This window comes from Legionella santicrucis (assembly GCF_001468135.1).
Taxonomy (GTDB): domain Bacteria; phylum Pseudomonadota; class Gammaproteobacteria; order Legionellales; family Legionellaceae; genus Legionella; species Legionella santicrucis.
On record NZ_LNYU01000030.1, the window covers coordinates 1 to 56033 of the forward strand.

Genomic DNA, 56033 nt, shown 5'->3' on the forward strand with positions numbered 1-56033 from the left:
TTTTGGCGGTAGCTTTGGTTAGAATATAAAGAGGATCAGTTCTCCTAATAAACTTCTTTAAAGTTTATTAGGGGTGACCTATTACGGCAAACGATATCGCGCATAGTGTATCTTACTTATCTCAATATCCAATATTGTATCGATTTGATTATTATTAATCCATATAATTGCTTTTATAATATGATATTAAATGTTTTTTTATCATAGATTCATCTCTTTGCAAGAAAAAAAACTTTATTTAATAAATTTATTATTTTTATTCATTAAGTTAAATTCCGTAACAGCAAACGACTCACATGAATTTTTTGAAAAAAGGATCTCATTTTTCAGAAAAATTTTGATCAATTTGATAACTAAATGACAAATTTTTTGTTGCTTTTTATCAGAAATAAGATTACAATCTGTTGACGTTTTAGCTGATGGTCTTTACTTAAAATGCTAGAAACACCGGATTGTTTTGATTTTTCTCAATTGTCCTTGGATGAAATAGCTCATTTACTCCAACGTTTTAACCTGCGCCTAACACCTGATGAAGCACTCACTATTCAGAACTCCTTATTAAAGCGGCCGCCCACCTATGCAGAATGCGTCTTATGGTCCATTCAAGGTTCGGAACATTGTTCTTATAAAAGCAGTCGTAAACATTTAAATCAATTCATTACTCAAGCCCCTCATGTTATCTTAGGCCCCAAAGAAGATGCAGGAATTGTTGCTGTAGCTACTGATAAACAAGAGCGACGCTACGGTATTGTTGTGAGCCATGAGTCGCATAATCATCCTTCACAACTCGTACCCTTCGAAGGAGCAGCTACTGGAGTAGGCGGTAATGTACGTGATGTCTGCTGTATGGGAGCAGAAGTGATTGCCGTTGCAGACAGCTTACGCTTCGGAGACATTAATCGTGCGAAAACAAAATGGATTCATCAAGGGGTAGTTCAGGGTATTGCTGGATATGCGAATCCACTTGGCATCCCTAATCTCGCCGGTGACACTTATTATGATGAAGCTTATAATGAAAATTGCCTAGTAACAGTAGTAACTTTAGGTGTAGTCCGAGAGGACCATATTATTCATTCTTATGCCCCCACTCACGCAGAAGATTATCAATTTATCTTAGTAGGCAAACCAACAGATAATAGTGGCTTTGGTGGTGCGGCCTTTGCTTCGGCAACCCTCAGTGAGGAACAACAAGAGCAAAATAAAGGGGCGGTCCAAGAGCCTAATGCGTTTTTACAACGACATATTCTTAAAGCAAATTATGCCATGTTTGAATTCCTACGTGAAAATAACCTCATTGATCGAGTTGGTTTTAAAGACTTAGGCGCAGGTGGAATTGCTTGTGCCAGTGTTGAATTAGCAGAAGCAAGTGGTTATGGTGCAGAAATTAATCTGGATCTGGTTCCTACTAGCATGGATAATTTACTTCCCGCAGTCATTTTATGTTCTGAAACCCAAGAACGTTTTATGTGGGTCGTGCCTCAAGACCTGGTAGATACTTTCTTAAAACATTACAACGAACGTTTTGCGCTTCCAGAAATCTGTGATGGCGCACAAGCAACGGTTGTAGGAAAAATCAGAAATGATGGTTTGTATGTGGTTAAAGCACAAGACAAAGAGATTGTTTCCGCGCAAGCCAAAGATATTACTAAAGGCATACTCTACGATAGGCCTTACCAAATAAAACAACCAACCCATATTGAACCAGCACCATTTACCATTGACAATTTCAATGAACAATTATTGCTGTTGCTTTCTCATGAGAACATTGCCTCTCGTGCTCCTATTTATGAAAGCTATGATAAGCAAGTTCAAGGTCGTTCTGTTCTTGAGCCAGGGTGGGCTGATGCAGGCTTGATTGCTCCATTTAATGAAGATAAATATCCTGAAGAAATTCGCCAAACAGGTGTGGCTTTATCTGTTGATCATAACCCTCGTTACAATAAAATTGACGCTTATTGGGGGGCTGTTAACGCAGTTATAGAATCAGTACGTAACATCATTGCGGTGGGCGCATGGCCTCTTGCACTGACGGACTGTCTGTGTTTCGGCAATCCAGAAAATGAATTTCAAATGGGGGAATTTGTTGCTGCCGTACAAGGAATCACCGATGCATGTAAAGCAGTGAAAATGCTCCATCATGATGCTTGTTTGCCCATTATCTCAGGCAATGTATCTCTTTATAATGAATCCGCTCAAGGGGCTATTCCTCCAAGCCCTATTATCAGTTGTGTAGGTGCTATCAGTGACTATTCCAAAGCAATAACCTACGACTTGAAACAAACCAATTCTGTATTACTCATGGTTGGAGAACGTAAGGATGAATGTGGTGGTAGTGTTTATTACCAATTGCACCATCAGCTCGGCAGCCAATTGCCCAAACCTGATCTTATTTCATTTGCCAACGAAATTAGTGTGATCCATCTCACCATGCAAAAAGGGTTGATTCTTTCAGCTCACGACATTTCGGAGGGTGGTATTGCCGTTACTCTTGCGGAAATGAGCTTTAAAAATGAAATTGGTGTGGATGTTTTTATTCCTGGTGATTTGCCTAATGATAAAAAATTATTCTCGGAAAGTGGAGGATTTATCCTCGAAGTTTCTCCGCAACATTTAAACAAAATAGAAACGCTATTTCAGGATCATTCAATAGCATTCCATGCAATAGGTGAAACAACAGCAACCCCAACCTTGATGATGAATTCCGTAGTTCATCTATCAGTTAGTGCAGCAAAAACTGCCTGGAAAAATGGTTTAGTTGAGAGGCTCATATAAATGTCAATTATCGATTATAAAGCTGCAGGTGTGGATATAGAAGCAGGCAACGAAGCGGTTCGCAGTATTAAACAAGCTGTAGAAAGTACTTTTTCACCCCAAGTACTTACGGGAATCGGCAGCTTTGGTGCCATGTATGATCTTAAAAGTCTTATCCATCATTATGAGCATCCTGTTCTTGTGCAAAGCATTGACGGGGTGGGCACTAAAATGATGGTGGCCAAAATGATGCAAAAATTTGACACCATCGGCATCGATCTAGTAAGTGCAACGACCAATGACATTATTGTTTTGGGTGCAAAACCACTTACCCTTCTTGATTATATTGCCAATGATAAATTAAAACCCGAAATTATCGAACAAATTATTCGTGGTATGGTAAAAGCATGCCAAGAAAATCAAATTTCTTTAGTGGGTGGTGAAACTGCTGAAATGCCCGGAACTTATCTTCCTGGCGAACACGATTTAGTGGGAGTGATTACTGGAGTCGTGGAAAAAAGTAAAGCCATCGAAGGAAAAGAAATAAGTGCAGGAGATGTTGTAGTCGCCTTTCCTTCAAGTGGCTTGCACACCAATGGTTATTCATTGGCAAGAAAATTACTTTTTGACGTTGCAGGTTACAAAGTGGAATCCCAATTTCAAGATTTTACTCATACTATTGGTGAAGAGCTCTTGGCCCCCCATATTAATTATACGCGCCCCATATTAAGCATTTTGGAAAAGAACATTCCGATTAAGGGAATGGCACACATCACTGGGGGCGGTTTACTGGAGAATATCCCCCGTATTCTCCCTAAAAATTGTGCGGTTGAAATTCACAAAAAATTAATCCCCGAGCTTCCAATATTTAATTTATTACGCAAATTAGGTCATCTTGATGATGAGCAAATGTATCGCACTTTTAATATGGGTGCAGGTTTGGTTCTTTTTATAGCCCCAGAAACACTCTCTGCCATTCGCGAAGTATTGCGTGATTTTCCATCCTACCCTCTTTATGAAATTGGACACGTCATAAGAGGAGAGCAAAAGGTGACGCTTTTATGATACGCATAGGATTAATTCAATTTCCAGGATCTAATTGTGAACGTGAAACAGCGCTTGCGGTAAAACGTGCAGGAATGGAGCCAGTTGAGTTTCTGTGGAATGAATCTCTAGAGAAGTTGCGCTGTTTGGATGGTTATATTCTTGTTGGTGGTTTTTCTTATGAAGATCGCTCCCGCGCCGGAATTATTGCCGCACTTGATCCCGTAATCCAAGAAATCAAAGCGCAAAGTGAACAAGGTAAACCGGTGCTAGGAATTTGCAATGGCGCACAAATCTTAGTTGAATCAGGTTTAGTACCTGGGCTTGAGAATCATGATATTCATATGGCCCTTACCGAAAATAAACGTATAGTAAATCGCAAAATCATAGGAACAGGTTTTTATAATGCTTGGGTTCATATGCGCTTGTCGGATAAGCATCAACATAACGCGTTCACTCGTCATCTTTCAAGCGCTGATTTAATCCATCTCCCCATCGCACATGCCCAAGGGCGTTTTCTTATGCCTGACTCTTTATTAAATCAAATCGAGGAGCAAGGTTTAAATCTTTTTCAATACTGTAATGCTGAAGGCACTATTATTGATAATTTCCCCATCAATCCTAATGGTTCTGCTGGGAATATTGCCGCAATTACAAACCAAGCAGGGAATGTGATGGCAATGATGCCCCACCCTGAGCGTACTGTTCATGGTGATCCTATTTTTACCTCCATGCGTGATTATATAAAAGACAGGTGCCCTCTTAACGAACCATCTCAGATGGCTGCTTTGCCCGCCTCTAAGCTGCCTCAAAAATCACAACACTTTAGTAAAAATCCAAATAATTACCAGTGCCTTGTTAAGCTTATTATTACTGATAACCAAGCATTAACGGTACAAAAAACCTTAAGACGCTTAGGTCTCCCCGTCACCGTGAACCGCTTTGAGCATTGGGAAGTTGATTGTGATTCGCTAGAAAGTTTTGAGTCATTGAAAAAAACGGGACTTTTATATTCTGATCGCAAAGAACGAGAAATTTGCTTAAGCGAGTTTCGTTCTCAAAATACTTCGGCCTATCTTGTTCGTCCTCAAGAGGACTTAAAAGGACAACAAACATTACAAACACTTAAGACCCATTATACAGTTCCAAAAATCAATAAAATAAATCATGGTGTTTTATGGCAGTTTACTAGCGCTGAAGTCGATATCACTACGCTTTCCGATCATATTTTGTTAACTCACATTATTGGGAATCCACATGCTCATGAATGCTACAACTACTCATTATAGTAATGAAATTCAAGAAGCTTTGGCTTTTTGCCTTGATCAAACAAACTTGCCTATAGGTGAAAAATATCAAGGGAAAGTAAGAGATGCTTATGATCTTGGTGATTCCATCATGCTTGTGACGACGGATAGGCTCAGCGCTTTTGATCGGCATTTGGCTTTAATCCCTTACAAGGGAGCTGTACTCAATTTAACCAGCGCATGGTGGTTTGAACAAACAAAAAATCTTGTCCCTAATCATATCATTGCCGTTCCCGATCCCAATGTGGTTATTGCTAAAAAATGCACCGTTTTTCCGATTGAATTTGTAGTAAGAGGCTATATTAGTGGCACAACAAGTACTTCGTTGTGGACTCAATATCAAAATGGCATACGCGACTACTGTGGCATTAGCTTTCCAGAAGGATTAAGAAAAAACCAAAAACTGGAACAAGCGGTTTTGACACCAACTACTAAAGAAAAAATTCACGACCGTCCTATTTCTCCAGCTGAAATTATTTCTGAAGGATGGATGAGTGAGGATGATTGGCTGGAAGTAAGTACCTTAGCACTCAAACTCTATCAGCGTGGTGCTGAAATCGCTCGCGATCATGGTTTGATATTAGTAGATACCAAGTATGAATTTGGTCGTGATGCGGAGGGAACAATTAGAGTCGTTGATGAAATTCATACTCCTGACTCGAGTCGATACTGGTTGGCTGACAGTTATCAAACACGTATTGCCGCGGGATTAGAACCTGAAAATATAGACAAAGAATTCTTACGCTTATGGTTTGCTAAAAACTCAGATCCTTACAACGATGAAGAACTCCCCCAAGCGCCTCAAGAATTAGTTGCAGAACTCTCCGCTCGTTATATTCAACTTTATGAACGAATTACCGGTAAAAAATTTAATTTTACAGCGCATAAAGAACCGGCCGAGCAACGGATTATGCGCCATATTACCAATTATTTGAGGTAGGCTCATCCATGTGTGGGATAGTAGGTATTTACAGTCATGAACCAGTAGCCTCTGAATTGTATGAGAGCCTAATTCACCTGCAACATCGAGGACAAGATGCAGCGGGCCTACTCACCTGTGATCAGCGTTTTTATACAAAACATGGCTTAGGTTTAGTACGAGAAATTTTTACTCCCGAAAACATCTTATCACTTCAAGGCAATATAGGTATTGGCCATGTTCGTTATCCCACCGCGGGAGGTTATACCACAACTGATGTTCAACCCCTATGGATTGGTAGCCCGCGCGGTATTGCATTGGCGCATAACGGCAATCTATCTAATTATCAGGAACTAGCGGATGAGATTCGTTTAAAGCAACATCGTCATCTCAACACATCTCTTGATTCTGAAGCCTTATTGCTTCTGTTTGCGGACAAACTAGCAAGTAGTGCTTACAGTATTGAAGAGGATTATGAAAGCTTTTTTGAACTACTTACCAAAGCAGTATCCTATGTTTTTAAACGAATTGAAGGCGCTTATTCCATTGTCTCCGTGGTCATTGGCAAAGGACTCGTCGCCTTTCGTGATCCACATGGGATTCGCCCCTTAGTTTGGGGTACACGGCAAAACGCCGATGGAACTGTGGACACAATTTTTGCTTCAGAAACGACACCCTTCTATGCATTAGGATTCGAACCGCAAGGAGATATATTACCCGGTGAAGTAGCCTATGTTGATCTTAATGGGAAACTGCATCGCCGCATACTTAAAAAAGAACAATTTAGACCCTGTGTTTTTGAATATGTTTATTTTGCTCGTCCTGATGCAACATTGAATAATGTCAGCGTGTACCGAGCTCGCTTGCGCATGGGGCAAAATCTAGCTCTCCAATGGAAAAAAATTCATCCCGATATGATCCCTGATGTGGTTATTCCAGCACCATTTACTGCAAATACAGCCGCGTTATCTTTTGCCCATGAGTTAGGAGTAAGATATTCTGAAGGTTTGTATAAAAACCCCTTTATCGGTCGCACATTCATTATGCCTAACCAAAAGGCAAGAACTCGTAATATTCGCTATAAATTAACCCCGCAACGGACTGAAATCGAAAATAAAGTGGTAATGATTATTGATGATAGTATTGTACGAGGAACTACCTCTCGTGAAATTATCAAAATGGTCAGGGAGTTTGGAGCAAAAAAAATTTATTTTGCTTCGACCTCTCCCCCACTTAAAAATCCCTGTTTCAGCGGTATCGATATCCCCTCACGTAAAGAACTCATTGCAGCAAATCAAACTGAGGAAGAAATTGCAAACTATCTGGGTGTCGATGTTTTACTGTATCAAGCACAGAAAGATTTGGTTGAGGCCGTCACCCGTCGTGGTGAACATCAAATCAAAAAACCATGTATGGCATGTATGGATGGCGATTATTTCTGCAAAAGGATCACTCAAGAAAAAATGCAACAATTGGAGCTACAGCGTGAAACAGGACGACATAATAACCCATCACAAAAAGAGGACTTGATAGAATGAATATTCTTATTATAGGTTCTGGCGCACGTGAGCATGCCCTCATCAAAACATTGCATCGCTCGCCACAAAATCCATCTTTATTTTGTTATGGTACGGCAGTTAATCCTGGTATTCATCAATTAACAGTTCAGTATTGTACTGGCGATATTACTGATTGTGTCGCTGTCTTATCTAAAGCAAAACTTTGGGCGATTGATTTAGCAATTATTGGCCCTGAAGCACCTCTAGAAAGAGGAATGGCTGATGCATTATGGCAGGCTGACATTCCTACAATTGGCCCTAAAAAAATCCTGGCACAAATTGAAACATCTAAAGAATTTGCTCGCGACCTCATGCAGAAATACGATGTCCCTGGCTTACCCCGTTATAAAAAATTCACGAACCTAAATCATATAGAATCTTTTCTTAATGAACTGGGCGAAGGTAATTATGTGATTAAAGCAAACGGTTTAATGGGGGGTAAAGGCGTCAAAGTAGCTGGAGAGCATTTGCATTCAATCACAGAGGCTATGAGTTTTTGTCAGGAAATTCTTAATCAAAATCAGACCATCCTCATTGAAGAAAAACTTATTGGCCAGGAATTTTCATTGATGTGTTTCGCAGATGGAAAACACCTCATTCCCATGCCTTTAGTCCAAGATCATAAACGTGCTTATGATGGCGATCGCGGCCCCAATACTGGTGGAATGGGTAGTTATTCAGATGCCAATCATAGTTTACCCTTTTTAACTATAGATGAAGTGCATGATGCTTTAGCGATTAACAATGCCGTTTTTCGCGCCTTATCTCATGAATGCAATGAGAAATACATTGGTATTTTATATGGAAGCTTTATCGCGACTCAAAATGGGATTTACGTCATCGAATTTAATGCACGTTTTGGAGATCCCGAGGCCTTAAATGTGCTCTCGATTTTAGAATCTGATTTTGTAACTCTTTGTCAGTCGCTAGTAAATGGTCATTTGCATGAAGATAAAGTGAAGTTTGCAAAACAAGCCACTGTTTGTAAATATACAGTTCCTGAAGGGTATCCAGATTCACCTAGGAAAAATTTTGCTATCGATTTTTCAAAAATTACCTGCCAAAACCATTTATACCTTGCCTCAGTCAATCAAGTGGAAAAACAAATCATTGCTGTAGGTTCTCGCACAGCCGCTTATGTGGGTATTGCGGATTCAATTTTTGCAGCAGAAGCAAAAGCCGAACATGAAATTTCATTAATTGAAGGGCCTTTATTCCATCGCCAGGATATAGGGACTAAACCTTTAATTCAGCAACGCATTGAACAAATGTTAAGGATACGTGCGTTATGACCCGCATCGCCGTTTTAGGTTCGACCAGAGGGACTAACCTTAATGTACTTGTTGAGGCTGTTAATCAAAAAAATCTGGCCGCCTCGATTGAATTGGTACTAAGCAATAAGGCAGATGCGCTCATTCTAGAAAAAGCAACTCATTTTGGTATTAAATCTATGTTTATTAATTCACGGGATTTAAGCCGAATTGAATTCGACAATTGTTTATCTGATATACTCAAGCAACATCAAATTGAACTTATTGTGCTCATTGGCTATATGCGTATTTTATCTGCTGAATTTGTTTTAGCCTGGGAAAATAGAATTATTAACATTCACCCGTCACTTTTACCTGCCTACGCAGGCCTGATGAATCTTGAGGTGCATCAAGCTGTTTTAGATGCAGATGAAATTGAAACAGGATGTACCGTACACTATGTAACTGAAGAAGTAGATGCAGGGCCTATTATTTTACAAAAAAAATGCCCTGTCAGACTAAATGATACACCTGAACTTTTAAAAGCCAGGGTACAAGAGTTGGAAGGGATTGCCTTAGTTGAGGCAATACAAACTATTTGTCATTATACATCTTAAACAGCAAATCAATGGAGGGGGTATGTCAAATAAACTAGTATCTATATTAATGGGCTCTAAATCAGATTGGACAATTATGGAAGAGGCCAGTTTGGCTCTAGAAAAATTAAATATTCCTCATGAAGTGCGCGCTTTATCTGCCCATCGCACCCCTGATGCCTTATTTGACTATTTAAAATCAGCAGAACAACGCGGTGTCGAAGTATTTATCGCTGCAGCGGGTGGAGCCGCCCATTTACCGGGTGTTGTTGCAGCAAAAACCTTATTGCCCGTTTTAGGAGTACCCATGCCCTCCTCCACCTTTACAAATGGGCTTGACGCTCTTCTTTCTATAGTCCAAATGCCCGCAGGTATTCCAGTAGGCACCCTTGCAGTTGGTAAAGCCGGAGCCATTAACTCTGCTCTTTTGGCAGCGACAATCCTAGGCAATAAATACCCTGAATACCGTGAAGCGATTAAAAATTATCGCGCAGCCCAAGCAGAAAAAGTATTGGAAAATGCAGAAATTAAAGGATGATATTTGTAGTCTCATTATGATTCATTACCTCATGATAAACGTGCAGAAACGGTCATTGGTGGCGCTTTTCTGCACCATTCCTAGTATCGAACGTAACCTCGTACCGATTTGCCACTATGGTAATCGTTTAATCAAACAATAAAAAATAATCGAGAAAATTGAGGAATTTTGAATCATTTTTGCCTCTAATTTCAGATTTTTCTCAACCTAGACAAAAACTTAAGTAGCTGTTATATCTAGCAAGACTCTCTAAAAATCAAGGAAGAACATGAACAACATCTCTCGTAAAGCGTTACTTTTTATCTTTGCAGGTACAGTATTATTACTAGGTTTTTCCGCTCCAGGTTTCGCTCAGTGCACAGGCAATGCCAAATCATTTGAATCTGGGACGGCGAAACATGAGCAATGGAAGTCAATAGGCAATAGTTACAGCAAATCCACCAGACAAGCAGTCTTATTTAATGAAATGGAAGGGGGAATTGCCAAACTTCCTCCAGGCCACAACCACCCACCACATTTTTACAAACATAAATTGCTTGTTGTCATTATAGAAGGAACGCTTCACCTTCATCTTAATGGTAAAACAACAACCTACAACAAAGAAGAATATTTTATCCTACCTGCTTACACGTGCTTTAGCAGCCATTCTAAACATGGCGCGACAATAGTTATGGTTGGAGCAAAACCCGGAGATAGTTATCCAGCTAAGTTAAAATAACTAATCTCGTTGCAACTGTCTTGAAATAAATTTCAAGACAGTCGTGCACACGACGAGAATTGGTCATTCTGGATTAGCTGAAATCCATCCATTGATTTAATAATGAAATCAACTCTTCTATCCCGTCCCTCTTTAAAGACGAAAAAGACTGGACTGTAATTAAATGTTGCGCTAATTCGTAATACTTACGAACTTTGAATACGGTATTCTTTACCTCACTTCGACTTAATTTATCTGCTTTGGTTAATAAAATGTGTACAGGTAATCCTCTATCCAACGCCCAATCACCCATCATTACATCCAACTCCTTTAAAGGATGTCGGATATCCATCAATAAAATCAAACCTTTTAAACTTTTTCTAACCTCAAGATAATGCGCTAAATTTTCTTGCCAATCCATCTTCACCCGTAAAGCGACTTTAGCGTAACCATAACCTGGTAAATCAACAAGACGACGTATTTCATCCAACTGAAACAAATTAATCAACTGAGTTCGTCCAGGAGTTTTACTTGTCCGAGCAAGGTTTTTAATTCCCGTTAAGCAATTTAAAGCACTAGACTTTCCTGCATTAGAACGTCCAGCAAAAGCAACTTCATAGCCTGAATCATCGGGCAACTGGCATACGCGCGCAGCACTTTTTAGAAATACTGCTTTAGAATAAGGGTTTTCTAACATGAACATAATACTTTTTGGGATTTCAACTAAGACAGTGTACCATTACTTGAGAGTTTATGATGAGAAATCGATGAAAAAATTTGTACTCGCTTTTATTCTATATACGCCACTCGTTCTTTTTGCCCAAGAAGATAGTACATCCGCAACCAATAAGACGATTGTCTGTACTGCTTGTCATGGACAACAAGGGAATAGTACAAATCCCGAATGGCCTAATATTGCTGGACAACACCCCAAATATTTTCTCAAGCAACTTAAAGACATGAGGGATAGCTCTTTGCGTAACGCACCAACAATGAATGCCCTAGTTTCCACATTGAGCGCTCAAGACATGGATGACTTGGCTGCATATTATGCTAAAATGCCCCTTGCTCAAGGCAGTACACCTGAACACTTTCTGAAACGAGGTGAACAAATCTATCGTGGAGGAGATTTTGCAAAAAAGATCACGGCATGTATCGCCTGCCATGGTCCTAAAGGCACGGGCAACGCCCAAGCGGGATTTCCAGTTCTTTCTGGTCAGCATGCTGCTTATACTGTATTACAATTAAATGCATTTAAAGAGGGCAAACGGAAAAACGATTTGAACCATATTATGCAAGACATTAGCAGTAGAATGAGCCAAGATGACATGGAAGCTGTTGCACATTATATTGAAGGTTTACATTAGGAAACAAAATTATGATTAAAAAATTAATTGCTTTATTTTTTCTTTTACCAGCAATAGCCTTGGCTGCATCATTTGTTGAAGGCAAAGATTATCAAATTGTGACTCACCCAAATGCCACAAATGACAAAAATAAAGCCCCCGTTATTGAGGAATTTTTTAGTTACGGTTGTCCTTGGTGCTATAAAATCGAAGGCCCTCTCGATGAATGGGTAAGCAAAACAGGAAAAAGCGTTCAATTTGAACGTGTACCGGTAATATTTAAACCCTCCTGGGAACTCTATGCCAAAGCCTATTACACAGCGAAAACACTTGCTCTTTCAGACAAAATAAATTCTTTATTATTTAAAACAATACAAGAAGACAAAAAACCATTAGATTCAAAACAAGCAATGATCCAGTTTTTTGTAGCACAAGGTGTGGATAGAGAAATCGCAAAAAGCGCCTTTGAGAATTCCCCAACCATTGATATGCGTGTACAAAATGGCATGAGCTTGATGGCAAGCTATCAAATTAATGCAGTTCCTGCCTTCGTGGTAAATCATAAATATAAAACTGATTTACAAATGGCTGGTAGCCCAGATCGTTTACTTGAAATATTGAGTTATCTATCGCGAAAATCAGCTTAATCTTCTAACTGTGTTTTTGTAATAATGAAGGGATGCATTATGAAATCAATGCTAAAAAGAGAGCTGCAGCAATTTCTGGAGCAAGAACGAATCAGTCTTAATTCAGGAATTGTTAACTACATTACTTATCAATTAGCCGATATTAAAGTCAATAAAGAGCAACTCAGCCAGGGCTTTTCTTTTGATAATGAAGAAACAATGGAAAAAATAACATTTTCTATTGCAACAGGACTCGATTTTTCTCAAATCAAAAAAATACTCAATTTCTTTAAAATCCCCGAAGAAAAGTACCTGCATGGCAAACCGATATCACCCAATGATGACACCATGATGGAGTATTTTATTTTTTATTTTAAAAACCGTTTCCAAACATTAAAAGAAGCTGAACCTGAAATTATTGCCCAATATAAAGCACTATCAGCCCCACTTTTAGAAACAAATGCTAAAAATATACTCAAAAAGCATCTTGATGAAGTAAAGCTGATAATAATGGCTAATTACCCCAATACATCACTCACAGCCACGATAAAAAGTGTCATCAGTTTCATCTCAACTTTATCAGGTCGCATCCATGATTTAGAGAGTTTTCCACATTTATATGTAGATATCTTAAATAGCAAACAAGAGATTAATCATTTTCTGCAGCTGCGGGAAATTAATGGAAACCCAAAATTATATGCGCAACTCATAATGTTGTTAGATAGTATTGCTTTATTTGAGCGTTATCATCGCAATGAATCAGTTCTTAGTAATTCTGTACTTCATAAAGAATTTAAAGAATTTTTAATTCCTTATCGTATTAATCCAGAAAAATGTGATTTGCTCGGGCATATAATTTTATCTTTAGCTGATGTAAAAATTCACACTGCAAACTTATTCCGACTTGCTCCTGGGGAAGATCGCGCGCGTTTGCTAATAACATTTAAAAATATTAACGAAGAATATAGCAACAAAATCATTAACTGGATGCACCATCTTGGCGATGAAACAGCTTTTGCAGTTGATGGAAAAACATCTCCGGGCCCATATTCTGTTGCCCAAAACCAAGAATATTCTTTGTATAAAAATGAATATGAAACGCAAAAAACCAAACTCTATGAAAGGTGCAGTATCGAAGTTGATGGTAAATTTTTCTATACTTGTGTTTACCCCAAAATCAAAGAAAATATTGTTCAAATGGCTGCGCAACAGCAATTAAGTAGTTATCAAGAAACATCAAAAGAAGACTTCAAATCTACTACGGAAACAGCTCGACTCAGTGAGCATAGTATGTTTGAAAAATCTCCAGATTCTTCAAATCAATTCAATACATTCAATAAAAAAAGCTCACGAACCTGCATCTGCACCCTACTAAAAAATTAAATTTATCTTAAGGTAAAATGCTCGCACCTTATGCGCCGAAAGGCTGCATTGGGTGTATTTAAAAATCTTAGTATGTCGTTTTACAGAAAACCCTATCTTTGCTTATTAATTCTCTAATATCAGATAATTCAACAATTCCTGACGGCATACTGCATAAAACATCCAATGCATGCCTCAAAATTTTAGAGAGAGGACTACGAAAGATGATACTCCAACAAGGATTTTCATGCTCATAAAATTGATCCACTCTTTCAATGAGATCTAATACTTTGATGCAAAACTCATTCAAGGCAGAAGGATCCGTTGCTTGAAAAAACTGCTTAAGGCTGTGGTCATATTCCTCCTTTAATAAAATTTCTTGAGTAAAATTTTGACTGCATGCTGAGAACAAACCTGGACGATTTTTCTGCATACTTAATAGATAATTATGATAGTGTTCTTCCAAAATAGGCTTAATTTTTTTTACTTGTGTCAAAAAGTAAATTTGCTTGGCTAATAAATTGAATCCCTCCTTAATATTAATTTCTTTACGCGCAGAAACCTCTATATAAGTAAGACCCAATTGGTCTGCCAGTTCGTTAATCTCCTTGTGAGATACGTTCCTCAACTCAATTAAATCAGCTTTACAACCGACAAGAACAATGGGTGCCTGTTTATTACTTGCCCTAAAACGATCGACTAAGGCTTTGATATTGTAAAAAGATTGGAGGTTAGTAAGGTCAAAACAAATAAAAGCACCATCAGCAAGATGAAAATAAGATGCAACGATCTGCTGAAGTTTTGGGGCTCCAGAAGCATCCCAAATACGTAATTTTATTGTTTTATTATAGGCTCTTAGAAATTTTATTTTCTGATCAACACCCATAGTGTCGAAATAGTTATTAAAATCTGCATTGCCAAAAAGACTTGCTAATAAGCAGGATTTTCCAACATAATTATCACCAAGAAGGATTATTTTTAAATGTTCATCATATTCTTCTTTGTGCTCCATGCTAAATAACCTTAAATCAATTTGAACAAATAATAATAAATAAATCACTTGAATATAAGTATTTTTTAGCAAATAAATTGATTTTTTGGAAAAGAGGCGCTAGGAACGCATTCTATGCGCCTATACCTGGATTCTCCAAACTTAAAATGCCTGTATTAAAATCATAAGCAAAAATCTCTGCATAACGCCCCCAATCAATCATTGTACGTAAAACACGCTCGGCTTCTTTTTCGCTTAAGTAATCTTCCAGTTTACTTAAAAATCGCTCTTCAGAAACTCTATGACCTACTTTTTCATCTAAAATTCTGCGAATGTAACGTGCAAGAGGTACTTTCTCCAATAATCTTTGTGCAAATAATTGTTTACGTTCTTGGAGATCCGCCTCTGAAAATTGCTTTCCTAAATCACTTAATTGAATATCTCCCGCAGAAACTTTAGCAAAACCTAATATTTCTAATGTTTCAAGTATAGGAAAGAGATCATCAATATTCATCATGAGTTCGTCAGCAAGTTCTGGCAAGTCTATACGCTCTTCAAAAGAGGTCATAGTTTCAATCAAACCCGTTAATTCTGAAGGCTCTACTTCAGGCAAACGATAACCTAAACCTATTTGCCGTTCTCTTTGTGCGCGCTTCGCTTTTTCTTTAGGTCCAGTGGTCATTAAAGTATAAATTTTATCGACTAAAGCTCGAAATTCAGAAGATTCGGGATCACGGGGTTGTGGTAAAGTAACAGGTAACTCAGCACGAATATATCCAGGATCATTACCAAAAATAACGATTCTATCTGCCAAAGTAGCCGCTTCTTCAATATTATGGGTTACCAATAAAATTCCATTCGTATTAGTTTTCTTCTCTTTCCATAATTCCAACAAGTCAGATTTTAGGTTTTCCGCAGTAAGCACATCAAGCGCGGAAAAAGGCTCATCCATTAACAAAACATCAGGGTTAATAACTAAAGCGCGCGCAAAACCAACACGTTGGCGCATACCACCAGATAATTCTTTTGGGAAAGCAGATTCAAAACCATCAAGACCAATAATATCAATTGCTTCAATAGCACGATGCCTTCGCTCTTCTCGACTAACACCTTGTGCTTCAAGACCAAGCTCTACATTTTCTAATACAGTGAGCCACGGCATCAATGCAAAAGATTGAAAAACCATCGCAATACCATCAACGGGTCTGATAACTGGTTTACCTCTGTACGTCACTGAGCCGCTTGTTGGAGCAACTAGACCAGCAATAATACGCAACAACGTCGATTTTCCTGAACCAGATTTACCTAATAAAGCAACAATTTCACCTTCTTGTAGTTTAAAATTCACATCCTCAAGCACAAGCAAATTTTGCTCTGATGATTTTTTAAACGATTTACTTAAACTTTCTATAGAAATAATAGTTTCAGACATGATGATTTATTAATTAAAATTAAAACGTTCTTCCGCTAATCGATATAACGGACGCCAAATCAAGTGGTTAAAAGCAAGCACATACAAACACATCATCGCTGTACCTAAAGCAATTTTTGGGAAATCTCCTGTTGCTGTACTGGCTTGAATGTATTCACCTAAACCTGTGGCTCTGAGCGTAGTATTTCCCCAACTTACAAATTCTGCCACGATGCTGGCATTCCATGCACCACCTGCTGCAGTTATGGCACCAGTAATATAAAAAGGAAAGATCCCTGGTGCTGCTAATCTTTTCCACCAAAGCCATCCTTTCAAACCAAAATTATCTGCCGCCAGATAAAGTTCACGCGGAATTGCCGATGCACCAGCAATTACATTAAATAAAATATACCATTGAGTGCCAAGGATCATCAGTGGAGTAACCCAAATTTCTACATTTAAATGGAATTTAACAATAGCAATAACAAATAAAGGATAGAATAAATTGGCTGGAAAGGCTGCAACGAATTGAATCACTGGCTGTATTTTTTGTGCAATTCGTGGCCTCAAACCTATCCATACACCTATGGGAATCCAAATTAATGAGCTCAGGATGATTAAACATATGACACGTGTCCCTGTTGCAGCACCAAGCAAAAACACATGAACAATATCAGCAATTTTCAACTCCGCAAGGATAAAGCGCAGCAAAAACCATGCTCCAGAAAACACACATAACAATACAAAAGCCCCCCAAAACCTATCAAGACGCTTTTGTTTTTTTAAATCAATTTCTTTGATTGCTTTGGACTCATTAAGCCGTAACCAGCGTGCATTCACAAAATGATCCGTGAAAACGCCAATCATTTCAGCGAATTGCTTCATTAAACGACTGCCACGCATCCAATCCACCAACCAAGATTGGTATTCCACTTCATCATGAGAGGTCTCTGCTTTAAATTTTTCGGACCAAGCAATTAAAGGGCGAAAGAAAATTTGATCGTACAAAAAAATAACAATAACCATCGTTAGAATTGCATAACCTACAGCATGTAAATCGCGTTGCTGTATAGCTAATGCGATATAAGAACCTACTCCAGGTAATCGAATATTTTGATGTGCGACAGAGATAGCTTCGGATAAGACGACAAAGAACCAACTTGCAGACATAGAAACCATCATATTCCATAATAAGCTCGACATAGAAAAAGGTACTTCCAGTTTCCAAAAACGCTGCCATGCAGATAGTCGAAACATTGAGGCCACTTCTTTTAAATCATGAGGCAGTGTTTTTACGGATTGATAAAAACCAAAAGTCATATTCCATACTTGGGCGCAAAAAATAGCGAAAATAGAAGCACACTCAGGACCTAATAAACTATTAGGAAACAGGTGAATAAATCCAGTTACTGTAATCGATAAAAAGCTTAAGACAGGTATGGATTGTAAAATATCAATAGCGGGAATAATGATCTGCTCTGCACGCCGATTTTTAGCAGCCCAAAGACCGACAATAAAGGTAACGATTATGGAGAAAAATAATGCAATAAACATACGTAATACGGTACGCAACGCATAAAAAGGGAGATTGGCGGGATCTAAAGAAATGGGGATCTGCTCTCCTAATTGATATGGAGTAGCCATTTGCGAGCCAGCCCAACCTAAAAAAAATAAGATAGAAAAAATAAGTATAAGAAGCAGTAAATCCCAACGATTTATATATCGACCGACTCTATCAGGATTAGCAAAGTAGAACCGACTTTCCCGCACTATGCCCCCTTAATAAACTTTGGTTGATATACCGAAATACACTTTGCAGAATCAAACAAACAGTATACACTAAAAATGCAGTTACAGTTATTTAGATATTTCGTTTAACTGCTTAATAAAATACCATAAAGAAGGCTTAATCAATAGATAAAGGCCTATGAATATCTATCTACAATTACTTATTATAATGATTAATCGGTCAATTGATGAGTATCCTTAATTAAGATCCATTGCCATAAACAAAAACAATTAAATTAAAAATTGAACTTTTCTGGAATTTAGGTGTCTAATATAGTGAGCATTTCCCCCGAATGCTTAACTTCGCTTTACCCCCTCTTAAGCGAAGAAATGTTTAGGTTCATAACCTAAACACTTGATTTACCCCGGCTCAAGCCGGGGATTTTTTTGTTCCGCGACAACGATACGCTCTTTCTTAACCTCGCACCAAAATACATTATTTGCCCTATTTTGCTTCAAAATAAATCTCTTTGCCAAAATTCAAGCATACTCATGGCACAAATACTTTTTTATTGGAGGTGGTGAATGTCAGCAAAAATGTTTAAAATCAATCTATTCCATTGGCAACCGAGGCATAATTCATGAACAAAAAATTAACAACTTTCTTGGGAATACTCTTGTTCTTTTCTCAATTCACTTATGCACAACCTGATCCAGTGCAATTATCAGTCTGGGCCAATGAAGCTATTGTTGCCACATACACATACAGTTATAAAAATTATTTAGAAGATCAAAAAAGAATAGCCAAATACTTTACAGCTGATGGCTGGATAGCATATAGCAATGCATTAAATGCTTCAAAATTACCCGAGGCGGTACAAAAAAATCTTTATTATGTAAGCGCTGTAGCCACTGAACCACCCGTTATTTCTAATATTGACTCCACCCATTGGAAAGCCACTATGGGGTTATTAGTTGTATACAAAAATCCTCAATATCAACAAAAACAGCAATTAAAAGTAACTATTAATTTTATGGTTGCTCCCTCAGGCCAAGGTGTAAGGGGTTACAGTATCACCACGCTACAATCAGTGATCAACAAAACGCCTTGTAAATGTGATATTGAAGAAGAAAGCCCCCCTGCACCGCCGAGTACAACTAACCCAAATAACGCCAAACAATAAGCCCTAAATGCAAAACAATGAATGTGCCAATCAAAATTAAAATAATGTTCAATTTGGTTGGCACAGTTACATCCAAAGCGGATTGCTCAGGATTATTGGGATTATAATAAACATCAATTTCTTTATCCTCTTTAAAAGCCACCGCCGCCTTATAAGCAATACTTCGAGAATATTTACTGTTTGGATTATTATGAGCTGTATCTAAAAATAAATACTCTCCAGTCAAATCTTTATCATAAACTTGATAAGAATATTCAATTTTAGGCCAAACACTATGCCCCACTTCCGTCCATTCACAAGAGGTAATGCGGCCTTTGGTGATTAACCAAGATTTCGCACGTACTAATACCTGTCTATCTTGCCAAAAGTGTCGAAACAGAATCAGAAGAAAAAATAACCATCCTAAATCGAGCATCCATCGCCAAAAAATTAGCCAAGTCATTAAAGTAGTCCTAAGAAATATGCTTTATGCAATATACAGTATATATCGCAATAGGTATAATCAGTGACATCAAGGTTCTATTATAAGGATATGCAATGATTGCTAAAACCCCTCTTCATGCCACGCATTTAGAATGTGGTGCAAAAATGGTTGATTTTCATGGTTGGGAAATGCCGTTGCATTATGGATCTCAGATCACAGAACATCAGTATGTTCGCAAAGATGCGGGTATGTTTGATGTGTCACATATGACTATCGTAGATGTGCTTGGTGCTGGTTGCCGTCAATTTTTACGCAAACTTCTAACTAATGATGTTGACTTATTGGAACATAATGGAAAAGCTCTTTACAGCTGCATGTGCAATGAGCATGGTGGAATTATTGATGACCTTATCGTTTATCAGCGTGCTTCAGATAATTATCGGATTATTCTCAACTCAGCAACCCGAGAAAATGATTTAGCCTGGATTCGCAAAAAAAGTGAAGGATTTGCTGTTGGCTTGCAAGAACGAAGAGAATTAGCCATGCTTGCCGTACAAGGCCCTAACGCGGTAGAAAAAGTGTTAAAAACACTTAATCCTGCACAAATTGACGCAGTTTCTACATTAACTCATTTCGAATGCGTTGATGTAGAAAATTGGTTTTTTGCACGCACCGGATACACTGGAGAAGATGGTTTAGAAATTATTGTTCCGCAAGAAATCATCGTACAATTATGGCATGATTTGATGCAAGCAGGGATCCATCCTTGTGGTTTAGGTGCGCGAGATACTTTAAGATTAGAAGCAGGTATGCTTCTTTATGGTCAAGATATGGATGAAACCACCAGTCCATTGGAATCAGGTTTAGCATGGACTATTAAGTGGGAACCTGAAGATCGCGATTTTATTGGAATGGGCGCTTTATTTTCACAAAAGCAAATAGGGATTAAACGCAAAATGGTAGGGCTTACCCTGTTAGATAAAGGAATCATGCGTCAAGGTCAAAGAATAGTTGTTCCTAGTTGTGCCGATGGAATTATTACTAGTGGAAGCTATTCTCCTACATTAGAAAAATCCATCGCATTAGCACGCGTTCCTGTTGAAACAGGGGGGGAAGTAATGGTAGATATTCGTGGTAAATTAGTCCCCGCAAAAGTAGGTAAGCCACGTTTTGTCAAATTGGGAAAAGCACTTTAACGTCACATTATCATAGGCAATTGAGTTCATAGCGAGCAAAAATAGGGGCTAAGGATGCTAAATTTTAGTGGTACAAACTTCTGAAGCTCCACCTCGCTTCATTTAAGCTACACTAAAAATGAGGATAAATACAATGAATGATTTAAAATTCACCATTACACACGAATGGCTAAAGAAAGGAAATGAAGAGGTAACTGTAGGTATTACGGATCATGCTCAAGAACTTTTGGGAGATATGGTTTTTGTTGAGCTTCCAGAAATAGGTGATCAAGTAAGTGCTGGTGAAGAATTAGGTGTCGTTGAATCTGTAAAAGCTGCTTCTGATTTTTATGCCCCAGTTAGTGGTATTGTCACTGCAGTTAATGAAATGGTTGTTGAAAATCCAGCTCTCGTCAATAGCGATCCCTATGCAGCTGGCTGGCTCGTCAAGTTAAGACCAAGCCATCCTGATGAAATAAATAGTTTGTTAAATGCTGAACAATATCAAAATGAGATTGCTGAGGAACATTAATTATGCCTTATATCCCACATACCCCTGAAGACATCAAGCTCATGCTGAATGCTATTGGAGCACAAGAGACTCAAGCTTTGTTTGATGAGATCCCATTAGCTTTGCTCTATGCAGGCTTTCAAAACATACCTGCCGGTATTAACGAAATGGATATGTTGAAAGAAGCACAAAACTTAGCGAATAAAAACCGTAATGGAATTTGCTTCATGGGAGCAGGATGTTATGAACATCATATTCCTGCCGCAGTGTGGGAGCTTGCCTCTCGCGGAGAGTTTTTAACCGCTTACACACCATACCAAGCAGAAGCCAGTCAGGGGACCTTACAGTTACTCTACGAATATCAAACAATGATCTGCGAACTCACTGGAATGGATGTCTCTAATGCATCGATGTATGATGGCGCCACGTCTTTGGCGGAAGCTATTTTAATGGCAGTACGCATCAACAAACACAGTAAAACAAATCGGGTGTTAATTGCAGGTACTATTCATCCTTTTTATCGTGAAACTGTCGAAACAATCCTACGTAATCAACATATCGAAGTCATTACTTTACCGTTTGATGACAAGCAAGGCATTATCGCTCTTTCTGCATTAGAGCAATATTCTGGTGAAGATATTACCGCACTTGTGATTGCGCAGCCTAATTTCTTTGGTTGCCTTGAAAGAGTCGATGAACTAAGTGATTGGGCTCATCAAAACAAAGTCATTAGTATTGCCTGTGTTAATCCAGTATCGCTTGCATTATTAAAACCACCGGGTTTATGGGGTAATCATGGAGTAGATATTGTTTGCGGTGAAGGACAACCCTTAGGCTCGCCTATGGCATCTGGCGGCCCTTATTTTGGTTTTTTAAGCACACGCATGGCTTATGTACGGCAACTTCCAGGGAGACTGATTGGTTGTACTTTAGATAAAGACGGTAAAAGAGGATTTACTTTAACATTACAAGCACGAGAACAACATATTCGTCGTGCTAAAGCGACTTCAAACATTTGTACTAATCAAGGATTACTGGTTACCGCAGCGACTATTCACATGAGTCTTTTAGGAGCAGAAGGATTACGTCAAGTAGCGAGCCAATGCCATCAGAATACCCATGTACTAGCTGAAGTTTTAACCCAAATTGATGGTGTAGAGTTAGTTTTTGATGCCCCTTATTTTCATGAAGTATTGCTTCAATTAAATCAGCCCGTTGATCACGTATTAAAAGAATTAGCAAATGCCGGCATTACTGGCGGTTACGCCCCAGGAAGCCATTATCCTCAATTAGCAAATACCCTTTTGGTCTGCGCTACAGAAATGCGCACAGATGAGGATATCGATCTTTATGCAAAAACATTAAAAGCCATCATGTCTCAACGAGGTGTCGCATGTTCGTAATTCAGTTAACTTATCTAGTACCTCTTAATGAAGTAGATAAATATTTACAGTCACACAGAGAATTTCTTGATTACTATTACAAACAAGGATTATTGGTAGCTTCTGGCCCAATGAAACCACGTACAGGCGGGATCATCATTGCGGCTACAAATGATCGCGCTTATCTTGAATCTATATTCAAAAATGACCCCTATTATTTAGCAGAAATAGCGGAGTATCAATTTATTGAATTTACCCCTGTTAATCATCGAGCTGAACTCAAAGAGCTTATTCAGAAAACGGAAGGCAAATTATGTTGATTTTTGAATTATCCCAAAAAAACCGTCAAGCTACGGCCCAAGCACCGAAAATTTCAAAGAGTAAATACGCCATTCCTGCCGAATTAGAGCGAAAAATACCACCTAAATTACCTGCTTGCTCCGAATTACAAGTAGTGCGGCATTTCACGCGTCTTTCTCATAAAAATTTTGCAATAGACAGTAATTTTTATCCATTAGGTTCGTGTACCATGAAATATAATCCGCGCGGGGTACATAAAGCAGCATCCAACGCGAATTTTCTCAATCGCCATCCACTTGCTACAGAAGAAGACAGCCAAGGCTTTTTAGAACCGCTTTATCTCTTACAAGAATATATAGCCGAAATGACAGGGATGGCTGGCGTATCTTTGACACCTATGGCAGGTTCCCAAGGTGAGTTTGCAGGTGTTGCAATGATTAAAGCTTATCACCAATCTCGAGGTGATACCGCACGCGATGAAATGTTGATTCCTGATGCTGCCCATGGCACAAACCCAGCTTCAGCAGTCATGTGTGGATTTAAAATTGTTGAAATAGCTACCGCTGCAGACGGCGATATTGATCTTGAAGAGTTAAAGAGCAAACTTGGTCCAAAAACAGCAGGAATCATGCTAACAAATCCCTCTACCCTCGGATTGTTTATGCGACAAATTAAAGAAATAGCCGCCTTGGTGCATCAAGCGGGTGGATTATTGTATTACGATGGCGCTAATCTTAATGCCATTTTAGGAAAAGTAAGGCCTGGTGATATGGGCTTTGATGTCATGCATCTCAATCTTCATAAAACCTTCGCTACCCCTCATGGTGGCGGTGGACCTGGTGCAGGTCCTGTGGCTGTAGGCAAACGTTTACTACCATTCATCCCATTACCCGTTGTGAAAAAAACAAATTCAGAATATCAATGGGCAACTCACCAGGATTATCCCCAGAGTATAGGCCGTTTGTCTTGCTTTATGGGAAATGCGGGTATATTGCTGCGTGCCTATTTTTATATACGTGTACTTGGTAAAGAGGGTTTATTGCGTGTTTCGGAATACGCAACACTGAACGCAAATTATCTGCTTAAAGAATTAATCAAAGTAGGATTCACTCCAGCCTATCCAAACAGACGCGCTTCGCATGAATTTATCTTAACACTAAGTCCAGAAAAGAAATCTTATGGCATTACCGCCATGGACATTGCCAAAAGATTATTAGATTATGGCATTCATGCCCCAACCACCTATTTTCCTTTGCTTATTCCTGAATGTTTGCTTATTGAGCCTACAGAAACTGAAAGCAAAGAAGAACTGGATCAGTTTGTACAAGTAATGAAATCTATTAAAGAAGAAGCAACAACAAGTCCTAACATAGTTAAAGAAGCACCTCATTCTTTACCTGTTAAACGACTGGATGATGTTAAAGCTGCTCGAGAACTGGATTTAAATTATTTTGCACGTGAAGACGTCTCAGCAAGATAGATCATCTTCTAATTGTTTCTCTCTAAAGCGACTGCCACCCTCCTCAAAAGCGGAGGGTCTAAATTTCATCTTACAACATCCCCTGAAATAGATCTTCCGTGTTTATAGAGATGAGCGATCGTTCAAAGAAACGATTTCCTGAATTATCTTGTACATAAATAGTATTAAGTCTATAAATATAATACATATACTTAAAAATATTTTTTATTTAAAGGAAGAACCTAAAATGTCAATCAAGAACATAACTGTTCTCCATTTTCTTTTGCAAGACATCCATGCCTGTATTGAGTTGAGATATGTGGCTAAAGTACTTCCTTTACCTTTGCTTGAAATAGTTCCCTCTTGTCCTGTCTATTGTGCAGGATTGATGAATCTTAAAAGTAAATGCATTCCTGTTCTTGATTTAGCGATTAGTATTGGTTTGTTACGTGAGCAAATATATCCTTTAAATATACCAGTTCTTCTGTGCGATAATGGATCACATCAGCTAGGTTTAATTGTTGATAAAGTACTTGGCATCAATGAAATTGATGAAAAAAAGATCGAAGTTCATGAAGAGTTTACAAATAGTAACTCGCCATTTTTTGGTGTCGTCACTCTAGAAACCGGGGTTTCACTATTAATTAATATTGATTGGGTATTTACGCTAAAACTGACACAAGAAATAAATCAAGTAATTAATCATGAACAACAATACTAATACAATAATAAATGAGATAAAAAAACTCGAGCCAGAGTTTATCGAGCTCATTCACAAAAGATTTGGTCTCGTTATTCGTATACATCAGGCTACAGAACTCACAAAAACAATTGTTGCCGCATGTATTAAATTTAATTACTTACCTCAAGAATATATAAACCACCTAAAAAATTGTTCTTATAACTCTTCTTTGTTAGCTGATTTACTTGCATCGATTACTGTAGGTGAAAGTTATTTTTTCCGCGATAAGAATCAAATGATGTTACTTGAAAAAATTCTTTTACCTCAATTAATCAAAAAAAAGTCGAATGACTTTACTTTAAAAATTTGGAGTGCTGGTTGTTCTTCTGGTGAAGAAATATATACAATTGCCATGTTATTAACAGAATTGCTTCCCAATATCGATGCTTGGGACCTCTATTTATTAGGAACCGATATAAATACCAGTGCACTCCAAAAAGCAAACTCCGGTACTTATGGACAATGGTCGATGCGCTCTATTTCTGAGAAATACCTAAAACGATATTTTAAAACAAATAATCGCTCATACATTCTTTCACCAGAAATTTGTAACTTGGTACAATTTAAATATCTTAATCTATGTGATAATAGCTACCCATCTATAATTAATGGAATATTCGATGTTGATTTAATATTATGTCGTAATGTGCTAATTTATTTTGATAATGAACTTGTTACAAAAATTATGAATAAATTAAGTGCCTGTATGACCGAACACGGTTATCTTGTTCTAGGCGCATCAGATCCAATTGTTACATCAGGAACTAATCTTATTTTTCATCATAATGATGCTATCTATTTCTCTCTAAATAAAGATGATGAAACAAAAAAGGATTTTAAATGACGATAAAAGAACAAAGGCACGCTTCTGAACTGATACCAAAAAGTGAGGAAGCATTATACATATTGCAAGCAAGAGCCAAGCAGCTTGCACAACAGGAAGTGGATAAAACGCAAAATAATGGTGTTGCTTTTGTTCATTTCAGTCTTAGCAACAATGAGCACTATGGAATTCCCTATCAATATGTCCAAGAAATTTTACATCATGTAGTTTTGGTAAAACCCCCATTCATCCCCCATTTTATTGCTGGGGTCATTAATTGGCGAGGGGCATTAATTACTGTGATCGATCTATTCCAATTTTTTCATCCGCATTCATCAACACATAATCTGAAACAAAAAAACGAATTTATTATTGTTATTAATGCCAGCAACATCACTCTTGCCTTACTTACTCCTCAAATCGAAGGTAGTGCTATTTATCAACCAAATCAATTGGCCGTTCCTTTATCTTCGATAAATGCAGCAAAGCCTGAATACATTCTAGGATTACATCAGGCAGTTACAGCAATTATTCATGTTGAGACTCTAATATCGAGTTTATGTTTAGAGATTAAAAAAAGTTTATATAGGAGAGGAGAGGTTCATGGAAACCATTAATAATCGAGGCCTTATTATCACCGTTCATGCTCGCTTAATCATTGGATTTATGACTCTTAGTCTTCCTTTATTGCTATTAATTATGCTTTTAATACCCAAAGTTAACTTTGTAGTCGAATTAAGTCAGAAAATACGCAATGAAAATTTGCCACAAATTCTTGATAGCCAAATTTATGAGATTCAAGACATATTGGAACATTGGGCAATGACAGGCGACCCTGAGGACAAAGCCCATTTTGATCGCATGTGGGAGCAAATCACTAATATTAGAAATAAATGGAATCAAGCCATGCATTCTACAGGTAATGCCAAACTCCGAACAGAATGGGACAAGCTGGAAGAACTCTATTTACCTCTTTACGAGATTCAAAGCGCGATAATCAATACGCCAAGAGATCCCAATAATCCTGATAATGTAGAAACAACTAGGAATAAAACAAGAAGTCTTGAAAATACGATGATTAAAATTATCGACGGTGCTTATTCCGCTGAAACAGGGAAAAGAACGGGGGGCATATTTAATTTGTTATCTCAAGAAATCGAAAAGAATACGACCAAAATTAATAAAAGTTTAATCTCTATAAAGAACTCTGCCTATTGGCTACTCATTTTAGCTATTATTTTAACCATTATTGTTCCCTACATCACATCGCGAGCGATGTCCATTCCCATTGATAAGGCAATTGATATTGCTGAAAAAATTGCCACAGGTGAACGCGATATAATGATCCAAATTCCAACTAGAGATAAATTAGGTAAATTGCTTTTATCACTAAAAACGATGCAAGAAGCAATTAAGAAGAATGAAGAGATTCTTCGTACTAAAGAAGAAGAATCTCGAATATTATTTGAAAAATTAGTCAATTCATCAAAGAAATTTCGTGAGCATAGCAGTAAAGTTGCCGCAGGCGACCTTAGAGAGCATCTTGAAATTGATAAAGAAGACATTTTACAAGATTTAGGCAAAGATTTAAATTTAATGACCGATGGTTTAGCATCGATTACAAAAAAAATCACCACTGCGGGCAATGAAATAGTGACCATGGTTGAAACGATTCTTACCTCAGCCAATGAACAAGCTGAAAGCATCACATCACAAGCAACTGCAATTAATGAAATTAGCGCCTCTCTAGAAGAAATTGATAAAAGCTCAAAACAAACTATGGCTAAAGCACAAACTTTAAGGGAAGTTGCTAAAAATACATATGAACAAGGAAAATTAGGCACGGAATCGGTGGCACAAAGCATTGAAGGGATTAATGCTTTAGAAGAAAAAATGAAGCTGATCGCCCAAACCATTCTTGATTTAAGCACTCACACCCAACAAATTGGAGATATCACTTCAGTAGTGAATACCCTAGCACAACAATCAAAGATGCTGGCATTGAATGCATCAATTGAAGCGTCTAAAGCAGGCGAAGCTGGAAAAGGATTTGCTGCTGTTGCCACTGAAGTTAGAAACCTTGCGGAACAATCAGAACAATCGACAGTGCAGGTACAAAAAATTCTTGAAGATATCCGCCGAACTACCGAAAAAGCCGTTACTGTTACTGAAGAAGGAGCAAAAGCCCTTGAATCCGGAACAAAACTCATTGATAAAGCGGGCCAAGTCATTCAAACGCTTAGTAAAATGATCAATGAAGCTTCTATTTCAAGTCAGCACATTGAGGTAGCCATACGTCAGGAAACTGTAGGTATAGAACAAATAGTCGAAAGTATGAATGAAATTAACCGTACTACATCAACTTTTTCAGGTGGTATTAAAGAATTGATGGATTTTATCCATAAGTTAGATGATATAGCAAAGCATCTTAAAGATGGTGTGAACATTTATAAAGTTTAGAAGCTTTAATATGACTCCAAACGATCAATTATTAAAACAGTTACTTGAAACATTTGGCCCAGAACTTGAGTCATTACTGTCAATTATTACTGAGAATTTAAGAAAAATTGAACGCGCAGAAGCAGTAAATGATCTCAATCTGATGATGGCGGACATTTCCCGTGCTGGGCGCAATATTAAAGTTTCAGCATTTTCAGTAGGCATGCAAACCCTTGGCAAGATCGCTGAATTTGTGGAGCAACTATTTGATCCGTATCATAAAATCTCTACAGAGATCATCCAATTAACATTTCGTGCAGTTGACGGAATGCGTGAAGCCATGCATGATTTTATTGAAAAAAAACCTCTTTCCGCCAACCTTAATAAACTACTATACCAACTTGAATCTCTTTTACAGCTGGAAAAGAATGAAGAAGAAAAACAAATAACCCAACCAAAGACCACACCACATGACAAGAAATCTAATGAAGCAGTATCGTCATCAATCCCCCCCCCTCCTTCTCCAGATAGTGAGTTTATAAAAAAAATTGTTGAAACATTTACCACAGAGCTTCATGAAAATTTAATCACAATAACGGATGGATTATTACAACTCGAGAAAGGAACTGAATCGGAACAGGACTTCCAAAATTTATTGGAAGAAATGTTTCGAGTTGCCCATAATATCAAAGGTTCTGCTCGAGGCGTAGGAGCCGTGGATGTAGGTGAAATTGCTCACTATTTAGAAGCTTTATTTGCTGCAATTCAGAAAAAAAAGATAGCGATCTCTTCTGAAATAATTAATCTTTGTTTGCAATCAATTGACTATATGAATGAAGCAATACAATGCTTTAGTGAACAACGCCCCTTATCTTTTGACTTACACGCTCATTTGCAGAGGTTAACCCATTATGCCGAAGGCATTACTCAAGGAGAAATAGAATCTCATATATCTCCAAGTAATCAAAATTCAACCAAGCCTAAAGAAAAAGCTGGTTTTCCAGTTGTACCACCAAAAAATGAATTTGAATCAATACGGGTGTCTTTACAAAATTTGGAACGTATTTCAGTTTATATGGAAGAAATTCAAGCTATTAAAATTGCTATAGAAGAAAACTATTCTAAGCTAACCAAAATTAATTTCAAATTGGAGCAACTCACTAAGTCCTGGAAAAAAAATACCTCTGATTTAATTAAAAATTATTCTGGCAACGAAATAAAACATTTAGATACTTTATCTTCTGTAAACTTTACTGAACTCACAGAAGCCAAAAAAGCCACTCATTTAATTGAAAGAGAACTGCGTATACCTGTGAGCGAATTATCGATTTTATTAAATGCGCTTCAGGATGAAATTCGTACATTACGTCTCATTCCGGTAACGAATCAATTACGTTATTTACCGCGCATAGTACGTGACTTAGCTCAAGAGCTAAAAAAGGAAGTGAATTTCGAAATTAGAAGTAATAATGTAAAAATTGATAAGCTAATACTTGATGGTCTAAAAGATCCCATAGTTCATATTTTGCGTAATGCCATTGATCATGGTATTGAAAATAGCGAGTCTCGTTTGAAAGCCGGCAAATCACCACAAGGAAATATCATTATTGCAGTCACGCAGAAAAACAATCAAATTGTTTTTAAAATAATCGATGATGGTATGGGTATTAAAACAGATGATGTGATTCGTAGTGCACTTCAAAAAAATATTATCACTCAAATTGAACTTGAAACGATGAAACAAGAAAATATATATGATCTCCTTTTTCGGCCAGGTTTTTCTACTCGCAAGTCAGCTACTGATATTTCTGGACGCGGCATAGGACTTGATGTCGTTCGCTCGAATCTGCTTCGTCTCAAAGGTCAAGTTCATGTAGAAAGTCAGCCAGGTAAAGGAACTATTTTTTCCTTGCAAGTTCCTCTTACCTTAGCTACTGAACGGGGTTTAATTATTATATGCGGTAGCCAAACATTTGTAATTGTTACCAGCTCCGTAGAATGCGTATTGTTGTTACAAAAGAATGATATTGTTAATGTAGAAGGGAATCCAACCGTCCTTGTTAAGGAACAGCCAATTTTGTTATGCTCGTTGTCAAAGGTGTTATATCTTGATGAAAATAAAAAAAATCCTAAGGAAAATTTTTCTGTTGTTGTCATCAAGAACGATGAAGAGTGCATTGCTTTGCTTGTCGACGAAATTATTGGTGAACGAGAAATTGTACTTAAACCATTGCAAGAACCTTTAACCAATATACCTTGTGTCATTGGGGCTACTTTAACAGGCAGCAATCAAATTAATTTCGTATTAAATTCTGCAGAGATAATTAAAAGGGTACTGCTATAGTGAACTACTGTCTATGATAAAAATTTTAATTGTTGATGACTCACCTACGGAAATTGCATTAATTCAACATATCATTGAATCTGCGAAAGATATGGAAGTGATTGGTATCGCTAAAAATGGTAAGGAAGCAATTGAGTTAACCGAAAAATTAAAGCCTAATCTTATTACTATGGATATACATATGCCCGTTATGGATGGGCTAGAGGCTACTCGTATCATCATGGCACATCATCCTACACCAATTGTGATCATCAGTTCCTTGATAAATAGCGAATCAGCCCATGCTACTTTTCATATTCTTGATGCAGGTGCATTAACTGCTTTAGAAAAACCTGAAAGTGTATTTTCACCTTCTTTTGAAGACAGCAAAAATCATATCGTTGATACTCTTCGTAGCCTTGCAGATATTCGAGTAATAAAAAAACCATTAAAAAAACATTTAACACACGGAGGTCACCAAGCACACACCGAGCATACAGGCGAGCCCCTTTATGAAATTATTGCCATGGGGGCCTCAATTGGTGGCCCCATAGCGTTGAAAACAATTCTCTCTCAATTACAAGCAGATTTTCCTGTACCTATCGTTATTGTGCAGCATATGAGTAGTGGTTTTATTTGTGGATTTGCACAATGGCTTGCGGAAAATGTAGATCTTACGGTTAAAAATGCAGAAAACTATGAGATCTTAAAAGCAGGAGTAGTTTACATAGCTCCTGAACATACACATCTGGAGATCGATAGAGCTCATAAAAATTTAATCTGCAAATTAGTCGATGCCCCCCCTATTTCTGGTTTTTGTCCTTCAATTACACGTTTATTTCAATCAATTGCCAAAGTTTCCAGAGACAGAGCCATTGGGATACTTTTAACAGGAATGAGTGATGATGGAGCAACAGGATTATTGGAATTAAAGCGAGCTCATGGACATACCTTGATCCAAGACGAAGAAAGTTCTGTTGTTTTCGGCATGGGTGCTGTAGCACAATCATTAGATGCCGTAGATAAAGTTATTGAATTGGAACATATTGCCAGTTATTTAACAAAAATTTGTACCATTATAAGCGAGTAACTTTTTATGGAAAAAGAAAATCCATTGATTTTAGTAGTTGATGATAGTGCTACTATGCGTCTAATTACCTGCGATGCATTAATGAAAGTGGGTTTTAATGTTATTCAAGCTGAAAATGGTGAACGAGCATTATCATTACTTACAACTACAATTACTAAACCCGACGCTGTATTATTAGATGTCGAAATGCCCGGTTTAAATGGCTTTCAAGTCTGTGCTGAAATTCGCAAATTACCTGATTGGCGCTATCTTCCCATTATGATAGTCACAGGTTTAGAAGATTATGAATCAATTAATCTTGCATACCAAGCTGGCGCTACTGATTTTACAACCAAGCCGATTAATCCAACGTTACTTGGTTATCGTGTCCGTTATATGGTTCGAACCAACTCTTACTTTCAAGAGTTGCAAATCGCTGAGCAAAAAGTTAGGGCATTAAATAATGAGTTGCTTGACAAGTTACTTCAAATTCAACAAAACGCCATTGCAGTGGCTCGTTTTGTACCTCAAGATTTCCTTAAGGTATTGAATCGAAAAAATATTGCCGACATCAAATTAGGTGATTGTGTTGAAAAAGTCATGACAATCCTTTTTTTAGACATCAAGTCCTTTACTTCAATTGCTGAACAACTTTCTCCAGTTGAAATTTTTAATCTGATTAATACATTGATGAGCTACATGGAGCCCGTAATTCTTAGAAATTCTGGCGTTATTGATAAGTATATTGGCGATGCCATCATGGCGTTATTTAATGATGCAGATGATGCCCTTATGGCTGCATCGGAATTGTTAGAGGCTCTAGATAATTTCAATTCCTCTCGAACACACAACCATCTGGAACCAATACGTATAGGCATTGGCATCAATACGGGTCATCTGATTTTAGGCACCGTTGGCTTTGAAGAGCGAATGGATTGCAGTGTTATTAGTGATGCAGTCAACATCGCCTCAAGGTTAGAGAACTTAACTCGCATTTTTGATATCGAACTATTAATTAGCGAACAAACCTTCATACAATTACAACACAAAGAACGATATAACTTTCGTTCTTTAGGTTTAACCAAAGTAAAAGGTAAAAACCGCCCCATAAATATTTATGAAATCTTTAATCATAACCCCCCAACAGAAATTCAGTTTAAAAAGGATTCAGCCTCCATTTTTACCACCGCTTTAAGTCAGTATGGAGCAAAAAAATTTAATGAAGCCTTAGAGCTTTTTAAAGAAATACTGTCCATAAATCCGCAGGACTCATCAGCAAATTATTTCCTAGAGCAATGTAAGGAAAAAATGAAATAAAGAAGGATGCAAGCATCCTTCCACTTACGTAACTAACTCGCTTTAATTTGATCGACAGCATTTTGATTGAGGTGCGTGACGATTAAACTAATTAATCTTACTGCTTGATCATAATCACGCTTATCAAATACACCGGCTTGTTGATGTGCATAACGGATGGGCACCCCAATATTAATGCTTGGAACCCCTGAGCCTGAACCTTGTACTTTGGATCCATCTTGACCATACCCTATTTCAGATTCTAATTGTACTTGGATGTTATTTTTTTTAGCCAAATCTAAAATCCAACTTAATAACTCTTGGTGAGGAATCATTGAACGATCATAAACAAATAATGTAGGTCCTTTACCTAAAGCAATTTTACCTTTACGGGCGGCAATCAACGCAGGATAATCATCAGCAATACCTACTTCAACATTAATGGTAACATCTGGATGGGTACTATTAAAAACAGTACTTGCTCCACGTAATCCCACCTCTTCTTGTACCGTTGCAGCTGTAAAAAGCTGATTAGGCTGTTGCTGATTTTTGAGCGATTCCAGAACATCGCCAATCAACGCTAAACCTAATCGATCATCAAGTGCTTTTGCTAAATAACGATTCTCGCTTAAAGGACTAAATTGACTGGCAGGAGTCACTTGTAATCCTGGGCGAACATTAAATTGAGTTTCTGCTTGCTCTTTTGTTTCAGCCCCAATATCAAGAAAAACTGCATTAACTGCGGGTAACTTATTTTTTTTGGTTTCTTCAATAAGATGAGTGGAATCCATTCCAGAATATGCAAGAATAGGTCCATTAGGAGTGGAAACAGTCCAGCGCTGTGCAAAAATAACTGAGGCTGGAATACCTCCTAGAGGAATAATCTTTAAAAAACCATCAGGCGTAATCGATTCAACCATATATCCTACTTCATCCATATGAGCCATCAATAAAACATTAGGGCCTTTGGAATTATCTTTATAGAGTCCAATTAAATTACCCATGCCATCTACAGTAACGCGGCTCATCGACTGTTGCCATTGTTGCTTTACCACATCGCGAACAGATTTCTCAAATCCAGATGCACCTGCCAAATCAGTTAATTTTGCCAAAGAATTTTGATCGGCAATAACACCAAAAGATCCCATCATCATTAAACCCATCAGAATTGCATTTAATTTTTTCATCATCAATATCCTTATTTAACTCAAATTATTGCGCGATCATTCTACTATAGTAACAGCCTGTTATTTAGGCTATTATTGTTTTTTTATTTTTGAACCATTTTTTGCCATGAAAATCGCCATTGTCATTCCTGCTCGTTATGCTTCAACCCGACTACCAGGAAAACCATTAGTGATAATTCATGGGCAAACGATGCTACAACGTGTAGTGCGTTTGTCACTCGCAGCTACTGAAGGACTAAAAAATACTTCTGTAATCGTCGCAACTGATGATGAACGAATTGTCCGACATTGTAATGAAATTGGTGTTGTCTCTGTGATGACTTCTCCAGAAGCCCCCAGCGGCACTGATCGGGTCGCTGAAGCAATAGAGCAAATACCAAGCAAACCTGATTTTATTTTAAATATGCAAGGAGATGCGCCACTAACACCCCCAGATTTTTTACGGGCAATGATCGATGACTTCGCTGCTTCCCCTTGCGATTCAGTAACTCCTGTGACCCAATTAACCTGGACACAACTTGATGAGTTACGCCAAAATAAACAAACAACCCCTTTTAGTGGTACCACTACTGTTTTCGATGAACAAACCGGCAACGCTTTTTGGTTTAGCAAAAGTATAATCCCTGCTGTGCGTAAAGAAGAGGAGTTACGTCAAAAAAGCGACAAAAGTCCTATATTTCGTCATATTGGTTTATATGGATATTCACTCAATATGCTGAAAAAGTATATTACTTTACCCGAAAGCAAATTTGAAAAATTAGAAGGATTGGAACAATTGCGTCTATTGGAAAATGGCTACACGATTCGTTGCGTTCCTGTGGATTATAAAGGACGAGCGAGCATGTCCGGGATTGATAGCCCCCAAGATGTTGTTCGTGCTGAAACATTAATTGCTCAATATGGTGAATTATTGCCATCCTTATCTGCTCAATCTCAAGAGATTCTATAAATATGAGAACACGATTGCTTGTTGCCCGTCATGGTAATACATTCGCTCCTGGCGATATTGTTCGCCGAGTAGGTACTACTGATTTACCCTTAGTGGATAGTGGCTTACATCAGGGACGTTTGCTGGGTATCTATCTAAAACAGCAACATCTTATTCCTGATGTGATTTTTACCTCAAAATTAAAACGCGCCATCCAGACAGCAGAACAAGCGCAAAACACTATGGGCTCTGATTTACCAATTGAAACCTTATCCATTTTCAACGAAATCGATTACGGGCCTGATGAAAACCAACCCGAAGAGTGCGTTATTTCTCGAATTGGAAAAGATGCAATTAACGCTTGGGAGACCCAAGCTATAGTCCCATCAGGTTGGAACGTTGATCCCACTACACTCATTAAAAATTGGCTGGATTTTTCTGTTTATCTTCGCACAAAATATACAGGAAAAACATGTTTGGTTGTCACAAGTAATGGCATTGCCCGTTTTTTACCTTATTTGACAGGTAATTTTGCAGCATTCAGCGGACAATACGGAATAAAAATTGCTACAGGGGCATTATGTATCTTTGAAAACAAAGAGCATTCTGAACTATGGGATTGTATTGCGTGGAATGTGAAGCCTCAAACAGCGATCGATGACTTTAATACTATAACCTCTGATTCTTCTTTTTGAGTGAATCTGGGCATCTATAACTCGCCAACAAATCTTGGACTTAGCCATCCATAATGGCACACTCTTTGTAGACGACAAGTGATTTGGTGCAATTTTCAAACTAAGACAAGGTTTGTTTATATTGGGCCAATTACTCGCATGATTTCTATGCTTAAAGGATCAAAGATAAGCTTCTTTGTCTCAAATTAGCGGAATGTAAACAAACCCTAACTCGTCAATTATGTGAATAACTATTTGATTCATAGTTTTCTTCGGTCTCATCTGCCTCATCTTTTTTATCTATTGAGTAAATTGGTTTATCAAGTTTGATCATTTTGAGACGTTCACGAAAATCATTTGTCTGTGACGCATAGTTTTGTATTGATTTTATTTCACTCATAATTTCATCAAGGCTTACCTTATTATCCTTGTCATTAGAAACTATAATTTTCTCTATCAGTTCTTTTACTTTCAATCCCTTAACTGTACTATAAATTGAATCCGTGAAATCGGGCTTAAATGTGCCATTAACATCACAACACTCGCGGCTTCCATTAAGGTGTTTGTCATTACGAATGAGGATATTCATTGCTGCAGCAATTAAATGACTTGAAAAAAGCTCAGGATCTATCGTTTCTCCCCCGGCCAGCTTCAGTTGCAGGTCTAGTGAGGGTTTAACTGTCATTGGAGGAGCCGGATCATTTCTATTCTTTTTGGCTTGGAACGAACCATCCTCATTTAATCTCATAACTGATTTCAAATCGGCCGTTATTACTGTTCCATCATTCCTTAATAAAAAATTTTCAGGTTTTAAATCGGAATATATAAAACCCTTTCTTATCAGTTCTATATTAAACTCACAGATTTGATACACCATGTTAAGTGCTGTATTTATTTTTTTTTCCGGATCATTGCCATTCATGTTACGAACAGCATTTAGAATATCGCCTAAGGAGCAAAACTCTCCAATGGCTAGCACATATTCATTAGACTTCTTTACGTTTGAATTCTCAGGTTTATGCTTTCCTAAAGTAATCGTTTCAAAATTATCCTCCAGATGTTTATTTCCTTTATAGTAAAGAACTTCTCTTTCCATACCTTTATAAGGCATTTTGTCAAATTTCTCTAATCTTACAGTGAAGGTAGCGCCTGATATGCTATCAGTTACTCTCCAGTTTTTATTATTTTCTCCACCCAAACCTTTAAAATCAAAACCATCTAATGTTTGAAATTCTATCTTACCCTTTGAGTCTGAAGTTTCATTTAATAATTTAATTAAAGCTTCTTGATTTCCCTGACAAAGCCAATTAGTAATTTCCTTAATTGGATACTTAAAACGTTTCAAATATTTCTCATTTTGCAAGTTATTTTTAGTAACAAAAAGTGCTGCTTCTGAATTAACAGCTTGCAACATCTGATCAAGCTGTTTGCATAGTTCTTTGACCTCTTTAGGCTGGGGATCAATGCTATTTCTGGCTGAAATAATTTTGTCCTGAAGTAAGTGTAAATGCTTATAGTAGTTATTAATAAACGTATTATCATTGGGATTTTTTTGCAAATTTCGTTCATGAATAACGAGTAGATCGAGTTGGTTTTTTATAGATTTTAAGTCTATCTGTCCTTTTTTATTAGCTATTTCAACTTGTTGAAATGCATTATAGAGGGGCACAAATCCACCTGAGTTAATTACTGGAGAATATAACTCAAATAAACGCTGGTTACTTAGATTAATATTACCCTTACAAAGAGTGTTTAATTCACTAAGTAGTGGTTCTGATTTAAACCAATTATAAAATTGATTTGAATCATCATTAGGTTTAGATGCGATATAATCCGTAAAAATTTTCCTGCTCAGAACATCAATTCGCTGAAGCATAATTAATTTGTCTTCATTACGTACCTTATGTATGTCCAAGTTGTTGTATTGATAGATTAAATTATTTAATCTATCAACCTCTATGTTTTCTTTGATTTCGGTTACACTCAGAATAGTCATTTGAATGCTCCTGGTTTTTTTACCTATATACTCAGTGTAAATAACCAATATTACAGGGGTATGAAAATGCAATTCCAATCAGTACATTGCCCTATTCCTATTAGGGGGTCTACTTTGGATTTATGAGAAAACGATGCAAGAAACCACTAGAGACGCTTGGATTTCTGGGCCGTTTGATAAATCAACAGATATGATCAAATTTGGTGTATATTGACTTATGGATGTTGCTGCGTTTATGACTCTTCATATCAACAAGGAGAATTTAATTATTCTTGTTCTAATCTCTGAATGCTATTTCATTATGATTTGCCTGGGTGCACTTCGTTGCACCCAGGCGATGATTTTAGCATCCCCAATAAATACCCTAAATATCATCAAAGTATTTTTTTAACGTTTGTTGTACTTCCAAATTAAGCTGACCTGAATTTGGATCTACAGCACTTACAGTATCGCCAAGATAACCAATCGCCCAGAAAAAAATGTTATTTGTTTCCATATTATCTTGTAAATAAGGCATTAATGAGTTTGTAAAAAATGCTTTCCCTTTTGCAGTTTTCCAAGAGGCTTCACCAAGCACAACAGGATAACCTGCTTTATATAAAAAGCCCCATGACCAATCAAAACGTAATTGGCTTGCCATGCCTGGCGAAGTTTCCCACCCTGCAACTTCGGCAGGATATACATGAGGTGAAAATACTAAATGGCTATTTTGAGCTTGCTCATCCCCCATTAACCACTCTAAAGCAGATTGATTTATTCCTTGCTGCACTAACTGATCTTTCAATTTAACTACGTCAAAAACAGCGACGCCGCTTTGAGCCAATCGCTCATCGAGCAAAGGTTTAAAATCTTCACCCCAATTGCCTTTTAAAAAAACTCGTTCAAGTGTGCCGCATAACGCAGGATCAGGAGAATGGCTATATCCATTATCATCAGGGACTTGTGATTTAGGAACACAAATAACTGGATTATTTGAATCATCATTGCCTGAGTCTGGGCCCTCTACAAATAACAATAAATCAGGATTATTTTTTTGTACTGCATTTGCAGCAGTTGCGATGACTTTTGTCCAAGGCACTTGAAAATCATGTGTTTTAAACCAGTTCAAACGATAAGGTTCATTGAAAATATCAATGCCTAACACATTATCTAATTGACGCTCTTTAATTTCTTTAGCTAAAAAAGCGATATCTTGTTCGTATTGCGTCATGTCATAAACAGTTCCATCACGCATTGCATCACCATATCCTTGGCGGTGATGGATATCAATCATCACTTTAATATTGTTCTTTTTTAATTCTTGTAAGACAATCCAAAAAGCCTGTCTTGGGCTAACTGCCTTCTCACAACTATTTCCATTGCTCTGCCAAGTTTTACAAAAAACACCATTACCTGCACTTGGTATGGCTTTATCTGAAAGCCATTTATTCAAATCTACTTCACGCTGATCATCATAAAGTACTTCGGGTTGGATTGGTAAGCGTAAAGTTTTAAAAGACACTGCTGAACTTTTATCAATACCTGAATCAGGAAATTCCCAGGGTTTACTGATTAAATCCATCATCCCAAAAGATCGAGGATTAGATGTAAGCGATGGAATTGCGTAAAAAGGATTGCTTTGTAATCCTTGCAGAACATTTGTATCTTGAAACCCAGACCACGATAATCCATCTACATGAACAACCTGGCCTTTTTCATCATATATTTTACTCTCTCGAGTTTGATAGGAGTTTGCATCCAATGCAAGTATTAACAAGGAACAACAGCCTAATACTTTCATTTTTTTCATTCAATAAACCTCCAAATTAATATATAGACAAACGAAAAATGTCCGTAATTTAAACATTAAAATATTATTTTATACAAAAACTTGTAAGAATTTTGCTGAAACTTAACAAAAAATAACAAACCCAGGGTGGTTAAACGAAGAGCGACGAGGTCCTTAGCGTAAGAGCAGCACTATGTGCATTCAGCGCAACAGACCTCTACATGAGGTTTTAGCAGAAAATAATAAATCAACCGATACGTGCAAAACGGCGATCACTTTCATAAATTGATTGTTTCACCAACTCGTCCATTTCTGCACTTGGTTCACAAGACTGATAAGCTGTTTTTAATGGGGAAATATCTACTGTTGTTTTAGTCACATCATTTTGCAAATACCCATCGAGATTTCTAAAAGTAAGATATTTATCGATAGCAAACTCGTGGCATTGTGCCATAGTTTCATCTTGGCATATGGAAAACTTAATTAAATGTTCTGCGTGAAATGGCTCTTGGCTTTTTGAAAAAACATACTGCAAGTCATAAAGCAAACTATCAGCACCAGCACAAAAATAATAGCCTGATTGGAATTTATTGTTCTCAAATACATCGCTACGAATATATCGACCTTCCCCAGGTTGTAAACCTGAAAGAGTCACCGTATGAGCTGCTACTTCTTTAGGATCATTAGCAAAAGCCAAACCGGTTAAAACAAAACCTAATAAAATCGAGGCTACTTTCATCATTCTGTTTTAGCTCCTAATGTGAGATAAATATTCCTTGTATGTTTATTATCCTTAAACCATACCAAAGAACAAGAAAAATTAAGGGACACTGACTATTTCATTATCTACTCTCATACACAAATTGAGAGAAGTAGATACATGGAGATAAATTAGCAACAGCCCTTAATAATTGATAACTTTAACAAATTTTTTAGCACTAATGAATTTCAGCACAGCATTATACCCTATTTCATACGATTAGTGTAAAAAATTACAAATTAATTCGTATTTTGATCGAAAAAAATCTCCTCACAGAATTGAAAATGAACCTTTTATTCAAAAAAAAGCTTTGAATCTAAAAATAACTAATTGATTTCATGATAAAAGAACTTTTCTATTGAAAAAAAATAAGTTATAACATCTTTACCATAGCCCAGGATATGGCGACAGCATGATGCTGAAAAATATTTTTTCATGGAGTGAGAAAATGAACAGTAAAGTATTTTCGCAACGTTTCAATCGCGAATTAGCTTCTTTAGGATTCCCAGAAGAGTTAACTGAAAAAACAAAAGCTGTATCTAAAGTATTTGGTGTTTCACGCCATTTAGCAAACTCCCTTATTTTTGGTCATATACTTCCAGGAGCTGAGCAGCTCAACAAAATCGCTGAAATTTTGGAAGTTTGCCCTCAATGGTTAGGTGGCGCTAGTGACCGAAAAAGAACTTATCTAAATCGTGAGACAGCGGATAGTATCTCTTAGAAAATAATAACTAAGGGCATTTTTACATCCATTGATTCCTTAGCCATTTGAGATAATTATTGAAATTATTATATACTATATAAATAATCGTGCTGTATCTAATCTTGACTAGAACTGATGCAGCAAATTATTTTTATATTCTTTAAATGCTTTGAGTTCGCGGATTATAACCATCATGGAATGCTTAAGTTTTTGTATTGGTAAGTCAATTGATTTAACACGCGTAGATAATTATTTTAAAAACGCTTCTAATGAATTTACAGCGATTAAAACTCGCGATGTTCTAAAGCTAAGTGCTAATCATAATAAAAATCATACTGTATTTATTTTTAAAAACGGTGCGGTAGTTTCTTGGGGTGTCAAACGTTATCAAATTAACGATTATTTAAATATTGTTAAGAGCCTCATTGATAAACCTGTGACTCTTTTGGTACATGACGAATTTCATTATCAATACGATAGTAAAACCACTATAGAACCACATGATTTTTTTGATGTAGATTGTTTAACTATTGAAGATGACAGCGATGAGTTAAAACTTAGCCTGTCTTATGGATTTTCTCAATCAGTTAAGTTGCAGTATTTTGAAACAATTATTGAAGTACTGATCGAAAAGTACAATCCTATGATTCAAAAACTATCACTGACAGGTGAAATGGAAATTAGCCGTACACAAATACAACAAATTATTGGTGAAATTCTTGGAGCTAAGAGCGAAATGAATTTAATTAGTAATTTTCTTTATCATCCAAAATATTTTTGGCAACATCCAACTTTAGAAGAACACTTTACGATGCTTGAACGCTACTTGCACATACAAAGACGCGTCAATGCAATTAATCACCGTCTCGATACTCTCAATGAAATCTTTGATATGTTTAATAACTACTTAGATAATCGACATGGCCATAATTTGGAAATAATCATTATCGTTTTAATCACTTTAGAAATTATTATTGCGGTGCTAAATTTGCATTTTTAATCAATTAATAAGAGCAAATTTCATTAAAACCAGCTATTCTTAACAGAAATAGTGACGATTAACAAAATTATGCTGAGCAATACAAATCAACTCAATGAGGATCAACTTAAGGATCTAGAACAATTAAAAGCCATCTGTAAAAAAAGCGATGGCAGTGTTCCTAACTTATATACTCACTTATTAACCCAAAAAAGAAACTTCCCCACCATTCTGTTAGACTATGAAAACCAAAAATTAATCGGTTTCTTAAGTGTTTATTTTTTTTATGATGATGCTGTTGAAATTTCACTGCTTATTCATCCATCTTTTCGCCGCCAAGGTATAGCCAAAAAATTGCTTCGCAATATTTTACCCCTTGTGAAGGAGCAAAATTTTTTCAAATTAATATTTTCAAGTCCTGCCCATTTAAATCACCATTGGTTACCTGATATTGGGTGCACCTATATGCATAGCGAATACTATATGGAACGAAATGATTTAAGTCCTTTACTTGATTACAAAAAGGACTTAACCTTCCGTACCGCAACCATTAAAGATATTCCTTTTCTTTGTGTTCTGGACGAATCCTGTTTTTTTAAAACACAAGCAGAATTAATTCCACGTTTCGAACACATACTCGGTGATAGAACTTATCAAATAATGCTTGCTTTTGAAGACAACCATCTTGTTGGTAAAGCACATTTACGTTGGCAAAAGCATGGGGCAACACTTTCTGATATTGCAGTATTACCAATAAGACAAGGTAAAGGATTAGGAACCGCTTTAATAGCGCACTGTATTAATTTTGCACTAAGCGAAGGAAAACCTCATCTTAATCTTGATGTGGAAACACACAATCAGAAAGCACTCAACCTATATTCTCGCCTTGGTTTTCTCACTCAAAATGCATGTGATTATTGGGAAATAGATCTTTATCAATTAGAAAAATTCATAAAACAAAAACATGGCAAGAAAGGAGAATCCAAAGCAGAGGATAAGTAGTTTTCTGGGATAGAAGAATAATTGTCAGGGAATAAACTGCTTGCTCGCTGTGAAATCGTCTAGTGAAAGATTCAGTTCCTTTAGCGTATTCTCAATATCTTCTTTTTTAGAAAAAAAAGGATCGTCCCTTTCAAGATATTCTTTAAGTTGCTCTTCAAGATTATTTGGATTATTAATCTTATCCAGATGTAGCCTAATATTGTCTAGAATATTTGCAGCTTGAGTCAAGTTTTCTTCACAAAGCTCTTTACAATGCAATTGACGTTCTATAAAAGCACGAACGTTATACAATCCTTCGGACAATACATAAGATGCATTCTCTTTTTGAGGTTTAAAGCTATCAATCTTGTTACTTATTTTTTTCATTTTTTTATTATCAGAAAGATCCTCATTGGCTAGAATGTTCTTTATTTTTATTATAGTCTTCGAATGGCTCTCTTTTTCAAGATGGCTAACTAAGACATCTATATAATTGGAAATGATGCCTATTTTAGTTTTATAAATTTCTCTTAATAATTTATCTTCAAAATAAGCAACAAAATTTTCTTTGATAATACTTTTATCCGAATGAATTAAATCATAAAATTCCTTGATGATTTTTTCTTCGTTGTCATCTATTTCAATTTTTTTTAATTGTTCCAAAAAAATAGAATCATCTTGCCAGGACTTAGATATATCTCCTTTATCCCCGTACTCGTCAGGTTTGTAAAATTGTTCCATTATGGTCTGGATATATGGAGACTGCATTACTTTCTGTCCCCGAGCGACCTCATAGTAACACCAAATTGTTTTGTGAATAAACGCTAACATCGCAGATGAAGAAACTAAATCAGGCCTACCCGATAAGGTATAATATTTCTCTAACATTTCTTTACTCATAGCTCCAGGCTTCTTCTCTACCACATTCTGTGTCTCTATGAAATATTTCATCCTTTTTTTAGAAGAAGTACTGTTATTAATGTCTTGATCCTTTATTTCTGTGAACCCAGAGACTAACTTTAGGTCTATTACCTTTTGAGATAAATCGATAAGTTTATAATCAAAAGAGAATAAATTATTGATGTGCTTTCTTTTTTCCGCAATTTTTAGAATCGCCCCCAGATTTAGTTGTATGAATTGAGAGAGTTCTTCACGATTATTAATATTGACATTCGGATTTTCAATATTAAGTGTTCCACTGATTAGTTCATCCGTATTTTTTTTGAGATAATAAGACAATTCATTATTTCCTGATATTTTGAAATAAAGCTTATTCTCTTCTTTGATATCATCTTCATTATCAATAATTAAAAAATCCTGATACCTTTCAGGGTAATAAACAGGCTTCAGAGTGAAAGGCATCGCTTTATGGAGTTCATTAACTAATTCATCAAACGTTAAAGGTTTTGTTTTTCCTGAGTTAGGATCAAAAAACTGATAATATTGCAGGTCATCAATCACCATAGGTTTAATGGCGGTGATATGTCCTGGCTGCCCACTCCTTGACGTAAATACAAATCCTACCACATGTGCATTGCCTGTCTTTTCAAGTGCTAACTTAATATTTTCTTTAAATGTTTCCGAGGGTTTTCGTTCAGAAGAGTTATACATTTCCCGGTTATAAAACGAACCATTCCCTACATCTATTGCATATTTATTTTCGTATTTTTTATCTTCGTGTATTATATCCATCAAGTGTTGATACATTCCAACACGAAGATTAATGTTACTTTCACTTTCTAAAGCAACATCTTGTTGTTGTATCAAACTTTTGATTTCATCCAGGTCTTGCTGCCCTACATTTGTTCCGTTGTTCACTAAGGAGCTGATTAAACCTTGCGACATTTGTTCGTAGGGTATTGTTTTTTCCTGTAACGTACCATTCTTATCATAAACCTTAAATGTTAAATCATTACCCTTGCTATAGGGTATTGGGATGTAGATTAATCCGGGAATAAGGCCGTATTCTTCCGTAGAAGATAGAGTGTATTTACCCTTGAGATGTTCTAAAAACAACTTTTTTAAAAATGGTGTTTTAGGTTGTTTATTTTGTTTTTTCTCCCGCTCGTGATGATAGTCCACCGCATACATATCACAAAGACCAGTACATACTCCTTTTTTGTTAAGTGCCCCAAGCATATTATGAAACGTTACTAAATCATACTGATTATAACTTTGCTCATTTTTTTCACTAAAATTTGTTTTTTCCACAAGATACCGTAGAACCTCAGGATGAGAGTTATGTGTGTAAGCGATCACCAAGGGCGTAATACCGTATTTGTTAGTTGCATTAAGATCATAACCAAGCTCTATCAAGTCATAAACGTCCTTGAGCGTGCCTTCTTTACATGCTAAATGTAGTTTTGTATTGCCCTCTTGATCTCGTTCATCAATATTTTTCAAGATTTCAATGTCTTTGGAGGTTTTCATTATAAGATTCTCATTTATGTATAAGCTTTATGTGGTTATTTGTTTTAAATAAATATCAATCATAATGAATAATTATAGATCGATTCATTATATCCACGTTGTTTGGATCACTTCACTTAGAAAGAAAAATAGTTCTTAAATTCCTCACTAATTTTTGATTCATTGCAATAAATTCCAGTAATAATGACCTTAATAAATGTTTACTCAATATAGAACTTGACAAAATTTAAAGCCCGCCTTTAGTATTGGACTGAAAAAATGGAACAATTCAATTCTAATTCATTTTTTATACTGATATTTAAGAACGAGTTTGCTGTTGATAAGAACTAAAGGATCATTAATGAAAAAAAGGGTTGTAATAACCGGTATGGAGATAACTTCTTCCATAGGAACTGGGCTCAGCAAATTCTGGGAGGCCGCAAGTCAAGGACAGTGCGGAATAAAACGCATTCAATGCTATGATCCTGCGCTTTATCCAACCCAAATAGCAGGTGAAATAACTGACTTTTCATTAGAGAATCTTCCTGAATTGAATAAAAATAAACGCTACGTACGTGTGGCCCAATTTGCATTATATTGCACGTACAATGCACTATTACAATCGGGACTTACTGAGCATGAATTACGTAAGGCAGGAACATACATAGGTACAGGAATGGGAGGCTATCCTGAATCAGAAACAAGTTATAAGATGTTTTTCGCCAATAACTGGAAAAAAATGCAGCCTTTAACTGTAATTAGAGGAATGCCAAATTCCGTTGCAAATTTTATTGCTATTGCGTTCGGTATCGGTGGGCCTAATTCTACAATTTCAAATGCGTGCGTTTCATCAGCTGATGCTATAGGTGCCGCCTACCAACAAATTTCTCAAGGCATCATTTCTACGGCTATCTGTGGAGGAACCGAAGCACCTCTTTGGGAGTCCATGATGTCTGCATGGTGTAAACTCAAAGTAATGTCTATTAATAACGAGAATCCAACAAAAGCCTGTCGTCCATTTGATCTTAATCGCGAAGGAATGGTCATGGCAGAAGGAGCTGGAATTTTAGTTCTTGAAGAATTAAGTCAAGCACAAGCCAGAGGAGCTCCCATTTTTGCAGAAATCATTGGATTTGGTGCCAGTTGTGATGCATTTCACATCACTGCCCCTTCTTCTGAAGGACAGCAACGTGCAATTCACGCAGCCTTAGATGGCGCGAGAGTATCGCCTCTAGATATTCAATATATAAAAGCTCATGGCACCGGAACTACCTTAAATGATGCAACTGAAACCCAAACCATTAAATCAATATTTGGGGAAAGAGCCTATGAGATTCCAATCACTGCGCAAAAAGCGATGATAGGTCATTCTATAGGTGCCTCTGGTGTCATGGAAATTATTTCTTCATGCTTGAGTCTGCAACATGATTTATTATTACCAACAATCAATTTAGAAACTCCAGATCCTGTTTGTGATCTCGATTATGTTCCTCATCAAGCGCGTAAAAAATCTATTGATATAGCATTATCCAACCATTTTGCCTTTGGAGGTGCCAATGCTGCTTTAATTCTACGTAGGTATGTACGCTAAAAAACGCTGACGACAAATGCAGAATTGTTAGTACGAATAATTTTTGGGCAACCTGGATGAGGGGATTGATGTTTCGGAACCAACCTCGGTTTTCAAAAAACGCCACCCTTCACAAAAGCACTGTCTCTTGATCACATCCCTGACTATGCCTCGCCGGCTTATCCGCGGGGCCAGTATTTTAGCGTAGTGCTCTTGGGTTTTGCCAACAGGCGGCTGAACGTGTATAGAAGATTCCGTGCGAAAGCAGAGGCCTACTAAAGGTTATGCTATAAGATGAAATTTCCAGCAAGGTTTGTTGCTTTAGACCTCCCGCTTTTGCAGAAGGCGAGGTTTGGAAGAGCGTACTCTCAAGTTATAGAAGAGGATTCAGACTCATACACACTTCCTTTGGGATACTTAAAACATATAACTTAAACTAAATAACAATTCTGTAGTATATAAATGAGGCATGCCCGGGCCTTGATTAAGTGTAGCTCCATCACCTCCCAAATAATTTTTTCCCCAATCGGCAAATTCAGCACCTACACCTACTTGCCAATTAGGAGTTAACATCTTTTGAATACCTGCTCCTAGAGTATAAGAAAAAGCAACAACACTGCCGGTACTAAACCAATACGTAGGGTAAAGAACAGGATCTATTGTTGTAGAAGAATAATCATGAGAATGATTCCAACCGACACCAAAACTTCCACTAAGATAAGGTTGTACGGTTTGAAACCCATTGGCAATAAGTTTACCCTTCATTTCTGCACGTACATGGCTTACCTTATACCGATAGGTATAAACATTGGGAATGCCATTGACATTAACCACCCCCGAAAGATAAGCATCACTCGCTGCCGCAACACCAAGTCCTAATTGTCCAATGATATTAGTTGCTCCAATAAAACGTTGTAACCCAAAAAAAATTTCGCCTGTACCTAAAAAATCAGATTCTGAGTCAGCAATATAATAGTTAAATAATGGTGCCGGAAAAGGATATAGGTATTGATCTTTCCCAGGGTCGGACCAAGCGGGCCCCCCACTTATCGTAATAATCGATGACCATACTTGAGGTACTACTGGAGCAAATGGGTCTATAGCAAAAACATTCACCGCAAATAAAGCACAAAATACCAAGACTACTAGTTGTTTAAACATACCTATCCTTTTGATTTTTAACCATTAAATCCTAAGATCTGTTGACAGTTAGTTCCCACTGCCTACTCGCACACTTTATGCTCGACCTCCAGCTTGGCAAAGCCTAGTATTGGTTCAAATGGATTCACATCGCTTGAATCATGCGCATAAGGCGCAGGATGTAGGAAGAGAGAAATAAATCATCAACAGTCCCTAATGCAATCCGATTAATTTTATACAATATTTGGGCTCGATTTTCTATACTTCACTTATTCTACAGTAAACTCAAAGAGATAAAATCAAGTCGTCTAAACCGTGGCATTGAAGGTATCTTGGGTATATAATCAGCTATTTTACAAAAAGGCCAACAAATGAGTTATTCACTATCTGATATAGCAAATAAGGTGCAAGGGATAGTCATTGGGGATGACTCGATAAGAATTTCTTTCCTATCACCTATCGATGAAATTGCTCCTGGAAGCTTGGTATTTGCTGATAGTATTGAAAATGTAAAAAAAGCAGAAGCATCACAAGCAGCTGCTATACTTGTAAACCAGCAGGTTTCGATTTCTTGTAAACCCTTAATCCAAGTAAAACATCCATTCAATGCATTTATAGCTTTAATACGACAATTTAATCCTCCCCAAAAAATCATTCCGAATATTCATCCTTCTGCCGTTATTGGAGAGGGAGTACAATTAGGAAATGAAATATTTATAGGTCCTTATGTAGTGATTGAAGCTGGAAGCATTATAGGAAATCACTGTGTATTGAAAAGTCACATTCATATTGGGCATGAGGTAATCCTAGGTGACCACAGTACCATCCATCCCCATGTGACTATCTATGATAAGTGTCAAATTGGATCCAGAGTAACCATTCATGCCTCTACTGTTATCGGTTCTGATGGTTTTGGTTATACCTTTATTGATGGCAAACACCAAAAAGTCCCTCATGTCGGACGTGTGATTATTGAAGATGATGTAGAAATAGGTGCAAATACAGCTATAGATCGTGCAACAATAGGTTCAACCATGATTGGTGAAGGAACTAAAATTGATAACCTAGTCCAAGTAGCTCATTCGGTTAAGTTAGGGAAACACAATATTCTTTGCGGATTTACGGGTATTGCTGGGAGCACCACCTCTGGCAATAATGTTATTTTTGCTGCGAATGTTGGCGTCAGTGACCATGTACGCATTGACGATGGTGTAGTATTAGGAGCACGAACAGGCGTACCACCAAATAAGCATCTGAAAGAAGGAAATATTTATTTAGGAAATCCTGCTCGCCCCAAAGATCTTGCTATTCAACATGAACTTGGTGTCAATCGAATCCCCTCGATGCGTAAAAATATTAAGGCGCTTGCAGAACAAATTGAGTTGTTGAAAAAGCAAATATTAGCCAAAGAAGAGGCAGAGTAACTATGACACCCGCCCCATTAATTCTCATTGATGGTTCATCCTATTTTTTCCGCGCATTTCATGCGCTCCCGCCTTTGACCAATTCAAAGGGGCAACCTACAGGAGCAATCTATGGGGTAGCCAATATGATTAAAAAGCTCATTAAAGATTATCAGCCTGAAGAATTGGCCGTAGTCTTTGATGCAAAAGGAAAAACATTCAGAGATGAGTGGTATCCTGAGTACAAAGCACATAGACCCCCTATGCCCCAAGAGCTTAGCTCACAATTTGCCCCCTTAATCGAATTATTAGGAGCGATGGGAATTCCCATTCTTATTATTGAAGGAGTGGAAGCAGACGATGTAATCGGCACTTTAGCAACTCAAGCTACTGAACAAGGCATACCCGTTGTTATTTCTACGGGCGATAAAGATATGGCACAACTTGTCAACGAACATATTTCATTAATTAACACCATGAATAACTCGGCCATGGGCATTGAAGGGGTCAAAGAAAAATTTGGTGTCACGCCCAATCAAGTTATTGATTATTTAACTCTCATTGGGGATAGTGTCGATAATGTTCCAGGAGTAACTAAATGCGGCCCTAAAACAGCAGTTAAATGGCTCACAGAGTATCAAACCCTTGACAATCTAATCAATAATGCGAATCAAATCGGCGGTAAAATCGGAGACTATTTACGTGAGAGTATACCCCAGCTCCCTCTATCTAAAAAATTAGTGACTATTAAAACAGATGTAAGTTTACCCTTGGGCTGGGGTGAATTGAAGCCTAATGCTATGAATAAAGAACGTTTAATTGCATTAGTCCGAGAATTAGAGTTCAAAAACTGGCTAAAAGAACTTTTAAGTGAAGAACCGCAATACGACGACAACACCAAAACAGTACAAGTGGTATTTGAATTAATCACAACCAATCAACAATTAAGCCATTGGTTAAACCAGTTAGAACAATGTGATGCATTTTGCATTGATACAGAGACAACAAGCCTTGATATTATGATGGCAGAGATTGTTGGAGTTTCCTTAGCAATCGAAGAAGGTAAAGCGGCGTATATTCCATTTACTCACACTGATGGTAGCTCTCAATTACTCCGTGAAGAAGTATTAACCGCTTTAAAGCCTATTTTGGAAAACCCTGCAATTAAAAAAATCGGTCAAAATCTTAAATACGACTATTCCGTTTTGAAAAATCATGACATTACATTAAAAGGGATTAATTACGATACCATGTTAGAGTCCTATGTACTCAACAGCGGTTCAGGCCGTCATGATATGGACTCCCTTGCTTTAAAATATTTAGGACATAAAACTATAAGTTATGAAGAAATTGCGGGTAAAGGAGTGAAGCAGCTTCGTTTTGACCAGATTCCTGTAGATAAGGCTGGTGCTTATGCTGCAGAGGACGCCGATATTACGCTACAACTACATCATAAACTCTATCCGTTGATTCCAGAGTCAGTACAAAATGTTTATGACAATATTGAAATGCCATTAGTAACTGTACTTGCAGATATGGAGCGAATTGGAGTTCTTATAGATTCTATAACCCTAAAGCAACATGGAGAGCGCTTAAAAGAACGCATAAGAACGTTAGAAGAAGAGGCTTTGCATCTAGCAGGGAAGTCCTTTAATTTAAACTCACCCAAGCAATTACAAGAAATTCTTTTTGATTCACATAAATTGCCTATCATTGCAAAAACACCTACTGGACAGCCATCAACAGCAGAATCCGTGTTGCAAGAATTAGCCTATGATTATCGTCTTGCCGCTGTAATTCTTGAGTATCGGAGTTTAACTAAATTAGTTTCTACATACATTGATGCCTTACCTAAAAAAATTAACCCAAAAACAAATAGAGTGCATACCTCCTATAACCAGGCGGTTACCGCCACAGGCAGACTTTCCTCGAGCGAACCCAACTTGCAAAACATTCCTATACGCAGTGAAGAAGGAAGACTAATTCGCACCGCATTCATAGCACCTAAAGATAATCTTATTCTTGCTGCAGACTACTCCCAAATTGAATTACGGATCATGGCACATTTGTCACAAGACGAGAATCTGCTCAAAGCATTTGCTAAAGGTTGGGATGTTCATGCAGCAACTGCTAGCGAAATTTTTCAAATACCCTTAGAGGAAATAAATAATGAGCAACGTCGCCGAGCCAAGGCAATCAATTTTGGCTTGATTTATGGAATGTCTTCTTTTGGTTTAGCGAAGCAAATTGGGGTGGAGCGCCAAGATGCACAATATTATATTGACACCTATTTTCAGCGCTATCCTAAGGTGCTGGAATATATGAATCGCACCCGTCAACAAGCACATCACCAAGGTTATGTAGAAACGTTATTTGGCAGGCGTTTGTATTTACCCGAAATCAATGCACGTAATTTAATGCGACAAAAAGCTGCAGAACGAACTGCTATTAATGCTCCCATGCAAGGAACTGCAGCAGATATCATAAAAAATGCAATGATTTGTATTGCAAAATGGCAAAACGCTTATGAAAAGCCTCCAGCAAGAATGATCATGCAGGTACATGATGAATTGGTTTTTGAAGTAAACAAAAATGAAGTTGAATCAAGTAAAGAAGTAATCCGTGAATTGATGGAGCACACCGTCACTCTTTCTGTTCCACTTGTAGTCTCTATTGGTACAGGTGTCAACTGGGATGCCGCTCATTAGATCCATGCCCATCTCAATGGGCTCTCTTATGTGTGCTGAGTTGCCCAATAAATATTTAATGCATCACCGTATTCAAGAGGTTTAATAATTTGACCTCTAACATTTAAGTCTTTGGTTGCAAGTTTATCTTTTGTAGTATAAGCATTGGTTACAATAAATACCTCTATAAAAGTTAATGAGGGCTCCTGACGGATTATCTTAAGCAAATCGATCCCATTTACTTTGGGAATATTAATATCGAGAAGAATCACTTTAGGGTGTATTTTTTTTTCTCCTTCACGACCAAATAATTTATTTAATGCTTCCTGCCCGTTAGAAGCAATTTCAATAGCACAGGATTCTTTAACTTTTTTAAATAGCCGTTGTGCACCCTGGACATCAACAATATCATCCTCCACATATAAAATATCGACTGTGTTTTCTTGGGGGTTCATAATCATCCTCCTGTTGTACTTTTCCCATACTCACATTGCCCCTAAGCCTAGTAGAATTTAAGTTTTGTTGACAATTCATTCTTCTCCCTACGTTCCACACTTTATGCGTTGGATCTATGACGAGGAGAATCTATTTGAACCAACATTAAGGTCCTGGCAAAGCTAGAGGTTGCACCTAGAGCGCGACATGTAGACATTGGGAACCAATTGTTAACAAATCCTAAAAATATCTAAAAATCTGAATCACTAAAAGACTCTTCTTTTAATTATAGTATTGCTTACATCCGCAATGATGATTTATTGCCTATAATTATATATAAATATGAAACTGAGGGACTAACTATGTTTCAATTTGATCAATCTATCAACTTAATGCTAGTAGATGATGATGAAGTTGATATTCAAGACATACAAAGAACATTTCAAAAAAATAACATCAATAATCCACTTCACATTGCCACGAATGGATTAGATGCATTAAATATGTTATTGGGAAAATCAGGGGAACAAAAACTACATCCCACACCTAGAATCATAATTTTAGATATCAATATGCCTAAAATGAATGGTATAGAATTTATGAAAACCATCCGCTCAAATAATAAATTAAAATCATTACTGATTTTTATTCTTACTACGTCGAATAATGAACAGGATAAAATAGATGCATATAATTTAAATGTTGCCGGATATATCATAAAACCGTTCCAGTTTTCTGATTTTAAAGAAGTAGTGGACGCCTTACATCACTATTGGAATCTCCTGGAATTTCCACACGACAATTTTAATTGAAACATCGCTTCGATATAAAAGATAAAGTAATTTTTTATATCGAACCACTTTTATTTGGAATTGGATTCATATAAATGTTACGAGTATTTATGCAAAACAATGCATCGTAGCTCAAGTCTTAGAAAAGACTGTTAAGGAATTTATGTGAATGTCAAGCGACGCTATTGAGTTTTGGCACCAATACAAACTGGAACACTTATCCAGAGATGAGTTGATACGCAACACTCAACTTATGGTTCTGGCTTCGTTGCCAGAACCATATCTCTTATTACCTCTTGCAGATTACAAGCTATAAATGCTTCTGAGGCATTTTCTCAGATTTTAACTGCTTATTTTTACGGTCTACAATCTTTGATTTTTGCCAATCCCCCTGACCTATTACAATAAATAGTTACAGGTTCTACTTTGTTTCAACATAGGATCAAGTAAATCTAATATCGTACTCTAGTTAGTACTGCTAAAACTTGGTCCTTCATTTTCCAAACCTTTATCTGGTTCTGGCTTAGGCGATGACTGCTGATCCAGTTTTGTTCCATCAACGTCATCAACGCTCGATTTCACTGACTGTGTAGGAGTGACATCACTACTTTTTGGTGAGTCCATTGCAATATTACTTACTGTTTTAGTAGCATCTTTCACGAGGCCGACAGCCTTCTTATTTATTTGGTCGCCGATATCACCAACCTTATTTTGAATAGATGAGAGCGCATCCGAAATGGGTTTTAGACTTTCAGAATTTTTCAACTCATCCCATTTTTCATTTGCCCCCTTTATAGCTGCTTCTTTTAGCCTATCTTTTGCCTCGCCTAGCTCCCCCTTCAACTCACCTAAAGCCTTCCCCAATTCTGTTTCGGCGAATTTATCACCAAGCTTTTTTACGCCACTTTTAAATGCAGCGGTAACATCATCATTAATATCTTCAACCATCTTCGACAATTCATCGATAAGCTTTATCCTTGGGTCTTGACTGCCTGAATCAATTCCTTTTTTCTTATCATCTTTCTTTCCACTTGTATCCGCACCTTGATTCTGATTTTGATTCTGCTGTTGATTCGCACCAGACGTAGGTGCATTTGTTGATGGAACAGTGATCTCATCAGGTTTTGGCGGAGCAACCGTATCTGTTTTTGGTGTTGTGTCTGTTTTTGGCGTTGTATCTGTTTTTGGCGGCTCTTTGCTTATTGATTTATCTTCACTTTCATTCATATATTAAACCTCAGTAATCTACCCCTATTATCTTTAAAGATAGCACATCATCAAATGCAATGCTCTAGAAACAATGCTAGCATACGCTTTATTGTGTACTATAATCTTATCAAGAATTATTTTTGACAAATTATGCATGAAATAAATTTACACTAAATTTTCAAAATAAATACAAAAAAAATGGATTACTCATGATTTATAATGATTTTCGCTTTATGTCCCGTGGAAAACAACTTCTTGCTTTAAAAAAAGAGGACTTTTCACTTCTTAAGCCCATTAATCAACGAGGTACAAAAAAAGATCGCGCCTTACTGCTTTTTCATGGTTTTACATCGTCGCCCGCTGTTTATCGTTACCTTATTCCTCAATTAAAAAATTATGATGCTATAGTATGTCCTGCATTACCTGGACATGCCGACAGTATTGCGGCTTTCGCCAAAGCCAAAAGAAATGACTGGGTATCTTACGCGAATCAAGAATGTGAAATATTGTTTAAAGAGTATCAAAAAGTAGATATATTAGGCGTTTCCCTTGGTGCTTTACTGGCATGCAAACTGAACCAAAATTTTTCATTCAATCATATGTTCCTTTTAGCCCCTGCTTTAAAATTGCAGATGAACATTAATCGAAATGTAAAACTAATTATGCTACTTAAAAATCTGGGGTTTTCTGAGCTACGGGGAATGGCTGGTAATCTTGTCAGTAACAAACATACTGAAATCTCCTATCGTAGGGTACCTCTTTCTGCACTGCTCGAACTGTTTGCTTTAATCCAAGAACATCAATGGGTACCCCCTAACTGCCCTACTGATCTTTTTTTAGGAACACATGATATTGTTGTTGCATCCAAAGAAGTAGAAAAAATGTTCGCCCATCTACCAAATACAACCATACATTGGCTTGCAAACTCAGCACATATCTTGCCTTTAGATAATGATTTGGATCAAATTGTTCAATGTGTTAATCAGTGTATCTAATCATCACGTCAATGAGAACCAATTTTACCAAATCAATGTCTTAGTGCTCGTAAGTTGTTTTGGACCCTCCACATTAAACTGTCTCTTGATCACATCTCCATCAATTTGGTAGCTATCCTAAGTCCTTCAACTCGCTCTTGTAAACGGAACCATCCTTTCCAGATAG

The 56033-nt window shown here is 37.1% G+C and carries 49 protein-coding genes; 36 read left to right on the forward strand and 13 right to left on the reverse strand.

The window, feature by feature from the left end; all coding sequences use genetic code 11:
• Positions 1 to 435 precede the first annotated feature (435 nt).
• The 9 genes from purL to Lsan_RS07245 all read left to right on the forward strand — a co-directional run bounded on the left by purL (position 436) and on the right by Lsan_RS07245 (position 10682).
• Complete coding sequence (gene purL / locus Lsan_RS07205; RefSeq protein ID WP_058513832.1) at positions 436 to 2772, forward strand: phosphoribosylformylglycinamidine synthase subunit PurL; 2337 nt, start codon at positions 436 to 438, stop codon at positions 2770 to 2772.
• The gene (gene purM, locus Lsan_RS07210) at positions 2773 to 3816 is read left to right on the forward strand and encodes a phosphoribosylformylglycinamidine cyclo-ligase (protein WP_058513833.1); all 1044 of its coding nucleotides are present in this window, start codon (positions 2773 to 2775) and stop codon (positions 3814 to 3816) included.
• Positions 3813 to 5084 carry a phosphoribosylformylglycinamidine synthase I gene (gene purQ, locus Lsan_RS07215; RefSeq protein ID WP_058513834.1) on the forward strand — a complete coding sequence of 424 codons (1272 nt, stop codon included), beginning with the start codon at positions 3813 to 3815 and terminating at the stop codon, positions 5082 to 5084. Before purM ends, purQ begins: the two co-directional genes overlap by 4 nt.
• Positions 5053 to 6042 carry a phosphoribosylaminoimidazolesuccinocarboxamide synthase gene (locus Lsan_RS07220; RefSeq protein WP_058513835.1) on the forward strand — a complete coding sequence of 330 codons (990 nt, stop codon included), beginning with the start codon at positions 5053 to 5055 and terminating at the stop codon, positions 6040 to 6042. Before purQ ends, Lsan_RS07220 begins: the two co-directional genes overlap by 32 nt.
• A gap of 8 nt (positions 6043 to 6050) precedes the next feature.
• Positions 6051 to 7559 (forward strand): amidophosphoribosyltransferase, encoded by a 1509-nt coding sequence (gene purF, locus Lsan_RS07225; protein WP_058513836.1) that lies wholly within the window; start codon positions 6051 to 6053, stop codon positions 7557 to 7559.
• Positions 7556 to 8872, forward strand: a complete 1317-nt coding sequence (gene purD, locus Lsan_RS07230) for a phosphoribosylamine--glycine ligase (protein ID WP_058513837.1) — start codon at positions 7556 to 7558, stop codon at positions 8870 to 8872. Before purF ends, purD begins: the two co-directional genes overlap by 4 nt.
• Positions 8869 to 9447, forward strand: coding sequence for a phosphoribosylglycinamide formyltransferase (gene purN, locus Lsan_RS07235; protein WP_058513838.1), 579 nt, complete (start codon positions 8869 to 8871; stop codon positions 9445 to 9447). Before purD ends, purN begins: the two co-directional genes overlap by 4 nt.
• Positions 9448 to 9469: 22 nt before the next feature.
• Entirely contained in the window at positions 9470 to 9964 is a 495-nt protein-coding gene (gene purE / locus Lsan_RS07240; RefSeq protein ID WP_058513839.1) for a 5-(carboxyamino)imidazole ribonucleotide mutase, read from the forward strand.
• Positions 9965 to 10232: 268 nt separating this feature from the next.
• Positions 10233 to 10682 (forward strand): cupin domain-containing protein, encoded by a 450-nt coding sequence (locus Lsan_RS07245; protein WP_058513840.1) that lies wholly within the window; start codon positions 10233 to 10235, stop codon positions 10680 to 10682.
• Between the two features lie 73 nt (positions 10683 to 10755).
• On the opposite strand, the gene yihA is transcribed toward Lsan_RS07245, so the two are convergent.
• Positions 10756 to 11358 carry a ribosome biogenesis GTP-binding protein YihA/YsxC gene (gene yihA / locus Lsan_RS07250; RefSeq protein WP_058513841.1) on the reverse strand — a complete coding sequence of 201 codons (603 nt, stop codon included), beginning with the start codon at positions 11356 to 11358 and terminating at the stop codon, positions 10756 to 10758.
• 70 nt (positions 11359 to 11428) lie between these two features.
• On the opposite strand from yihA, the gene Lsan_RS07255 reads away from it, so the two are divergent.
• From Lsan_RS07255 to Lsan_RS07265, 3 genes are read left to right on the forward strand one after another with little or no spacing between them, the layout of a single operon-like run.
• Entirely contained in the window at positions 11429 to 12028 is a 600-nt protein-coding gene (locus Lsan_RS07255; protein ID WP_058513842.1) for a c-type cytochrome, read from the forward strand.
• An 11-nt stretch (positions 12029 to 12039) separates the two neighbouring features.
• Entirely contained in the window at positions 12040 to 12654 is a 615-nt protein-coding gene (locus Lsan_RS07260; protein ID WP_058513843.1) for a thiol:disulfide interchange protein DsbA/DsbL, read from the forward strand.
• 39 nt (positions 12655 to 12693) lie between these two features.
• The gene (locus tag Lsan_RS07265) at positions 12694 to 14016 is read left to right on the forward strand and encodes a hypothetical protein (protein WP_058513844.1); all 1323 of its coding nucleotides are present in this window, start codon (positions 12694 to 12696) and stop codon (positions 14014 to 14016) included.
• 67 nt (positions 14017 to 14083) lie between these two features.
• Here Lsan_RS07265 and Lsan_RS07270 read toward each other — a convergent pair whose 3' ends face one another.
• The 3 genes from Lsan_RS07270 to Lsan_RS07280 all read right to left on the reverse strand — a co-directional run bounded on the left by Lsan_RS07270 (position 14084) and on the right by Lsan_RS07280 (position 18167).
• Positions 14084 to 15007 (reverse strand): Rab family GTPase, encoded by a 924-nt coding sequence (locus tag Lsan_RS07270; RefSeq protein ID WP_058513845.1) that lies wholly within the window; start codon positions 15005 to 15007, stop codon positions 14084 to 14086.
• 112 nt (positions 15008 to 15119) lie between these two features.
• Positions 15120 to 16418: an ABC transporter ATP-binding protein gene (locus Lsan_RS07275; protein ID WP_058513846.1), complete on the reverse strand. Its 1299-nt coding sequence runs from the start codon at positions 16416 to 16418 to the stop codon at positions 15120 to 15122.
• 9 nt (positions 16419 to 16427) lie between these two features.
• Positions 16428 to 18167, reverse strand: coding sequence for an ABC transporter permease (locus Lsan_RS07280; RefSeq protein WP_133134314.1), 1740 nt, complete (start codon positions 18165 to 18167; stop codon positions 16428 to 16430).
• A gap of 599 nt (positions 18168 to 18766) precedes the next feature.
• Here Lsan_RS07280 and Lsan_RS07285 point away from each other — a divergent pair.
• Entirely contained in the window at positions 18767 to 19309 is a 543-nt protein-coding gene (locus tag Lsan_RS07285; protein WP_058513848.1) for a DotI/IcmL family type IV secretion protein, read from the forward strand.
• Here the strand turns inward: Lsan_RS07285 and Lsan_RS07290 are convergent.
• Positions 19284 to 19751 carry a DUF3592 domain-containing protein gene (locus Lsan_RS07290; protein WP_058513849.1) on the reverse strand — a complete coding sequence of 156 codons (468 nt, stop codon included), beginning with the start codon at positions 19749 to 19751 and terminating at the stop codon, positions 19284 to 19286. The two genes, Lsan_RS07285 and Lsan_RS07290, sit on opposite strands and share 26 nt — an antisense overlap.
• A gap of 95 nt (positions 19752 to 19846) precedes the next feature.
• Between Lsan_RS07290 and gcvT the strand changes: the two genes are divergently transcribed.
• The 12 genes from gcvT to Lsan_RS07350 all read left to right on the forward strand — a co-directional run bounded on the left by gcvT (position 19847) and on the right by Lsan_RS07350 (position 33273).
• Positions 19847 to 20929 carry a glycine cleavage system aminomethyltransferase GcvT gene (gene gcvT, locus Lsan_RS07295; protein ID WP_058513850.1) on the forward strand — a complete coding sequence of 361 codons (1083 nt, stop codon included), beginning with the start codon at positions 19847 to 19849 and terminating at the stop codon, positions 20927 to 20929.
• 133 nt (positions 20930 to 21062) lie between these two features.
• A complete protein-coding gene (gene gcvH, locus Lsan_RS07300; protein WP_058513851.1) occupies positions 21063 to 21440 on the forward strand; it encodes a glycine cleavage system protein GcvH in 378 nt (125 codons plus the stop codon).
• 2 nt (positions 21441 to 21442) lie between these two features.
• Positions 21443 to 22822: an aminomethyl-transferring glycine dehydrogenase subunit GcvPA gene (gene gcvPA / locus Lsan_RS07305; RefSeq protein WP_058513852.1), complete on the forward strand. Its 1380-nt coding sequence runs from the start codon at positions 21443 to 21445 to the stop codon at positions 22820 to 22822.
• Positions 22813 to 23121: a YciI family protein gene (locus tag Lsan_RS07310; protein ID WP_003634175.1), complete on the forward strand. Its 309-nt coding sequence runs from the start codon at positions 22813 to 22815 to the stop codon at positions 23119 to 23121. Before gcvPA ends, Lsan_RS07310 begins: the two co-directional genes overlap by 10 nt.
• Positions 23115 to 24581, forward strand: a complete 1467-nt coding sequence (gene gcvPB / locus Lsan_RS07315) for an aminomethyl-transferring glycine dehydrogenase subunit GcvPB (RefSeq protein WP_058513853.1) — start codon at positions 23115 to 23117, stop codon at positions 24579 to 24581. The genes Lsan_RS07310 and gcvPB overlap by 7 nt, the downstream gene beginning before the upstream one ends.
• Positions 24582 to 24807: 226 nt before the next feature.
• Positions 24808 to 25281 (forward strand): CheW domain-containing protein, encoded by a 474-nt coding sequence (locus Lsan_RS07320; protein ID WP_058513854.1) that lies wholly within the window; start codon positions 24808 to 24810, stop codon positions 25279 to 25281.
• The gene (locus Lsan_RS07325; protein ID WP_058513855.1) at positions 25265 to 26146 is read left to right on the forward strand and encodes a CheR family methyltransferase; all 882 of its coding nucleotides are present in this window, start codon (positions 25265 to 25267) and stop codon (positions 26144 to 26146) included. The genes Lsan_RS07320 and Lsan_RS07325 overlap by 17 nt, the downstream gene beginning before the upstream one ends.
• Positions 26143 to 26742, forward strand: a complete 600-nt coding sequence (locus Lsan_RS07330; RefSeq protein WP_058513856.1) for a chemotaxis protein CheW — start codon at positions 26143 to 26145, stop codon at positions 26740 to 26742. The genes Lsan_RS07325 and Lsan_RS07330 overlap by 4 nt, the downstream gene beginning before the upstream one ends.
• The gene (locus tag Lsan_RS07335) at positions 26729 to 28585 is read left to right on the forward strand and encodes a methyl-accepting chemotaxis protein (protein ID WP_058513857.1); all 1857 of its coding nucleotides are present in this window, start codon (positions 26729 to 26731) and stop codon (positions 28583 to 28585) included. Before Lsan_RS07330 ends, Lsan_RS07335 begins: the two co-directional genes overlap by 14 nt.
• A gap of 10 nt (positions 28586 to 28595) precedes the next feature.
• Positions 28596 to 30908: an ATP-binding protein gene (locus Lsan_RS07340; protein ID WP_058513858.1), complete on the forward strand. Its 2313-nt coding sequence runs from the start codon at positions 28596 to 28598 to the stop codon at positions 30906 to 30908.
• Between the two features lie 13 nt (positions 30909 to 30921).
• Positions 30922 to 31977, forward strand: a complete 1056-nt coding sequence (cheB, locus tag Lsan_RS07345; RefSeq protein ID WP_058513859.1) for a chemotaxis-specific protein-glutamate methyltransferase CheB — start codon at positions 30922 to 30924, stop codon at positions 31975 to 31977.
• Between the two features lie 6 nt (positions 31978 to 31983).
• Entirely contained in the window at positions 31984 to 33273 is a 1290-nt protein-coding gene (locus tag Lsan_RS07350) for a response regulator (RefSeq protein WP_058513860.1), read from the forward strand.
• Positions 33274 to 33305: 32 nt separating this feature from the next.
• Here the strand turns inward: Lsan_RS07350 and Lsan_RS07355 are convergent, their stop codons facing one another.
• Entirely contained in the window at positions 33306 to 34442 is a 1137-nt protein-coding gene (locus Lsan_RS07355; RefSeq protein WP_058513861.1) for a M42 family metallopeptidase, read from the reverse strand.
• Positions 34443 to 34545: 103 nt separating this feature from the next.
• On the opposite strand from Lsan_RS07355, the gene kdsB reads away from it, so the two are divergent.
• Entirely contained in the window at positions 34546 to 35388 is an 843-nt protein-coding gene (gene kdsB / locus Lsan_RS07360) for a 3-deoxy-manno-octulosonate cytidylyltransferase (RefSeq protein ID WP_058513862.1), read from the forward strand.
• Positions 35389 to 35390: 2 nt separating this feature from the next.
• Positions 35391 to 36062, forward strand: a complete 672-nt coding sequence (locus Lsan_RS07365) for a histidine phosphatase family protein (RefSeq protein WP_058513863.1) — start codon at positions 35391 to 35393, stop codon at positions 36060 to 36062.
• 214 nt (positions 36063 to 36276) lie between these two features.
• On the opposite strand, the gene Lsan_RS07370 is transcribed toward Lsan_RS07365, so the two are convergent.
• From Lsan_RS07370 to Lsan_RS07380, 3 genes are all read right to left on the reverse strand, one after another.
• Positions 36277 to 38037, reverse strand: a complete 1761-nt coding sequence (locus Lsan_RS07370; RefSeq protein ID WP_058513864.1) for a protein kinase family protein — start codon at positions 38035 to 38037, stop codon at positions 36277 to 36279.
• 364 nt (positions 38038 to 38401) lie between these two features.
• Positions 38402 to 39826, reverse strand: a complete 1425-nt coding sequence (locus tag Lsan_RS07375; protein ID WP_058513865.1) for a cellulase family glycosylhydrolase — start codon at positions 39824 to 39826, stop codon at positions 38402 to 38404.
• Between the two features lie 226 nt (positions 39827 to 40052).
• Positions 40053 to 40547, reverse strand: coding sequence for a hypothetical protein (locus Lsan_RS07380; protein WP_058513866.1), 495 nt, complete (start codon positions 40545 to 40547; stop codon positions 40053 to 40055).
• Positions 40548 to 41013: 466 nt separating this feature from the next.
• Here Lsan_RS07380 and Lsan_RS07385 point away from each other — a divergent pair, with 466 nt between their 5' ends.
• The 3 genes from Lsan_RS07385 (at position 41014) to Lsan_RS07395 (ending at position 43249) form a co-directional block, all read left to right on the forward strand.
• Complete coding sequence (locus tag Lsan_RS07385; RefSeq protein WP_058513878.1) at positions 41014 to 41286, forward strand: hypothetical protein; 273 nt, start codon at positions 41014 to 41016, stop codon at positions 41284 to 41286.
• A gap of 175 nt (positions 41287 to 41461) precedes the next feature.
• Entirely contained in the window at positions 41462 to 42268 is an 807-nt protein-coding gene (locus tag Lsan_RS07390; protein WP_058513867.1) for an RMD1 family protein, read from the forward strand.
• A gap of 69 nt (positions 42269 to 42337) precedes the next feature.
• Complete coding sequence (locus tag Lsan_RS07395) at positions 42338 to 43249, forward strand: GNAT family N-acetyltransferase (RefSeq protein WP_058513868.1); 912 nt, start codon at positions 42338 to 42340, stop codon at positions 43247 to 43249.
• A gap of 24 nt (positions 43250 to 43273) precedes the next feature.
• Here the strand turns inward: Lsan_RS07395 and Lsan_RS07400 are convergent, their stop codons facing one another.
• Positions 43274 to 45658 (reverse strand): ankyrin repeat domain-containing protein, encoded by a 2385-nt coding sequence (locus Lsan_RS07400; protein ID WP_058513869.1) that lies wholly within the window; start codon positions 45656 to 45658, stop codon positions 43274 to 43276.
• Positions 45659 to 45998: 340 nt separating this feature from the next.
• Here Lsan_RS07400 and Lsan_RS07405 point away from each other — a divergent pair, with 340 nt between their 5' ends.
• On the forward strand, positions 45999 to 47228 hold the full coding sequence (locus Lsan_RS07405; RefSeq protein ID WP_058513870.1) for a beta-ketoacyl-[acyl-carrier-protein] synthase family protein: 1230 nt from the start codon (positions 45999 to 46001) through the stop codon (positions 47226 to 47228).
• Between the two features lie 396 nt (positions 47229 to 47624).
• Here the strand turns inward: Lsan_RS07405 and Lsan_RS07410 are convergent, their stop codons facing one another.
• Positions 47625 to 48368: an outer membrane protein gene (locus tag Lsan_RS07410; RefSeq protein WP_058513871.1), complete on the reverse strand. Its 744-nt coding sequence runs from the start codon at positions 48366 to 48368 to the stop codon at positions 47625 to 47627.
• A 350-nt stretch (positions 48369 to 48718) separates the two neighbouring features.
• Between Lsan_RS07410 and lpxD the strand changes: the two genes are divergently transcribed.
• Both lpxD and polA read left to right on the forward strand, forming a co-directional pair.
• Positions 48719 to 49771, forward strand: coding sequence for a UDP-3-O-(3-hydroxymyristoyl)glucosamine N-acyltransferase (lpxD, locus tag Lsan_RS07415; protein WP_058513872.1), 1053 nt, complete (start codon positions 48719 to 48721; stop codon positions 49769 to 49771).
• A 2-nt stretch (positions 49772 to 49773) separates the two neighbouring features.
• Positions 49774 to 52458 carry a DNA polymerase I gene (gene polA / locus Lsan_RS07420; RefSeq protein WP_058513873.1) on the forward strand — a complete coding sequence of 895 codons (2685 nt, stop codon included), beginning with the start codon at positions 49774 to 49776 and terminating at the stop codon, positions 52456 to 52458.
• A gap of 26 nt (positions 52459 to 52484) precedes the next feature.
• On the opposite strand, the gene Lsan_RS07425 is transcribed toward polA, so the two are convergent.
• Positions 52485 to 52892 (reverse strand): response regulator, encoded by a 408-nt coding sequence (locus Lsan_RS07425; protein ID WP_058513874.1) that lies wholly within the window; start codon positions 52890 to 52892, stop codon positions 52485 to 52487.
• A gap of 342 nt (positions 52893 to 53234) precedes the next feature.
• On the opposite strand from Lsan_RS07425, the gene Lsan_RS07430 reads away from it, so the two are divergent.
• Both Lsan_RS07430 and Lsan_RS21995 read left to right on the forward strand, forming a co-directional pair.
• Entirely contained in the window at positions 53235 to 53684 is a 450-nt protein-coding gene (locus Lsan_RS07430; RefSeq protein WP_058513875.1) for a response regulator, read from the forward strand.
• Positions 53685 to 53832: 148 nt separating this feature from the next.
• The gene (locus Lsan_RS21995; protein WP_157068290.1) at positions 53833 to 53979 is read left to right on the forward strand and encodes a hypothetical protein; all 147 of its coding nucleotides are present in this window, start codon (positions 53833 to 53835) and stop codon (positions 53977 to 53979) included.
• Between the two features lie 149 nt (positions 53980 to 54128).
• Here Lsan_RS21995 and Lsan_RS07435 read toward each other — a convergent pair whose 3' ends face one another.
• Positions 54129 to 54890, reverse strand: coding sequence for a hypothetical protein (locus tag Lsan_RS07435; RefSeq protein WP_058513876.1), 762 nt, complete (start codon positions 54888 to 54890; stop codon positions 54129 to 54131).
• A gap of 191 nt (positions 54891 to 55081) precedes the next feature.
• On the opposite strand from Lsan_RS07435, the gene Lsan_RS07440 reads away from it, so the two are divergent.
• On the forward strand, positions 55082 to 55867 hold the full coding sequence (locus Lsan_RS07440; RefSeq protein WP_058513877.1) for an alpha/beta hydrolase: 786 nt from the start codon (positions 55082 to 55084) through the stop codon (positions 55865 to 55867).
• Positions 55868 to 56033: the final 166 nt, after the last annotated feature.

Coding starts and splice junctions, on each gene's coding strand:
- Lsan_RS07340 (WP_058513858.1), top strand. CDS start 28,596: ATGACTCCAAACGATCAATTATTAAAACAGTTACTTGAAACATTTGGC.
- Lsan_RS07270 (WP_058513845.1), bottom strand. CDS start 15,007: ATGGAGCACAAAGAAGAATATGATGAACATTTAAAAATAATCCTTCTT.
- Lsan_RS07365 (WP_058513863.1), top strand. CDS start 35,391: ATGAGAACACGATTGCTTGTTGCCCGTCATGGTAATACATTCGCTCCT.
- Lsan_RS07260 (WP_058513843.1), top strand. CDS start 12,040: ATGATTAAAAAATTAATTGCTTTATTTTTTCTTTTACCAGCAATAGCC.
- Lsan_RS21995 (WP_157068290.1), top strand. CDS start 53,833: ATGTCAAGCGACGCTATTGAGTTTTGGCACCAATACAAACTGGAACAC.
- purN (WP_058513838.1), top strand. CDS start 8,869: ATGACCCGCATCGCCGTTTTAGGTTCGACCAGAGGGACTAACCTTAAT.
- gcvH (WP_058513851.1), top strand. CDS start 21,063: ATGAATGATTTAAAATTCACCATTACACACGAATGGCTAAAGAAAGGA.
- purM (WP_058513833.1), top strand. CDS start 2,773: ATGTCAATTATCGATTATAAAGCTGCAGGTGTGGATATAGAAGCAGGC.
- gcvPB (WP_058513853.1), top strand. CDS start 23,115: ATGTTGATTTTTGAATTATCCCAAAAAAACCGTCAAGCTACGGCCCAA.
- Lsan_RS07385 (WP_058513878.1), top strand. CDS start 41,014: ATGAACAGTAAAGTATTTTCGCAACGTTTCAATCGCGAATTAGCTTCT.
- Lsan_RS07330 (WP_058513856.1), top strand. CDS start 26,143: ATGACGATAAAAGAACAAAGGCACGCTTCTGAACTGATACCAAAAAGT.
- Lsan_RS07380 (WP_058513866.1), bottom strand. CDS start 40,547: ATGATGAAAGTAGCCTCGATTTTATTAGGTTTTGTTTTAACCGGTTTG.
- polA (WP_058513873.1), top strand. CDS start 49,774: ATGACACCCGCCCCATTAATTCTCATTGATGGTTCATCCTATTTTTTC.
- Lsan_RS07430 (WP_058513875.1), top strand. CDS start 53,235: ATGTTTCAATTTGATCAATCTATCAACTTAATGCTAGTAGATGATGAT.
- Lsan_RS07355 (WP_058513861.1), bottom strand. CDS start 34,442: ATGATGAAAAAATTAAATGCAATTCTGATGGGTTTAATGATGATGGGA.
- purF (WP_058513836.1), top strand. CDS start 6,051: ATGTGTGGGATAGTAGGTATTTACAGTCATGAACCAGTAGCCTCTGAA.
- Lsan_RS07375 (WP_058513865.1), bottom strand. CDS start 39,826: ATGAAAAAAATGAAAGTATTAGGCTGTTGTTCCTTGTTAATACTTGCA.
- Lsan_RS07220 (WP_058513835.1), top strand. CDS start 5,053: ATGCTCATGAATGCTACAACTACTCATTATAGTAATGAAATTCAAGAA.
- cheB (WP_058513859.1), top strand. CDS start 30,922: ATGATAAAAATTTTAATTGTTGATGACTCACCTACGGAAATTGCATTA.
- gcvT (WP_058513850.1), top strand. CDS start 19,847: ATGATTGCTAAAACCCCTCTTCATGCCACGCATTTAGAATGTGGTGCA.
- Lsan_RS07390 (WP_058513867.1), top strand. CDS start 41,462: ATGGAATGCTTAAGTTTTTGTATTGGTAAGTCAATTGATTTAACACGC.
- purQ (WP_058513834.1), top strand. CDS start 3,813: ATGATACGCATAGGATTAATTCAATTTCCAGGATCTAATTGTGAACGT.
- Lsan_RS07255 (WP_058513842.1), top strand. CDS start 11,429: ATGAAAAAATTTGTACTCGCTTTTATTCTATATACGCCACTCGTTCTT.
- Lsan_RS07285 (WP_058513848.1), top strand. CDS start 18,767: ATGAACAAAAAATTAACAACTTTCTTGGGAATACTCTTGTTCTTTTCT.
- Lsan_RS07325 (WP_058513855.1), top strand. CDS start 25,265: ATGAACAACAATACTAATACAATAATAAATGAGATAAAAAAACTCGAG.
- Lsan_RS07370 (WP_058513864.1), bottom strand. CDS start 38,037: ATGACTATTCTGAGTGTAACCGAAATCAAAGAAAACATAGAGGTTGAT.
- Lsan_RS07320 (WP_058513854.1), top strand. CDS start 24,808: ATGTCAATCAAGAACATAACTGTTCTCCATTTTCTTTTGCAAGACATC.
- gcvPA (WP_058513852.1), top strand. CDS start 21,443: ATGCCTTATATCCCACATACCCCTGAAGACATCAAGCTCATGCTGAAT.
- Lsan_RS07425 (WP_058513874.1), bottom strand. CDS start 52,892: ATGAACCCCCAAGAAAACACAGTCGATATTTTATATGTGGAGGATGAT.
- yihA (WP_058513841.1), bottom strand. CDS start 11,358: ATGTTAGAAAACCCTTATTCTAAAGCAGTATTTCTAAAAAGTGCTGCG.
- kdsB (WP_058513862.1), top strand. CDS start 34,546: ATGAAAATCGCCATTGTCATTCCTGCTCGTTATGCTTCAACCCGACTA.
- Lsan_RS07290 (WP_058513849.1), bottom strand. CDS start 19,751: ATGACTTGGCTAATTTTTTGGCGATGGATGCTCGATTTAGGATGGTTA.
- purE (WP_058513839.1), top strand. CDS start 9,470: ATGTCAAATAAACTAGTATCTATATTAATGGGCTCTAAATCAGATTGG.
- Lsan_RS07395 (WP_058513868.1), top strand. CDS start 42,338: ATGCTGAGCAATACAAATCAACTCAATGAGGATCAACTTAAGGATCTA.
- Lsan_RS07245 (WP_058513840.1), top strand. CDS start 10,233: ATGAACAACATCTCTCGTAAAGCGTTACTTTTTATCTTTGCAGGTACA.
- purL (WP_058513832.1), top strand. CDS start 436: ATGCTAGAAACACCGGATTGTTTTGATTTTTCTCAATTGTCCTTGGAT.
- lpxD (WP_058513872.1), top strand. CDS start 48,719: ATGAGTTATTCACTATCTGATATAGCAAATAAGGTGCAAGGGATAGTC.
- purD (WP_058513837.1), top strand. CDS start 7,556: ATGAATATTCTTATTATAGGTTCTGGCGCACGTGAGCATGCCCTCATC.
- Lsan_RS07350 (WP_058513860.1), top strand. CDS start 31,984: ATGGAAAAAGAAAATCCATTGATTTTAGTAGTTGATGATAGTGCTACT.
- Lsan_RS07410 (WP_058513871.1), bottom strand. CDS start 48,368: ATGTTTAAACAACTAGTAGTCTTGGTATTTTGTGCTTTATTTGCGGTG.
- Lsan_RS07310 (WP_003634175.1), top strand. CDS start 22,813: ATGTTCGTAATTCAGTTAACTTATCTAGTACCTCTTAATGAAGTAGAT.
- Lsan_RS07265 (WP_058513844.1), top strand. CDS start 12,694: ATGAAATCAATGCTAAAAAGAGAGCTGCAGCAATTTCTGGAGCAAGAA.
- Lsan_RS07335 (WP_058513857.1), top strand. CDS start 26,729: ATGGAAACCATTAATAATCGAGGCCTTATTATCACCGTTCATGCTCGC.
- Lsan_RS07440 (WP_058513877.1), top strand. CDS start 55,082: ATGATTTATAATGATTTTCGCTTTATGTCCCGTGGAAAACAACTTCTT.
- Lsan_RS07275 (WP_058513846.1), bottom strand. CDS start 16,418: ATGTCTGAAACTATTATTTCTATAGAAAGTTTAAGTAAATCGTTTAAA.
- Lsan_RS07405 (WP_058513870.1), top strand. CDS start 45,999: ATGAAAAAAAGGGTTGTAATAACCGGTATGGAGATAACTTCTTCCATA.
- Lsan_RS07435 (WP_058513876.1), bottom strand. CDS start 54,890: ATGAATGAAAGTGAAGATAAATCAATAAGCAAAGAGCCGCCAAAAACA.
- Lsan_RS07400 (WP_058513869.1), bottom strand. CDS start 45,658: ATGAAAACCTCCAAAGACATTGAAATCTTGAAAAATATTGATGAACGA.